This window comes from Sphingobium bisphenolivorans (assembly GCF_000412635.1).
Classification (GTDB): domain Bacteria; phylum Pseudomonadota; class Alphaproteobacteria; order Sphingomonadales; family Sphingomonadaceae; genus Sphingobium; species Sphingobium bisphenolivorans.
In genome coordinates, this window is the sequence record NZ_ASTG01000025.1 from 1 (window position 1) to 57671 (window position 57671).

Annotated in this window: 50 protein-coding genes and 1 pseudogene (1 of these 51 running past the window's edge); 24 read left to right on the plus strand and 27 right to left on the minus strand. The window is 63.4% G+C overall.

From position 1 onward, the window contains the following. Window positions 1-59 precede the first annotated feature (59 nt). From L858_RS0116090 to L858_RS0116120, 7 genes are all read right to left on the minus strand, one after another. Entirely contained in the window at window positions 60-1508 is a 1449-nt protein-coding gene (locus L858_RS0116090) for a cobyric acid synthase (RefSeq protein ID WP_022684176.1), read from the minus strand. A 69-nt stretch (window positions 1509-1577) separates the two neighbouring features. Next, window positions 1578-1799 (minus strand): hypothetical protein, encoded by a 222-nt coding sequence (locus tag L858_RS0116095; protein WP_022684177.1) that lies wholly within the window; start codon window positions 1797-1799, stop codon window positions 1578-1580. A gap of 28 nt (window positions 1800-1827) precedes the next feature. Continuing rightward, complete coding sequence (locus L858_RS0116100; protein WP_022684178.1) at window positions 1828-3087, minus strand: N-succinylarginine dihydrolase; 1260 nt, start codon at window positions 3085-3087, stop codon at window positions 1828-1830. Beyond that, complete coding sequence (locus tag L858_RS0116105; protein WP_022684179.1) at window positions 3084-4103, minus strand: arginine N-succinyltransferase; 1020 nt, start codon at window positions 4101-4103, stop codon at window positions 3084-3086. Before L858_RS0116105 ends, L858_RS0116100 begins: the two co-directional genes overlap by 4 nt. A gap of 4 nt (window positions 4104-4107) precedes the next feature. After that, entirely contained in the window at window positions 4108-5325 is a 1218-nt protein-coding gene (locus L858_RS0116110; RefSeq protein ID WP_022684180.1) for a hydrolase, read from the minus strand. Window positions 5326-5367: 42 nt separating this feature from the next. Further along, window positions 5368-6267, minus strand: coding sequence for a DUF481 domain-containing protein (locus L858_RS0116115; RefSeq protein ID WP_028056221.1), 900 nt, complete (start codon window positions 6265-6267; stop codon window positions 5368-5370). A 42-nt stretch (window positions 6268-6309) separates the two neighbouring features. After that, window positions 6310-6795, minus strand: a complete 486-nt coding sequence (locus tag L858_RS0116120) for an RNA pyrophosphohydrolase (RefSeq protein ID WP_022684182.1) — start codon at window positions 6793-6795, stop codon at window positions 6310-6312. Between the two features lie 181 nt (window positions 6796-6976). On the opposite strand from L858_RS0116120, the gene L858_RS0116125 reads away from it, so the two are divergent. Together L858_RS0116125 and L858_RS0116130 are read left to right on the plus strand one after the other, a co-directional pair. Then, window positions 6977-8353, plus strand: a complete 1377-nt coding sequence (locus L858_RS0116125; protein ID WP_022684183.1) for a cryptochrome/photolyase family protein — start codon at window positions 6977-6979, stop codon at window positions 8351-8353. A 35-nt stretch (window positions 8354-8388) separates the two neighbouring features. After that, the gene (locus L858_RS0116130; protein ID WP_022684184.1) at window positions 8389-9654 is read left to right on the plus strand and encodes an SAM-dependent methyltransferase; all 1266 of its coding nucleotides are present in this window, start codon (window positions 8389-8391) and stop codon (window positions 9652-9654) included. On the opposite strand, the gene L858_RS0116135 is transcribed toward L858_RS0116130, so the two are convergent. Both L858_RS0116135 and purF read right to left on the minus strand, forming a co-directional pair. After that, on the minus strand, window positions 9651-10361 hold the full coding sequence (locus L858_RS0116135; RefSeq protein ID WP_022684185.1) for an SDR family NAD(P)-dependent oxidoreductase: 711 nt from the start codon (window positions 10359-10361) through the stop codon (window positions 9651-9653). The two genes, L858_RS0116130 and L858_RS0116135, sit on opposite strands and share 4 nt — an antisense overlap. A 107-nt stretch (window positions 10362-10468) precedes the next feature. Continuing rightward, on the minus strand, window positions 10469-11947 hold the full coding sequence (gene purF, locus L858_RS0116140) for an amidophosphoribosyltransferase (protein ID WP_022684186.1): 1479 nt from the start codon (window positions 11945-11947) through the stop codon (window positions 10469-10471). A 182-nt stretch (window positions 11948-12129) separates the two neighbouring features. Between purF and ccmC the strand changes: the two genes are divergently transcribed. The 8 genes from ccmC to L858_RS0116180 all read left to right on the plus strand — a co-directional run bounded on the left by ccmC (window position 12130) and on the right by L858_RS0116180 (window position 19023). Continuing rightward, on the plus strand, window positions 12130-12852 hold the full coding sequence (ccmC, locus tag L858_RS0116145) for a heme ABC transporter permease CcmC (protein ID WP_022684187.1): 723 nt from the start codon (window positions 12130-12132) through the stop codon (window positions 12850-12852). 1 nt (window position 12853) lies between these two features. Further along, window positions 12854-12985, plus strand: coding sequence for a hypothetical protein (locus L858_RS22445; protein WP_022684188.1), 132 nt, complete (start codon window positions 12854-12856; stop codon window positions 12983-12985). Further along, window positions 12985-13431 (plus strand): cytochrome c maturation protein CcmE, encoded by a 447-nt coding sequence (ccmE, locus tag L858_RS0116155; protein WP_022684189.1) that lies wholly within the window; start codon window positions 12985-12987, stop codon window positions 13429-13431. The genes L858_RS22445 and ccmE overlap by 1 nt, the downstream gene beginning before the upstream one ends. A gap of 37 nt (window positions 13432-13468) precedes the next feature. Further along, window positions 13469-15409, plus strand: coding sequence for a heme lyase CcmF/NrfE family subunit (locus tag L858_RS0116160; protein ID WP_022684190.1), 1941 nt, complete (start codon window positions 13469-13471; stop codon window positions 15407-15409). Beyond that, the gene (locus L858_RS0116165) at window positions 15406-15933 is read left to right on the plus strand and encodes a redoxin family protein (RefSeq protein ID WP_028056223.1); all 528 of its coding nucleotides are present in this window, start codon (window positions 15406-15408) and stop codon (window positions 15931-15933) included. The genes L858_RS0116160 and L858_RS0116165 overlap by 4 nt, the downstream gene beginning before the upstream one ends. After that, on the plus strand, window positions 15930-16340 hold the full coding sequence (locus L858_RS0116170) for a cytochrome c-type biogenesis protein (RefSeq protein ID WP_022684192.1): 411 nt from the start codon (window positions 15930-15932) through the stop codon (window positions 16338-16340). Before L858_RS0116165 ends, L858_RS0116170 begins: the two co-directional genes overlap by 4 nt. Next, window positions 16337-16969 carry a tetratricopeptide repeat protein gene (locus L858_RS0116175; RefSeq protein WP_022684193.1) on the plus strand — a complete coding sequence of 211 codons (633 nt, stop codon included), beginning with the start codon at window positions 16337-16339 and terminating at the stop codon, window positions 16967-16969. Before L858_RS0116170 ends, L858_RS0116175 begins: the two co-directional genes overlap by 4 nt. 125 nt (window positions 16970-17094) lie before the next feature. Further along, entirely contained in the window at window positions 17095-19023 is a 1929-nt protein-coding gene (locus L858_RS0116180; RefSeq protein ID WP_022684194.1) for a potassium transporter Kup, read from the plus strand. A 60-nt stretch (window positions 19024-19083) separates the two neighbouring features. Here the strand turns inward: L858_RS0116180 and L858_RS0116185 are convergent, their stop codons facing one another. Beyond that, complete coding sequence (locus tag L858_RS0116185) at window positions 19084-19548, minus strand: Hsp20 family protein (RefSeq protein ID WP_037504849.1); 465 nt, start codon at window positions 19546-19548, stop codon at window positions 19084-19086. A gap of 533 nt (window positions 19549-20081) precedes the next feature. On the opposite strand from L858_RS0116185, the gene L858_RS0116190 reads away from it, so the two are divergent. After that, window positions 20082-21332 (plus strand): lipoprotein-releasing ABC transporter permease subunit, encoded by a 1251-nt coding sequence (locus tag L858_RS0116190; protein ID WP_028056224.1) that lies wholly within the window; start codon window positions 20082-20084, stop codon window positions 21330-21332. Next, the gene (locus L858_RS0116195) at window positions 21325-22014 is read left to right on the plus strand and encodes an ABC transporter ATP-binding protein (RefSeq protein WP_022684197.1); all 690 of its coding nucleotides are present in this window, start codon (window positions 21325-21327) and stop codon (window positions 22012-22014) included. Before L858_RS0116190 ends, L858_RS0116195 begins: the two co-directional genes overlap by 8 nt. Here L858_RS0116195 and L858_RS0116200 read toward each other — a convergent pair. Then, the gene (locus L858_RS0116200; protein ID WP_022684198.1) at window positions 22000-23808 is read right to left on the minus strand and encodes a diguanylate cyclase; all 1809 of its coding nucleotides are present in this window, start codon (window positions 23806-23808) and stop codon (window positions 22000-22002) included. The genes L858_RS0116195 and L858_RS0116200 overlap by 15 nt on opposite strands. Window positions 23809-23962: 154 nt before the next feature. Between L858_RS0116200 and dnaE the strand changes: the two genes are divergently transcribed. Then, on the plus strand, window positions 23963-27499 hold the full coding sequence (gene dnaE / locus L858_RS0116205; RefSeq protein WP_022684199.1) for a DNA polymerase III subunit alpha: 3537 nt from the start codon (window positions 23963-23965) through the stop codon (window positions 27497-27499). A 154-nt stretch (window positions 27500-27653) separates the two neighbouring features. On the opposite strand, the gene L858_RS0116210 is transcribed toward dnaE, so the two are convergent. Genes L858_RS0116210 through L858_RS0116225 form a run of 4 tightly spaced genes read right to left on the minus strand, consistent with a single transcriptional unit; the run spans window position 27654 to window position 31843 of the window. Continuing rightward, the gene (locus tag L858_RS0116210; RefSeq protein WP_028056225.1) at window positions 27654-28721 is read right to left on the minus strand and encodes a PA0069 family radical SAM protein; all 1068 of its coding nucleotides are present in this window, start codon (window positions 28719-28721) and stop codon (window positions 27654-27656) included. A gap of 40 nt (window positions 28722-28761) precedes the next feature. After that, the gene (gene moaB / locus L858_RS0116215; RefSeq protein ID WP_022684201.1) at window positions 28762-29289 is read right to left on the minus strand and encodes a molybdenum cofactor biosynthesis protein B; all 528 of its coding nucleotides are present in this window, start codon (window positions 29287-29289) and stop codon (window positions 28762-28764) included. Then, window positions 29289-31082, minus strand: coding sequence for a lytic transglycosylase domain-containing protein (locus tag L858_RS0116220; protein ID WP_022684202.1), 1794 nt, complete (start codon window positions 31080-31082; stop codon window positions 29289-29291). Before L858_RS0116220 ends, moaB begins: the two co-directional genes overlap by 1 nt. Continuing rightward, on the minus strand, window positions 31079-31843 hold the full coding sequence (locus L858_RS0116225) for a uracil-DNA glycosylase family protein (RefSeq protein WP_022684203.1): 765 nt from the start codon (window positions 31841-31843) through the stop codon (window positions 31079-31081). Before L858_RS0116225 ends, L858_RS0116220 begins: the two co-directional genes overlap by 4 nt. Before the next feature lie 79 nt (window positions 31844-31922). Here L858_RS0116225 and L858_RS0116230 point away from each other — a divergent pair, with 79 nt between their 5' ends. The 7 genes from L858_RS0116230 to L858_RS0116260 are packed head-to-tail and all read left to right on the plus strand — an operon-like array spanning window position 31923 to window position 39744. Continuing rightward, window positions 31923-33575, plus strand: coding sequence for an electron transfer flavoprotein-ubiquinone oxidoreductase (locus L858_RS0116230; RefSeq protein ID WP_022684204.1), 1653 nt, complete (start codon window positions 31923-31925; stop codon window positions 33573-33575). Window positions 33576-33600: 25 nt separating this feature from the next. Continuing rightward, the gene (locus L858_RS0116235) at window positions 33601-35217 is read left to right on the plus strand and encodes a tetratricopeptide repeat protein (protein ID WP_193742881.1); all 1617 of its coding nucleotides are present in this window, start codon (window positions 33601-33603) and stop codon (window positions 35215-35217) included. Continuing rightward, on the plus strand, window positions 35204-36103 hold the full coding sequence (locus L858_RS0116240) for a 4-(cytidine 5'-diphospho)-2-C-methyl-D-erythritol kinase (protein WP_022684206.1): 900 nt from the start codon (window positions 35204-35206) through the stop codon (window positions 36101-36103). The genes L858_RS0116235 and L858_RS0116240 overlap by 14 nt, the downstream gene beginning before the upstream one ends. Then, window positions 36100-36816 carry an N-formylglutamate amidohydrolase gene (locus L858_RS0116245; protein WP_022684207.1) on the plus strand — a complete coding sequence of 239 codons (717 nt, stop codon included), beginning with the start codon at window positions 36100-36102 and terminating at the stop codon, window positions 36814-36816. The genes L858_RS0116240 and L858_RS0116245 overlap by 4 nt, the downstream gene beginning before the upstream one ends. Beyond that, on the plus strand, window positions 36816-37151 hold the full coding sequence (locus tag L858_RS0116250; protein ID WP_152639861.1) for a hypothetical protein: 336 nt from the start codon (window positions 36816-36818) through the stop codon (window positions 37149-37151). Before L858_RS0116245 ends, L858_RS0116250 begins: the two co-directional genes overlap by 1 nt. Then, complete coding sequence (locus L858_RS0116255; protein WP_022684209.1) at window positions 37148-38542, plus strand: bifunctional ADP-dependent NAD(P)H-hydrate dehydratase/NAD(P)H-hydrate epimerase; 1395 nt, start codon at window positions 37148-37150, stop codon at window positions 38540-38542. Before L858_RS0116250 ends, L858_RS0116255 begins: the two co-directional genes overlap by 4 nt. Beyond that, entirely contained in the window at window positions 38539-39744 is a 1206-nt protein-coding gene (locus tag L858_RS0116260) for a class I SAM-dependent RNA methyltransferase (RefSeq protein ID WP_022684210.1), read from the plus strand. The genes L858_RS0116255 and L858_RS0116260 overlap by 4 nt, the downstream gene beginning before the upstream one ends. A 44-nt stretch (window positions 39745-39788) precedes the next feature. Here L858_RS0116260 and L858_RS0116265 read toward each other — a convergent pair whose 3' ends face one another. The 7 genes from L858_RS0116265 to L858_RS0116295 form a co-directional block, all read right to left on the minus strand. After that, complete coding sequence (locus L858_RS0116265; RefSeq protein WP_022684211.1) at window positions 39789-40982, minus strand: type III PLP-dependent enzyme; 1194 nt, start codon at window positions 40980-40982, stop codon at window positions 39789-39791. A 148-nt stretch (window positions 40983-41130) separates the two neighbouring features. Beyond that, on the minus strand, window positions 41131-42303 hold the full coding sequence (locus tag L858_RS0116270; RefSeq protein WP_022684212.1) for a carboxynorspermidine decarboxylase: 1173 nt from the start codon (window positions 42301-42303) through the stop codon (window positions 41131-41133). A 127-nt stretch (window positions 42304-42430) separates the two neighbouring features. Then, on the minus strand, window positions 42431-43648 hold the full coding sequence (locus L858_RS0116275) for a saccharopine dehydrogenase family protein (protein WP_028056229.1): 1218 nt from the start codon (window positions 43646-43648) through the stop codon (window positions 42431-42433). 197 nt (window positions 43649-43845) lie between these two features. After that, complete coding sequence (locus L858_RS0116280; RefSeq protein ID WP_022684214.1) at window positions 43846-44196, minus strand: GFA family protein; 351 nt, start codon at window positions 44194-44196, stop codon at window positions 43846-43848. 73 nt (window positions 44197-44269) lie between these two features. After that, complete coding sequence (locus tag L858_RS0116285; protein WP_022684215.1) at window positions 44270-45058, minus strand: TerC family protein; 789 nt, start codon at window positions 45056-45058, stop codon at window positions 44270-44272. A 110-nt stretch (window positions 45059-45168) separates the two neighbouring features. Beyond that, a complete protein-coding gene (locus L858_RS0116290) occupies window positions 45169-46767 on the minus strand; it encodes a cisplatin damage response ATP-dependent DNA ligase (RefSeq protein ID WP_022684216.1) in 1599 nt (532 codons plus the stop codon). A 106-nt stretch (window positions 46768-46873) separates the two neighbouring features. After that, window positions 46874-47866: a ligase-associated DNA damage response exonuclease gene (locus tag L858_RS0116295; protein WP_022684217.1), complete on the minus strand. Its 993-nt coding sequence runs from the start codon at window positions 47864-47866 to the stop codon at window positions 46874-46876. Between the two features lie 184 nt (window positions 47867-48050). On the opposite strand from L858_RS0116295, the pseudogene L858_RS20400 reads away from it, so the two are divergent. Further along, window positions 48051-48545: pseudogene (locus L858_RS20400) on the plus strand (class I SAM-dependent methyltransferase); the annotation flags it as partial. 116 nt (window positions 48546-48661) lie between these two features. Here L858_RS20400 and hemA read toward each other — a convergent pair. Together hemA and murI are read right to left on the minus strand one after the other, a co-directional pair. Further along, window positions 48662-49882, minus strand: a complete 1221-nt coding sequence (hemA, locus tag L858_RS0116305; RefSeq protein WP_022684219.1) for a 5-aminolevulinate synthase — start codon at window positions 49880-49882, stop codon at window positions 48662-48664. Between the two features lie 155 nt (window positions 49883-50037). After that, window positions 50038-50841, minus strand: coding sequence for a glutamate racemase (gene murI, locus L858_RS0116310; RefSeq protein ID WP_028056230.1), 804 nt, complete (start codon window positions 50839-50841; stop codon window positions 50038-50040). A 135-nt stretch (window positions 50842-50976) separates the two neighbouring features. On the opposite strand from murI, the gene plsY reads away from it, so the two are divergent. The 3 genes from plsY to topA all read left to right on the plus strand — a co-directional run bounded on the left by plsY (window position 50977) and on the right by topA (window position 55293). Beyond that, entirely contained in the window at window positions 50977-51591 is a 615-nt protein-coding gene (plsY, locus tag L858_RS0116315; RefSeq protein ID WP_028056231.1) for a glycerol-3-phosphate 1-O-acyltransferase PlsY, read from the plus strand. Continuing rightward, window positions 51588-52670 (plus strand): DNA-processing protein DprA, encoded by a 1083-nt coding sequence (dprA, locus tag L858_RS0116320; RefSeq protein WP_028056232.1) that lies wholly within the window; start codon window positions 51588-51590, stop codon window positions 52668-52670. The genes plsY and dprA overlap by 4 nt, the downstream gene beginning before the upstream one ends. Window positions 52671-52743: 73 nt before the next feature. After that, window positions 52744-55293 carry a type I DNA topoisomerase gene (gene topA, locus L858_RS0116325; RefSeq protein ID WP_022684221.1) on the plus strand — a complete coding sequence of 850 codons (2550 nt, stop codon included), beginning with the start codon at window positions 52744-52746 and terminating at the stop codon, window positions 55291-55293. 57 nt (window positions 55294-55350) lie between these two features. Here topA and era read toward each other — a convergent pair whose 3' ends face one another. From era to lepB, 3 genes are all read right to left on the minus strand, one after another. Beyond that, window positions 55351-56259, minus strand: a complete 909-nt coding sequence (era, locus tag L858_RS0116330) for a GTPase Era (RefSeq protein WP_022684222.1) — start codon at window positions 56257-56259, stop codon at window positions 55351-55353. A 105-nt stretch (window positions 56260-56364) separates the two neighbouring features. Then, the gene (rnc, locus tag L858_RS0116335; RefSeq protein ID WP_022684223.1) at window positions 56365-57036 is read right to left on the minus strand and encodes a ribonuclease III; all 672 of its coding nucleotides are present in this window, start codon (window positions 57034-57036) and stop codon (window positions 56365-56367) included. Further along, a protein-coding gene (gene lepB / locus L858_RS0116340; protein WP_022684224.1) for a signal peptidase I crosses the window boundary here: on the minus strand, window positions 57033-57671 show its 3' portion. Its footprint extends 186 nt past the window's final position; 639 of the gene's 825 nt are visible here — the last part of the coding sequence; its start codon lies beyond the right edge, outside the window; the stop codon is at window positions 57033-57035. Before lepB ends, rnc begins: the two co-directional genes overlap by 4 nt.

The following is a 57671-nucleotide window of genomic DNA, read 5'->3' on the forward strand; positions in this document are numbered from 1 at the left end:
TTCGAATCGTTCCGGGTGCGCCATTCCTCTCCGGTCAGCTAACCGGCGCAAGAGACGCTTCATCGAGCAAGGGCGATCAGTCCGTCGATATCGACATGCTGTTCCATCTCGATAGCAATCTGATCAAGAGCCTGTTCGACGGATAGACGATAGTCGGCTCCCGCCGCTTCCTTGCCCAGTCGGGCCATCAATGCGGCACGCAGGGCGCTGCTGCCGAACAAGCCGTGGACATACGTTCCGAGCACATTGCCTGATGGGCTGGTAGCGCCGTCCGGGCATTCTGCGCCAAGAAAAGCGAAAGGCCGAGCGCAATCCTCTCCCGCCGTCAGGCCGACATGCATTTCATAGCCGCTAAAGTCGGCACCCAATGCTCGACCGGTGACACTCTTGAGCGCCTTCGCGCCGGTAAGCTGCGTCTCGACGTTGAGCAGGCCGAGGCCCTGCACTTCTGTCACCAGCCCCTCGACCCCTTCCGGGTCCATGATCTTGCGCCCCAGCATCTGATACCCGCCGCAAATGCCCAGGATAGGCGTGCCGCGCCGATGATGAGCGAGGATGTCGATGTCCCATCCTTCGATGCGCATTGCCTCCATGTCGGCGATTGTCGCCTTCGACCCCGCCAGGATGATGAGCCCGGCGTCGACTGGAATGGGCTTGCCGGGCGGAACCATCACGACCTGCACCCCCGGCTCCAGCTTCAGCGGATCGAGATCGTCGAAATTGGAGATGCGCGGCAGGATGGGGCAGGCGACGATCAGCCGATCGGACACGTTTGCTTGCGGTCGCTCCAGCACCACTGCGTCCTCGCTCGGCAGGCGCGCAGCCCCGCTCAGCCACGGAACGACGCCATAGCCCCGCCATCCTGTTTTTTCCTCGACATAGCGATAGCCATCCTCGAACAAGGCAGGATCGCCGCGGAACTTGTTGATCAGAAAACCTCGGATCATGGCAGCATCATGCGAGTCGATGACGGCCTTCGTGCCCGCGAGCGCCGCGATCACCCCGCCACGATCAATATCCCCCACCAGGATGACCGGAACATCGGCGGCCCGCGCAAAGCCCATATTGGCGATGTCGCCTGCGCGCAGATTGACCTCTGCCGGGGAGCCAGCGCCTTCCACGATGACGATGTCGCACTGCGACTTCAGCCGTTCATAGCTTTCGAGCACCGCGCCCAGCAGCTCCGCACGGGCCGAGCGGAAGTTGCCTGACCCGAGTACCCCGCGGACCTGCCCATGAACCACAAGCTGCGAGGTGCGGTCGGCTTGCGGCTTCAGCAGGACAGGGTTCATGTCCGTATGCGGCTCGATGCCGGCAGCGATCGCCTGCAGTGCCTGAGCTCTGCCGATCTCTCCGCCATCGACCGTGACGGCGGCATTGTTGGACATATTCTGCGGCTTGAACGGCCGCACGCTATAGCCCCGGCGAAGGAGCGCCCGACATAGGCCTGCGACCAGCAGCGACTTGCCGACGTCAGAACCGGTACCCTGTAGCATCAATGCAGCCATGCCGCGCTCCTGCATGGAGAGGCGCGCGGGCACAAGGGTTGAGATGGAATGATGAGTCAGGGGATGCCGTCAGTCGGCAGCGAACCGCTGCATCTCCACGGCATCAATGATCTTGCCGCCCGCCATGAAGACAGTTCCTGTGCAGGCCAGCGCCAGCAATTTGCCGCTGAGACCGGGATAGTGCTGAATATAGCTGATACCCCGCTCCGTGGCGCCGAGCCCGAGGGCGTAGATAACCAAAAACGCCTCGAACTTCGTCTTGATGGTGAAAAGGCGTCTGATCCGTTCCATCTCGATACCGGCTGGAGGCTTGCTTGCGTTACGGCATAAGTTCGCCTGAAAGCTGCAAATGGTCAACAAGTGTTAACCATGATTGTTCGATCCGGGCGATCAGACGTGTGTCGGCCAGATCGGCCGAGGCGATCTCTTCGGGCCAATAGCTGTTGACGATAGCCGCAATGTCATCCAGCCGCGCCTCGTCCACCAGAAAGCGGGGATCCACGTTGCTGGGGTCAGCCACGACGCGTAACCGAAGGCAGGCAGGGCCGCCGCCATTGTTCATCGACTGGCGCAGGTCTACCGGCACAAGCTGACGGATGGGGCCGTTGCCTGCGACCATCTCCTCCAGCCAGGCCCAGACGGCGGTCGTTTCGCGCGCTTCCATCGGCAGCACCAGCGCCATGCCGCCAGCGGGTAGGCTCACCAGTTGCGCATTGAACAGATAGCTGCGGATCGCGTCGGCCAGGCTGACGGCGCTTGCCGGGACCTCGATGATCTCTACGCAGGGTAGCGTGGCGCGCAGTTCGTCATAAAAGCGCTCCTTGTTCGCGAAGGCCTGCTCATGGGTGAACAGCAGCCGTTCGTTGGCAACCGCGACGACGTCGTTGTGAAACGCACCGGCCGCGATGGCCTGGGGTGACTGCATGACAAAGAGAGTGCGGTCGGGGTCCAGCCCATGAAGACGCGCGACCGCCTTGCTGGCCTCGACATGCTGTCGCGCCGGAAAGGGGCCCCCTGCCTGGCCGTAGACGAATATCTCGACGCCGGGCTGATCGTGCCGCTCGCAGAGGCGCATCTGGTTGGCGGCGCCTTCGTCCCCGAACGGAGCGGGGATGGGCGCGTGGACCGCGAAAGCGCGCTGATCGGAAAAGGCGATGCGCAACTGAGCAAGCGTCTGCGGCCATTCATGACTGCGATGCGGCATGGTGACGAGATTGGCCACGGTCAGGTGAGTGCGCCCATCGCTCGTGTCGGGGGCAGGCGAGACGGTCGCTGCATTTGCCGCCCACATCGAGGAAGCGGACATGGCAGCGGCGCGGATATGCGCCTCCGCATTGCCGACATCCGTCCCAAGCGCCGCGAGCCATTTTCCGTCCGGCCGCCATTGCGGCAGGAATATCCCCTGCGTCAGGCCCAGCCTGATATTGGCGCGCATCTTCTCAATGCCTTGCAGGGCCGCTGCCCTGGGGAATGAAGACGCCCCCGCATGGGCTGTGGAAGCAAGATTGCCCATGCTCAGCCCGGCATAATTATGGCTTGGCCCGACCAGTCCGTCGAAATTGATCTCTCGCAAAGTCATGCGCGCTCCACCATGGTGAATGTCTGTCCGGGCTCCAGCGGCAGCAGGTCCAGCGATCGCTTGTCGAGCGAGATAGTTCCGTCGTCCCGCTCGATGGCGAACCCATAGGCGCAACGGAATTCAGCGAGCCGCCCGGTGGCAACCAGCACCTTCGTGCCGCCATCGTCATGTGCCGCCCCCAGTATGACATCCCGCGCGCCGGCAACCGTCTTCAGTGAATTGATTTGCCCTACCATCGTCGGTCCGCCGTCGAAAATGTCGATATAGCCGGGATTTGAAAATCCTTCCGTTTCCAGCATCCGCATCGCGGCTTTCCCATTGGGATGCGGCATGCCGATGACGCTGCGCGCACTTTCGTTCAGCATGGCGGTGTAGATGGGCGTCTTTGGCATCAGGTCGGCGATGAACTGGTTGCCATTGATGGCATTGAACTCGTCCGCCTCCTGAAAGCTCATGCCGAAAAAGCGGCCCGCAAGGCCATCCCAGAAGGGTGACCCGCCAGCCTCGTCAATCACCCCGCGCAGTTCGGCGATGATCCGGTCGCCAAAGCGCTGGCGATGCTTGCAGATGTAGAGGTAACGGCTCCGCGCCAGCAACAGGCCGAGTCCCTCCGCCCGTTCGCGCGGATGAAGGAACAAGCCGCCGACTTCTGTCGCGCCCTCCAGATCGGTGGTGAGCGAGAGCATCTCCGCGCGGAAGGTGCGGGCAAGCTCCCGGCTCTGCTGCGTCAGCGCGCCGAGGCGATAGGAGTAGAAGGGCCAGCTTTCCCCCACCTTGCTGAAAATCTGGCAAGTCCCGCGTACCTGCCCGGTCTGGCCGTTTTCCAGCACCATGACGATCAGCTCATCCTCGACCGTCTCGCCTGCCCGCGCGAGTGCCTGTTCCGTCCGCTCCAGCTTCTCGGCCAGGGCCTTCTTATCGGCGGGCAGGTTGGTGAAGCCCCCGCCGGTCAGCTTCGCCATCTCATACAGCGTTTGCAGATCGTCCGTACGCGCCGTGCGCATGAAGAAGCCCATGCACTCACCCCTTTCGTGAAATACGACCCTGCGCGATGCGGAGCAGCGCCAGCGCCGAAAGCTGCGCCCGCTCCGGCAAGCTGTCGACGATCAGATATTCGGCGTCGCTGTGAATGGCCCCTCCGCGGACCCCCATCGTATCCACGACAGGAACACCGCAGGCGGCGATATTATTGCCGTCGCAAACCCCGCCTGTATCACGCCACCGGACTGGAATACCAAGATCCGCGCCACATTCCCGCACGAGGGCGAAGAGGGGCAGCGCCCGCTCGTCCATTGCCTTTGGCGGTCGGCCGAAGCTGCCATGAAGATGGATGGTGACGTCATGATCGCGCGCGACCTCCGCGATCATGCGGTCGATCAGCTGTCGTGCAACCTCCTCATCATCCGCCGTCTTCGGACGAAAATTGGCGTGGAGGACGGCATGGTCGGGGACGACGTTGTTCGGACCCCCGCCTTCGATACGGGCGGGGTTGCAGGACAGGCCCGCGCCGCTTCCTGCTTTCAGGCGCAGCGCCAGGTCGGCCGCCGCCAGAAGGGCATTTCGCCCCTCTTCGGGATTGCGGCCGGCATGGGCGCTCTTGCCCTTGACCACGATCGCGAAGTTGCCGCTTCCGGCTCGCGCGCCGGCCAGCGTCCCGTCGGGGAGCGCAGGCTCATAGGTGAAGGCGGCGAGCTTGCCTGTTGCCAGCCGTTTCAGCAAGGGCGCCGAAGAGGGGCTGCCGACCTCCTCATCGCTGTTGATCAGCAGGTCGTAACCGATGGCGCCGGCCTCCGGCGCGGTTTCCAATGCGCGCAAGGCCGCGAGCATCACGGCAAGGCCGCCTTTCATGTCGCTGACGCCGGGACCGTTCAGGGTTTGCGCATCGAGCCACGAGAGGTGCTGGAAATTATGGTCGGCAGGGAAGACCGTATCCATGTGGCCAGTGAGCAGCAGGCGGACGGGTGCGTCCGGCCTTACCGACAGCTGGAGATGCCGGCCGTGCGCCACATCGCCGAGCGATCCGTCAGGCGCGACCGCCTGAACGGGTGCAGGTTCGATCAGATCGATCTTCCCCGGCAGGACCGAAAAGGCGTCGGCCAGCAGGGCGGCGATGGAGGCGAGGCCCGGCAGGTTGCGCGAACCGCTGTTGACCCCAGCCCATCTCTCCACCTGGGCGAGCATCGGTGCTTCCGCCGCCCGTTCGAGGACCATCTGTTCTGACGATGAAAGGCCAGTCATCCTGGCGATGCTATCAGAGGCGGCCGGGCGCCTCCACCCCCGTCAGAAATCGTAGGTCAGCGTCAGCCGGCTCAGCGTGTCAAAGTCTCGCGCGGACAGCAGCGTCTCGGATTCATATTGAACATTGTGGGAGAAGGCAGCGGACAAGCGGCTGTTTACCTTGGTTTCCAGAGACGTCAGCGAATTAAGCGTATAGACGTCGCTTTCGGCATAAGCTGACGCCACCTGCTTGAAAGCCAGATTGGGCGCCAGTCGCCATACCAGGTCCAGCGAGCCGCGCGCACCGAGCTTCGTCTCGCGCTCGCCGGTCACATAAGCGGCATGACGCACCGAAGGCCCGGCATCAAGTGAGAGGTCGAGCGGGCCGCTGACGATCACCTTGTAACCGATCCCTGCCGAGGCCGTGTAGCGCTCATCATAGCCGATCGACGTGTCGCGCTCGAATTGGCTGAGGCCATAGGCAAAGCCCCGGGTGTCGAATTCGTAGCGCGGCTCGTAGCTGGCCAGATACCGCTCGCGCGAGGTGACGCCATTAGCCCGGCGGTAATCTGCACTGGCGGTCAGCTTGTGCGACCACTGAATGCCTGCCCGTTTGATTTCCGCCTTGGCGCTGATGCCGATTTCGCTGGTCGATCCGGTCGAACGGAACCCGCCTGCCTCGACGCGGCCGGTCCATAGTTCGGTGAAGCGCGCCTCGCGGATCACCGTTTCCTCGGTTGCCTTCGTCCGCTCCTTCCAGCTCTTGACCATGCGCTGGATTTCATCAACGGCGCCAGGATTGGTTTGCTTCGCGATCTTGGCAACGGTCGCGATCTCCGTCTCGTTGCCGTTCGCAATCGCGGCCTCCAGCATCTCGCGAACGGGTGGAGGCAGCAGCACAGGATAATTCGCCAGGGCCGGCGAGGAGGCCAAGCAGCAGAGGATAGCTATGCAGGTACGCATCCGCCCCGTCATACCGGCATGGCCGAGTAATTTAACCCTCTTTCAGATCAAGGCCCTGAATTCCTGAAGAATGTCGCGGTAGAGCTTGCGCTTGAAGGGGACAATCAGGTCAGGCAGCGTTTCCGGGTCGATCCACTTCCACTCCTTGAATTCGGGATGGCTGGTTTGGATATTGATGTCCTCATCACTGCCGAGGAAGCGGGCCAGAAACCAATATTGCCGCTGCCCGCGATATTTGCCGCCCCACAGCTTGCCGATGAGTTCCGTCGGCAGGTCGTAAAAATGCTCTTCGCGTGCCTTGGCGATGAATTCGACATGGGCCTCGCCAACACCGGTTTCCTCGCCCAACTCACGCAGAGCGGCTGCCCGTACATCTTCGCCATCATCGATACCGCCCTGCGGCATCTGCCACGCTTCGACCTGGCTGTCGATTCGCTGACCGACGAACACCTTGCCGTCCATGTTGACGAGCATCACGCCGACGCAGGGCCGGTAGCTTAGCTCTGAATCATTAGGTATCGACGCCATCGCAGTCCCTGAATGTTAAGCCGGCGGCCTGAGCGCAGGACCGCTTTTGTGCAGTGCAAAGATAATTGGCCGGAGGGCCGGCGTCCATCACCGATGATAGTGTCAGCGTCCATTGGCCGGATCAGCAGGGCGAACCGCGGCGGACTTGGAACCGCGTCCTGCAAGTGGCATTGGATGAGGCATGCCCGATCCCGTCATTCTGTGGTTCCGCCAGGACCTTCGCCTGTCCGACCAGGCCGCACTCACAGCGGCGGCGCAGGAGGGGCCGGTGATCCCGGTCTATATTCTCGACGATGAACTTCCGCGCGATTGGAAGTTGGGCGCGGCGTCGCGCTGGTGGCTGCACCATAGCTTGAAAAGCCTCGATAAAAGTTTGCGAGACAAGGGCTCGCGCCTGATCCTTCGCAGAGGCGACTGTGCCGCAGTCCTGAAGCGGATCGCCGAGGAAACCGGCGCTCAGCGGGTTCACGCTTTGCGCCATCATGAGCCATGGTGGCGCAACGCGGAAAAGGCGCTCGCTAAGCACTTCGACCTCAGCCTCCATGACGGTGCCCTGCTCAGCCCGCCGGACAGTATCCGCACTCAGAGCGGCAGCGCCTACCGCATCTACACGCCCTTCGCCCGTGCCGTTATGGAATGGATGCCTCCGCCGGAACCTGCATCCGCGCCCGCTCATATCGAGGCGCCGGACCGTTGGCCGGACAGCGATTCGCTGGAGGAGTGGGCCTTGCTGCCTACGCGCCCGAACTGGGCGGCGGCCTTTTCGGACGACTGGACCCCGGGCGAGGCGGGGGCTCGGGCCAATGTCGCAGCCTTTCGGGACGAGGTGGGCGATTATGATCATGCCCGCAACATGCCCTCAGAGGAGGGGACCTCCCGCCTTTCCCCGCATCTGCATTTCGGCGAAGTCTCCCCGGCCTATGTCTGGCACCGAGTCGCCGGAGCACCCGGCGACACCACGACCTTTCTCAAGGAATTGATCTGGCGCGACTATGCGCATGTTCAGATCCGCGCGATGCCCACCTATGGCTCAGCCAATGCCCGACCTGACTTCGACAGGATGCCGTGGCGAGACATGAGAGAGGCACGTAGCGACTTTCATCGCTGGACGTCGGGCACCACGGGCTATCCCATAGTCGATGCCGGCATGCGCCAGCTTTGGGCGACAGGCTGGATGCACAATCGCGTCCGCATGATCGCGGCCAGCTTCCTCATCAAGCATCTGCTGATCGACTGGCGGGACGGCGCGAAATGGTTCTGGAATACGCTGGTCGATGCGAGCTATGCCAACAACAGCGTCAATTGGCAGTGGGTTGCGGGAAGCGGTGTCGATGCCAATATGTTTTCACGGATCATGGCGCCGCTCAGCCAGTCCGAAAAGTTCGAGGCAGCTGACTATATCCGGCAGTGGGTGCCTGAACTGGCGGGGCTGGACGACCGCATGATCCATGACCCTGACGCCCATGACGCCCGCCCACAAGGCTACCCTGCCAAATGCATCGGCCACAGGGAGGCGCGGGAGAGGGCGCTGGCTGCCTATCGCAAGGCACGGACGTGATTGCGAGGGCCTGACCCTTGGGGCAGAGTGAAGGCATGAATGCAGTTGATCCTCGTCGCGGCAGACGCTCCAAAGCAGGGCGGCGGCCATTTTCTGTTGCACACGCTGGCCCGAATGCGCGGCTGATCGCGCCGGCCTTTCACCGCATATTGGACCGCATCGATCAGGGGCTGGAGCGAGGCTCGCTGCTTGCGATACTTCCGGACGGAACGCAGCGCCTGTTGGGCAGCCGTTCGCCCGGACCCGCTTGCGAGGTCGATCTTCGCCGCTGGCGCGCACTCCTCAGACTGATGACCGGCGGCTCGGCCGGATGGTATCGGGCCTGGGCGAAGGGTGAATGGACCAGCCCCGACCCGGTGCCGCTGTTCGAGCTGTTTATGGCCAATGCGGCGGCGCTCGGGTCCGTAGCGCGGCCGAGTGGGCCTGTGCGATGGGGGGGGCGCCTGGCCCATTGGGCGCGGCGGAACAGCCGGTCTGGTTCGCGCCGGAACATCGCGTTCCACTATGATCTGGGCAATGATTTCTACGGGCTCTGGCTGGATGAAACCATGAGCTATTCCAGCGCCTTGTTCCGCGATCCTCACGACCCCACCGAGCATCTGGAGCAAGCGCAACGCTGCAAAGTCGATGCGATCCTCGATCGTTTGAACTTGAAGGAGGGGTCCTCGCTGCTGGAGATCGGCTGCGGCTGGGGCGGTCTGGCAGAACAGGCAATGGAGCGTTGCCAACTCGCCTATGACGGACTGACGCTTTCCGCGGAGCAGGCGGAATATGCTCGGGATCGCTTGGGCTCCGGGGCGAAGATTATCCTCAAGGATTATCGCGACGCTGAGGGGCAATATGACGCCATCGCCAGCGTGGAGATGGCGGAAGCGGTCGGGCAGCGATATTGGCCCGCATATCTCGATGCGATCACGCGACTGCTAAAGCCCGGCGGCAGGGCGGCATTCCAATATATCCTGATCGACGACGCGCTTTTCGACAGTTATGCGCGCGGCGCGGATTTCATTCAGACTTATATCTTCCCCGGCGGCATGCTGATCTCCGAAAGCCGGTTCCGTGCTCTGGCGGAGGAGAGGGGCCTCATCTGGAGCGATGCCCATCATTTCGGGCAGCATTATGCGGAGACGTTGCGGCGCTGGCGCGAACGCTTCGATGATGCGATCGACAGGGGTGAGTTGCCATCCAGCTTCGACCAGCAATTCGTCGATCTGTGGCGTTACTATCTGATGTATTGCGAAGGCGGTTTCCGGGGCGGCGGGATCGACGTAGCGCAAGTGACGCTGATCAAGCCGGCTTAGTCGATCCTGGAGCGGTGCCCCGTTGGTGTATCGGCGCTCACCAACTGCGTGATCGCCTGCCCGACGGTGTCGGGATCCTTAAGCGAGTTGGCATCTTCTCCGGGGAAGGCGCGCGCGCGCATCGCTGTCCGGGTGGCGCCCGGGTCAACGATATGGGTGCGGATCGCGGAGATATTCTTCACTTCCTCGCCATAGGCACCGACCAGCGTCTCCAACGCAGCCTTGGAAGCTCCGTAAGCGCCCCAATAGGCGCGCGGCGTTGCGCCGACCGACGAAGTAATCGCGACAACCCGCGCGTCCTCGCTGGCCCGCAGGAGCGGGTCGAACGCCGCGATCAGCGCTTGCGGCGCTGCGATATTGAGCGTCAGTAGCCGCGCGAATTCCTTGGCATCGATCGCCGGAACCGACGCAAGGCTGCCCAGCGTGGCGGCATTGAGCACGAGGATGTCAAGCGCCTGCCAGCGCCCGGAAATAGCCTGCGCCAGACGGCCGATGCTCTCCCCATCCACCAGATCCAGCGGGGCGATGGTGGCCGAGCCGCCCTGCGCGTGAATATGCTCCTCCACCTCTTCCAGGCCACCGCTCGTCCGCGCGGTCAGGATGACGTGGGCACCTGCAGCGGCGAGCGCCTTGGCAGTGGCCGCCCCGATCCCGCGGCTGGCGCCGGTCACAAGCGCGACTTTCCCCGAAAGGGCCTGGCTCGTCATATATTATCCCTTTCGCCCCTCTACTCGGCAGGGCTACGCTAGTGAGGAAAGCCGCGGCCCTGAAACTGCCGAGCAGTTCAGGGCCGTTCGTACTGGTGGGGTGGAGGTCAGACGACCCGTTCGGCCAGCAGCTCGAACTGGTTCTGCACCACGACCTCGTCCTGGTCGGTCAGGCTGGTGGGGTAGTCGCCCGTGAAGCAGGCGTCGCAATATTGGGGACGGATGTCGGCCCGCTTCGCTTCGCCCAACGCCTTGTACAGCCCATCGATGGAGATGAAGGACAAGCTGTCGGCGTGGATGAATTCCTGCATGCCGCCAATGTCGAGTCGATGCGCCAGCAGCTTCGCGCGTTCGGGCGTGTCGACGCCGTAGAAACAGCTATGCTTGGTCGGAGGGCTGGCGATACGCATGTGGACTTCCGCAGCGCCGGCTTCCCGCATCATCTGCACGATCTTGAGCGAGGTGGTGCCGCGCACGATCGAATCGTCGATCAGGACGATCCGCTTACCGGCGATCAGCGCGCGGTTGGCATTATGCTTCAGCTTCACGCCCAGGTGCCGGACCTTGTCGCCCGGCTGGATGAAGGTGCGGCCGATATAGTGCGAGCGGATGATGCCCAGTTCGAAAGGAATGCCCGACTGCTGCGCATAACCGATCGCGGCGGGAACGCCGCTGTCGGGAACGGGGATGACCAGATCGGCCTCCACCGGGTTTTCGATGGCGAGTTGCGCGCCGATCGCCTTGCGGACCGAATAGACGCTGGAGCCGTCCACGATCGAGTCGGGGCGGCTGAAATAGACATGTTCGAATATGCAGGGCCGCGGGTGCGTGTCACCGAAGGGCCGGTGGCTTCTGACCTGGCCGTCATGGGTGATGATCACCAGTTCGCCCGGATCGATCGAACGCACATGCTCCGCGCCGACCACGTCGAACGCCACCGTTTCCGAGGCGAAGATGGTAGAATCGCCCAGGCGCCCCATCACCAGGGGACGAATGCCGAGCGGGTCGCGGCAAGCGATCATGCCCTCGGCCGTCATCACGATCAGCGAATAGGCGCCCTCGACCTGCTTCAGCGCATCGATGAACTTGTCCAGCAGCGTCCGGTAGGTCGAGGTCGCGACCAGATGGATGATGACTTCCGTGTCTGAGGTCGACTGGAAGATCGAGCCCCGGCGAATCAGCTCCCGGCGCAGCTTCATTGCGTTGGAAATATTACCGTTATGCGCGACAGCGAACCCGCCGGAACTGAGTTCGGCATAAAGCGGCTGGACATTGCGCAGCGATGTTTCGCCCGTCGTGGAGTAGCGCACATGCCCACAGGCCGAGTTGCCGGGAAGCGCCCGGATCACCTCATCGCGGTCGAAATTTCCCGCGACATGGCCCATCGCGCGATGGGTGTGGAAATCATGGCCGTCCCAACTGGTGATGCCCGCCGCCTCCTGGCCGCGATGCTGGAGTGCATGAAGACCGAGCGCCGTGATGGCCGAAGCGGTTTCAGCGTTGAACACGCCAAAAATGCCGCATTCCTCGCGCAATTTATCGTCGTCGAACGGGTTCGTCGTAAACATGGGTGATGAAGCGTCCATAGCCGATCCTGTGCGCCCCATGGGGCGGCGTTCGCGCGCATATAGTGTGTCGATGACGATTTGTCGCCTGCCTGTCATAAAAAAGGCGCGCGCCGTTCTATCTACATGAAAATGGTGATGGGGGCAGCGATTAAAAGCCCTACTGGCATTGGGCTCGACAGGCGGCTAAGAGCGCTCCCGCCATGCACCGCTTCGCCAATCCTGCCCGCTTCCTAAAAATAGCGCGACCGCTGACGGTCTGGCTATTCTGGCCGGGCCTGCTGCTGCTGCTCATCGGCTGTGCTTGCGGCCTGTTCGTGTCGCCCGCCGATTATCTTCAGGGCGATACGGTGCGCATACTTTATATTCATGTGCCCGCAGCCTGGCTGGGCATGGGGGGCTGGTCCGGCATCGCCATCGCCGCGCTCATGCAGCTGGTCTGGCGTCATCCGCTGGCGGCGGTGGCAGGTAGAGCGACTGCAGTTCCCGGGGCCTTCTTCACGGCGATCTGCCTCATCACGGGGTCCATCTGGGGCCGCCCGACTTGGGGCACGTGGTGGGAGTGGGACGGGCGAATGACCTCCATGCTGGTGCTGTTCTTCCTCTATCTCGGCTATATTGCGCTTGCAAACGCCAGTACGCGCCAGGGGCCGGGCGGCGTTAGTGCTGTGGCGGCAATCTTCGGGCTTGTAGGGGCGGTCAACATTCCGATCATCAATCGGTCGGTGGTGTGGTGGAACAGCCTGCATCAGGGGCCGAGCATCACGCTGCGCGGCTCCAGTATCGACAGTGCCCTGCTCTGGCCGCTGGGTTTCACCCTCACGGGTTTCACCTTGCTGTTCGCTGCGATTGTTGTGATGCGAATGCGCGCCATCCTTGCCCGGACAAAGGTCGAAGCTCGGATGCAGCGGCTGGCGCGGGGATAGCATGATGGATCAATGGGCATTTGTGATCGGCGCCTATGCGCTGACGCTGACCGGTACCGCACTGATCAGCCTGAGCAGCTGGCGGACCATGCGCGCGCAAGAAGCAGAAGCGCGGCGGCTGACGGAACGCTGATGAAGGCGAAGCATCAAAGATTGATCCTGGCGCTGGCGGCGCTGGCGGCACTGATCGGGGCCGGCTTGTTAGCGACATCTGCGCTACGGGATGAGGCGGCCTATTTCTATGCGCCCGCCGACGTGAAGACCAAGGGTGTTGAGCCCGGCAAGGCGATCCGGCTGGGCGGCATGGTGGTCAAGGGCAGCCTGAAGCACGCACCTGATGGCGTTACCATCCGGTTCGATGTGACAGACGGCAAGGCGACGGTGCCCGCGACCTTCAAGGGCATCGCCCCGGACCTGTTCCGTGAAGGGTCCGGCGTCGTCGGAGAGGGTGCGTTTGATCGGAGCGGGACGTTCATCGCCACCAACTTGCTGGCCAAGCATGACGAGCGCTACATGCCCCGTGAACTCGAAGGCATGCGCTATGACGAGCAGAGCCACAAGATGAAGGTGGATCGATGAGGCGCGCCATGGCGATCAAAGCGAAGGTCGCACTGAGATGATCGCGGAAGCCGGCCTCGCGGCGCTTTGGCTCGCGGCGTCCCTTGCATTCCTTCAGCTGGCGCTGGCAGCGCTGGGCCTGGCCGGCGACAAGGCTGAACTGCTTGGCGCGGTGCGCCCTGTCGCGGTGGCGCAGGGCCTGTTGACGGCAATCGCTTTCATCCTGCTCGTAATGCTATTCCTGCGCTCGGACATGTCGGTCGCACTCGTCGCGTCGAACAGCCATTCGATGAAGCCGTGGCTCTACAAGTTCGCCGGAACCTGGGGCAATCACGAAGGATCGATGCTGCTCTGGGTCACGGTGATGGGCGTCGCTGGCGCCGCTGTCGCCCTGTTCGAGAGGGCGCTGCGCCGCCACACGCATATGGCGACGCTGGGCGGGCAGGCGGCGATCAGCCTTGGCTTTTACGCGTTCCTGTTGTTCGCCTCCAACCCGTTCGCGCGCGTTCAGCCTGCGCCGGCGGACGGGCAGGGCCTCAATCCGTTGTTGCAGGACCCTGGCCTCGCCTTTCATCCGCCGACGCTTTACCTCGGCTATGTCGGCCTATCGGTCGCCTTTTCCTTCGCCATCGGCGCGCTTCTCACCCGGCAGGTGGACGCCGCCTTCGCCCGCGCCATGCGCCCATGGGTGCTGGGGGCATGGATCTTGCTGACGCTCGGGATCACGGCCGGCAGCTACTGGGCTTATTATGAGCTTGGCTGGGGCGGCTGGTGGTTCTGGGACCCGGTGGAAAATGCTTCGCTCATGCCTTGGCTCGCAGCCACCGCTCTGCTGCACAGTGTGACGGTGCTGGCGACGCGCGACGCCTTGCGGGCCTGGACGGTGATGCTGGCGGTGGTCGCGTTTTCGATGTCCATGGTCGGCACGTTCCTGGTCCGCTCGGGCATTCTCACCAGCGTCCACGCTTTCGCCGTCGATCCCGAACGGGGCACGTTCATACTCGCCCTGCTTGGCCTCTATATCGGCGGAGCGCTGGCGCTCTTCGGCTGGCGCGTGGGAGCGGTGCGCGAGGGCGCGCCCTTCGAGCTGGTGAGCCGGGAAACGATGCTAGTCGTCAACAACCTGCTGCTGTCGGTCATCCTAGGGCTCGTGCTGATCGGCACGCTCTATCCGCTGCTCACCGAAGCTTTCGGTCACAAGGTTTCCGTCGGCGCCCCATATTTCGACCGCATCGCAGGGCCAATCGCGCTGATGCTGATGCTGGTCATGGTCATAGGGCCTCTGACGCGCTGGCGCAGGGATCAAGCCGCCGCGATCACCCGGCGAGCCTTGGTGCCCACCCTGGTCGCGCTGCTCGTCATCGCCATCCTTGCATTCAAGGCTTGGGGCCGCATCGGCATTCTACCGTTCCTGGGCATCGTGATCGCGCTGGCCGTCGCGGTCGGAAGCGTCGCTCCGCTATGGAAGCGCAACCTGCGCCGCACGCCGCTCTTCACTTGGGGCATGGTTATCGCGCATCTGGGCTGCGCCGTCAGCCTTGGCGGCATGGCGTCCGACTCGGCGTTCACCGTGGAGAAGCTGGTTGCGGCCCGTCCCGGCGAAACCGTGGACACCGCCGGATGGACGCTGCGCTTCCTGAAGATCATGCCGGTGGCAGGCGACAATTGGACTGCGCTTCAGGCCGATATGGAAGTCAGCCGGGGTGGCGGCACACCGGTTCTCATCCATCCCCAATCACGCTTCTTCGCATCGCCTCCCACGACCACGACGGAGGCCGCGCTGCTCACCCGCTGGAACGGGCAGCTCTATGTCGTACTGGGCCAGGAGGCGGAGGGCGGCCGCTGGCAGCTGCGCATCTGGTGGAAGCCGTTCGTAACGCTGATCTGGCTGGGCGGTTTCCTCATCGCACTGGGCGGAGCCATGGCGCTGGTCGGACGTGAAAGGCGGGGCTGGCTGCTGAAATGGAGAAGCAGGAAGGCGCAGGAGGCGCTGGCATGAGAAAGGCGCTCATCTGGCTCCCGCTGGCCCTGTTCGCCGGATTCTTCGCCCTGTTCGCAAGCGGGCTGCTGCGCCCTGACGACCGGGTGATCACCTCGAAGCTCGTCGGCCGTCCGCTCCCCGCCTTCGACCTGCCAGCGGCAGCCAGTGACCGTCCGCCCCTCGCCAGCACCCAGCTCGCCTCGGGCAAACCCCGCCTGCTCAATATCTTCGCCAGCTGGTGCCTGCCCTGCGCGGCGGAAGCCCCGCAACTGATGGCGCTCAAGGGCGCAGGGGTGGAGATCGACGCCATCGCCATTCGCGATGCCCGGCCTGACGTGGACGATTTCCTGAAGCGCTACGGCAACCCTTATGCGCGGGTGGGTCTTGATGCGCGAAGTGCAGTACAGATCGCCCTAGGCTCCTCGGGTGTTCCTGAAAGCTTCATCATCGATGGGCGCGGACGGATCGCCTACCAGCATGTGGGCGACATTCGGGAAGACGACATTCCGATGATCCTCCAGCGTCTGAAGGACGCACAATGAGGCTGCTCATCGCCACGCTGATGCTGCTGCTCAGCGCGCCCGTGTTCGGCCAATCTGCCCTGCCGCCCGCACCCTATGCCGATCGCCAGATCGAGGATGCGGCGCAGGAGAGAAAGGCGCGGGCGCTGATGGAGACGATCCGCTGCCTCACCTGCCAGAGTCAGTCCATCGCCGACAGCAACGCCAGCATGGCCGGCGACATGCGCTCGCAGATTCGCGAGAGGATTATGGCGGGGGAGCAGCCCGAGCATATCCGCGCCTGGCTGATTGAGCGTTATGGCGACTGGGTCAGCTATGAACCGACGGCCGCGCCCATTCTCTGGCCACTTTGGGCCGCGCCCATCCTGCTGCTGGCGCTTGGGGGATGGCTGCTGCGCGGCAGGATCAAGCGGCGGATGGAGCGATGATGGCGTGGATTCTCGCGGGCGGGCTGGCTGCCGTCATTTTGATTGCGTTGATCGCCATCGGCCGCATTCCACGTGCTGCCTGGGAAATCTGTGCGGCCGCCCTTTTGCTAGGCCTAGCCGGATATGCGTGGCAGGGCAGCCCCGGCCTTCCCGGCGCGCCCCGGCAGGCGGCGGAAAACGCAGGCGGCGGCTTTGACGAAGAACTGGCCGAGAAGCGCAGGGGGCTCGCGGAACGCTACGGCAAGGCGGGTCAATGGCTCATGCTCTCGGACGGTCTGGGTCGTCAGGGCAAGACGAAGGAAGCGGCGAATGTGCTGCTGTCCGGCCTGCGAGAGACGCCGGACGATCCCAACCTGTGGCTCGGCTTCGGCAATGCGCTGGTGGCACATGCGGGAGGCGTCCTGTCCCCCGGCGCAGATTTCGCCTATCGCCGCGCGATGGCAATCGATCCGCAAGGGCCGGCGCCCCGCTATTTCTACGGCCTCGCCCTCGCGCGGGCAGGCCAGTTAAAGGAGGCGAGAGCGCTCTGGGCACCTCTTGCGGCCAGCGCGCCGGAGGGAAGCATGGTCAGGAAGGAACTGGAACAGAACATCGCGCGTATCGATGCGATGCTGCAAAGCGGTGGCTAGGGGCGGATTGCCTACTATCCAGAGCCATGTTAGGGGCGCGGCGGTTTGCAGGGGCTGAGGGAATGACAAATTGGGCTACTCCCTGTTCGGATGTCCAGAGATCATGACAATTCGGCATTTTCTTCATGGCTGATGGGATCGCCCACGACGTCGCCCGCATGGACGACCATGGTGATGAAGGGCACGGCCATGGGACGCAGAAGGCGACCCTGAAGCTCGTCGTCGGGGCCATCGGCATTGTTTTCGGCGATATCGGGACCAGCCCACTTTACGCCTTCCGCGAAACCTTCGCCGGACATCATAAGCTCACGCTCGACCCGGATCACATATTGGGCGTCATCAGCCTGATGTTCTGGTCGATGATGCTGGTCGTCACGCTGAAATATGTGACTGTCATCATGCGCGCGGACAATAAGGGCGAGGGCGGCAGCCTAGCGCTGCTGGCGCTGATCAACGGGCAGACGAAGACGCAGCGCTGGTCGCGCGGCATCATCCTGCTTGGCGTTTTTGCGACCTCTCTCTTCTACGGCGACTCGATGATCACCCCCGCGGTGTCGGTCCTGTCCGCGGTGGAGGGGCTCGCCGTCTATAATTCGGAACTGTCCCCGATCATCCTGCCCGCCGCCGTCATCATCCTGGTCGGGCTGTTCTGGATACAGGGTCTCGGCACGAGCCGCGTTGCGACCCTGTTCGGGCCCATCATGCTCTTCTACTTCCTGACGATCGCGGTGCTGGGCGTCATCAGCATCGTCCAGACGCCGGGGATCCTCTATGCGCTCAATCCCTATTGGGCGTTCATGTTCTTCGTGACCGACCCGCTGCCGGCCTTTCTGGCGCTGGGCGCCGTCGTGCTGGCGGTGACTGGCGCCGAAGCGCTCTACGCGGACATGGGCCATTTCGGGCGCAGTCCGATCCGTGTCTCGTGGCTGGCTTTCGTGCTCCCCGCGCTGATGCTCAACTATATGGGGCAGGGCGCATTGCTCTTCCGCGAAGGTTCGAGCGCGCTCCACAGCCCCTTTTATTATCTAGCGCCGCAATGGGCACAGCTTCCCCTGGTCGGCTTGGCGACACTGGCGGCGATCATCGCCAGCCAGGCGGTGATCTCAGGCGCCTTTTCAGTGACGCAGCAGGCGATCCAACTCGGCTTCATGCCGCGCCTGCGGATCGAGCATACCAGTGCCTCGACAGCGGGCCAGATCTACATCCCCCTGATCAACTGGGGCTTGATGGTCATGGTGATATTGCTGGTGCTGGTCTTCCGCACCTCGTCCAATCTGACCGCCGCTTACGGCATTGCGGTCACAGGCGCGATGTTCATCGACAATCTGCTGCTGACGGTGCTGCTCTACCGCCTGTGGAAGTGGCCCTGGTATTATTCGGCGCCGCTGCTCTCGGTCTTCTTCATCGTGGACGGGGCCTATCTCGCCGCCAACCTCACCAAGGTTCCCGATGGCGGCTGGTTCCCGCTGCTGATCGGCTTCGTGATCTTCACGCTGCTGACGACTTGGTCGCGCGGCCGCCGGCTGGTGCAGGATCGGCTGCGCGAAGCGGCGATGCCGATCCCGGTTTTCGTCGCTTCAGCCGCCAACAGCGCGGTGCGGGTGCCCGGGACGGCGGTGTTCATGACATCGACGCCCGATGGCGTGCCCCATGCGCTGCTGCATAATCTCAAGCACAACAAAGTGCTGCACGAACGGGTCATCCTGTTGACGGTCAAGATCAGGGACGTGCCGGTGGTGGAGGATGACGGCCGCTGCAAGCTGGAGGACCTCGGCCGCGGCTTCTTCCGGCTGGTGCTGCAATATGGCTTCATGCAGGAGCCGGACGTACCCGCCGCCCTCAAGAATGTCAGCGGCTGCGGTCAAGCGTTCAGGATGATGGACACGAGCTTCTTCCTGGCTCGCCAGACGCTGCTGCCGTCGGCGAAACCGGGCATGCCGCTATGGCGTGAAAAGATCTTCGCCTGGATGCTCCGCAATGCCGAAAGCGCGATGGAGTTTTTCCGCCTGCCGACAAATCGCGTTGTCGAACTGGGCAGCCAGGTCGAAATTTAGCGGGTAGCCAAAACAAAAGGGCGCGGCCGATCGACCGCGCCCCATATCCCAAGCCTCCGATCAGGCGGCGTCGCGATCCGACGTGTTCAAATCCACCAGTTGACCGCCGTTGATGGCGATCTTCTTCGGTTTCATCGCTTCGGGGACCTCGCGAACCAACTCGATCGTGAGCAGCCCATCGGCCAGCTCCGCCTTTTCAACCCGCACGAAATCCGCCAGTTCGAATCGCCGTTCGAAACTGCGATTGGCGATGCCGACATGGAGAAACTTCGACCGATCGCCCTGTGCTTCGTCCTTGCGGCCAGTGACCTGAAGCAGGTTCTGCTGGGCGGTGATGTCGATCTCATCGGTGCGGAAACCGGCGACCGCCAAGGTGACGCGATAGCGGTCTTCGGAAAGGCGCTCGATGTTGAACGGAGGATAATTATCGCCCTGCTGCAGCCGGCTGTTGTTCTCGATCAGGTCGAACAAGCGATCGAATCCCACGGTCGAGCGGCGGTAGGGTGTAAGATCAAAACCACGCATCGTCATAATCTCCTAAGAGCAAAATGATCCTGCCGGACCCATGGTGGCGCCCGGCACTACGATGTCCAGCCCCATGCGGCGGCTGAACGCGATCGATATGGTTTGACGACGGAGCGTTTCAAGAGGGTGGTGCAACGAACCGGACACAGGAGTTTTTCCAAACGCCGGATACGGGAATGCGATCGGCGGGCTGTCATTGCGCGAGTACCCTGCTCAAATGAAAAGTACCCGGACCGCTCTTCACGACCCGGGTACTAATGGACGATTGCTCGTCTCCCCCTTGGCCTGCCTCAACCGCTTCTTAGCCCCCTAAGCTCGAAGCGGGATGCAGTATCCCTGAACCACGGCCATTTACCTGTGCTTCGAAGCCTTAGCTATGGCTCTGGCAGGACGCTGTCACGGGCTATTTCCGCCCTCTGTGATTTTCCCGAGAACGCTGTGGCAAGGCTGCAACAATTCCCTGCGCTTGCCGTTAAGGGAGAGCCTGCTAGACGGGCACCTCATACCGCCACGAAGAGGCCATTCGCGCCATCATGATTCTATCCCGTTACGAACGCATGATCGCCAAGCGCTACCTGCTGCCTGGCAAAGGGGAAGGTTTCATCTTCCTTGTCGCGGGCATCAGCCTCGTCGCGGTTATGCTGGGGGTGGCCGCGCTCATTATCGTGATGAGCGTGATGAACGGCTTTCGTGCTGAACTGTTCGACAAGATCGTCGGCCTCAACGGTCACGCCGTGGTGCAGGGTTATGGCGGACGGCTGCCGGACTGGAAGGCGGTGCTGAAGGAAGCGAAGGCGACGCCGGGCATCACCAGCGCGACCCCCTTGATCGAACAGCCGCTGCTCGGCAGCTTTCAAGGCCGCGTTGAGGCCGTGCTCGTCCGCGGGATGACAGTAGGCGATATCCGCAACAACGCGACCTTGAGGGGCAAGGTCGTCGCGGGCAACCTCAATGCGCTCACGCCCAATTCGGGGAAGGTCGGGATCGGCTCCCGCCTCGCTGAAAATCTCGGCCTTCAGATCGGCGACAGCCTCACCATCATCAATCCGGCCGGGCGGTCGACACCGTTCGGAACGGTGCCGCGACAGGTCGCCTATGAGGTCGCCGCCATCTTCGAGGTCGGCATCTATGATTATGACAAAGCTTTTGTCGTCATGCCGATGGAAGACGCACAGACGTTGCTGCTGTTGGGCGATGTTGTCGGCATGATAGAGGTCGAGACGATCGACGCCGACCGAGTGGGGGCCATATTGGAGCCACTCGCGGGCAAGGTTGCCGGGCGGGCCGTGGTCACGGATTGGCGACAGATGAACGCATCCCTGTTCGAGGCGCTCGCGGTTGAGCGGGTGGCTATGTTCGTTGTTCTCTCGATCATTGTCCTCGTCGCGGTGTTCAACATCCTGTCCTCGCTGATCATGCTGGTGCGGGCGAAGACGCGCGACATAGCGATCCTGCGGACCATGGGCGCAAGCCGGGCTGGCCTCGTTAAAATCTTCATGACGGTGGGCGTGACCATCGGGACGCTTGGCATGGGGGCGGGGATGGTGCTGGGCTTTACCTTCCTTTTCTTCCGGCAGAGCGTGGTGAACGCCATCCAGTTCATGACCGGCCAGAATCTGTGGGACCCGTCGATCCGCTTCCTGACCGAGCTTCCGGCGAAGCCAGACCCGATTGAGATCGCCGTCATCTGCCTGATGGCCTTGATCTTCAGCTTCCTTGCGACGCTCTATCCCGCGTTGAAGGCGGCCAACACCGATCCCGTGCAGGTGCTGCGTTATGAATGACATCTTGAAGGTCCGCGACCTGCGGCGCAGCTTCACACAGGGCGGTGTTACCATCGACGTTCTCCGCGGCGTCAACCTGACCGTCGGGCCGGGGGAAATCGTGGCGCTGCTTGGGCCATCCGGGTCGGGCAAGTCGACGCTGCTCCAGGCAGTCGGATTGCTGGAGGGCGGCTTTGACGGATCGATCCGCATCGATGGAGAGGAAGCGGCGAAGCTGGACAATGACGGGCGCACCCGGCTGCGCCGCGATGCGCTGGGCTTCGTCTATCAGTTCCACCACCTGCTGCCCGACTTCAACGCCGTGGAGAATGTCGTCCTGCCCCAGGTGATCCGCGATGCCGAGCCATCCGCAGCGCGCACCCGGGCTGAGTCTCTCCTCGGTGCGCTGGGATTAGGGCACCGGCTGGAGCATCGGCCAAGCCAGCTTTCAGGCGGGGAGCAGCAGCGCGTGGCGGTCGCCCGCGCGCTCGCCAATCGCCCCGCGCTGGTGCTGGCCGACGAGCCCACCGGCAATCTGGACGAGCGCACCGCAGACATCGTCCTCGCCGAATTTCTCCGCCTCGTGCGGGAAGAAGGGTCGGCCGCACTGGTCGCCACCCACAACGAGCGGCTCGCGGACAAGATGGACCGCGTCGTCCGCCTGCACGAGGGCGTTTTGGAGGAAAGTTCAGGCCACTATTGAGCTGTCTTCCCGGACCGTTGCGACGACGATCTGGTTGCGGCCGAGCGCTTTCGCCCGCAGCAGGGCAGCATCGGCCGTCCGCATCAGGTCGCCCGCGCGGCCATGAACCGGATAGTTGGCAAGCCCGAAGGATGCGGTGACCATACCCAATTGTTCACCGCGATGTTCGACCTGCAACTTCCGGATTCGCTCCTGAACCTGCCGTCCGCGCTCCAGCGCCTGCTCCACCGTAAAGCCAGGCATCAGCAGCACGAACTCCTCACCCCCCAAGCGGAAGGCGCAATCCTTTTCTCGCAACGCATCGCCCAATATGCCGCCCACCGCACGAAGCACGGCGTCGCCCGCATCATGGCCATAGCTGTCGTTGAAGCGCTTGAAATGGTCGATATCGATCATCAGGCACGACAGCGGCGCCTGCATCTGTTCCGCGATGGAGACTTCATCCTGATAGGCGGTGTCGAACCGGCGCCGATTGGCGAGTCCCGTCAGCGGATCGGCCATCGCCATCTCCCGTAGCACGTCGCGCAGGCGCAGGTTCGCGAGAGCCAGGCCGATATTCTCAGCCAGCATTTCAAGATATTTTTCCATCCGTTCCTGCCGATCTGCCGCATTCTCCTCTGGCAGTTCGAAGTAGAGCAGGCCGATGCTTTCGCCCTGCGCCATGAGCGGGATGCAGATGGACGGCGCCGGCCTTTCACGATCCAGATGCTCGCATGGAATGTCGATCAACTCGCCCTTCGGCTTATGCGTCTGCCCGCGGCGCAGTGCCCAGCATGCGGACGGAGAAAATTCCTCCAGAGACTGCTTGGGCGAAAGCCAATCGCACGCCTGTGCAATAGCGTTACGTCGCATGTCGTGGATATAGAGCTTGCCGGCAAATCCCGGCGCGATCTCCGGCACGAAGCAGCGCACGACCTCGACCAGGTCGTCGATACTGTCGCAGCCTTGAAGTCGCTGCGTCATTCGCGACAGCCGGTCGCGCGTCGCATGGTCGGCGTCGCGCTCCTGCTCCAGCCGCTGCCTTTCCAGCCCGTTCTCGCGGAAAATGCGCACCGCCTGCGCCATGTCGCCGATCTCGTCGATCTGCGGAAAGTCGGGCGGAATGGCCGCGAAATCCTGCGCCGCGAGCCGAGTCACCACGTCGCTTAAGCGCACGACCGGCCGCAGGATGCGCTGCTTCAGGATGAAATAGAGCACGCACAGGAACAGGAGAGCAGTCGCGCCCAGCATGAATTCCGACATGTTCCGCCACTGCCGCGCACTATCTGTGGCCTGGCGGACAGCGGCGTCGGTCCGCTGATCCAGCATATATCGGAACTTGCCCACTTGTTCGGCGATCCGGTCCAACTCGCGGCCATATTCATCGCCGAACAGGATCGCGGTGGCCGCTTTGCTGTCCCCCGCCTTCATGGCCCTGATCGCGCCTTCCTGCTCATCCGCAAGCAGGTCGGCCCAATGGATCGCCTGCCGCAGGGACGTCAGCTCGCTCTCAGTCGCACCGGCATCGTTGAGATGAGCGATCCGCTGCTCGACGGAGCGCAACGAAGCCTTCTCCCGTTCATAGGCGATGACATGCGCCGGGTTACCGGTGATCACGAATGAGCGCGCGTGCTCGCTCTGCCTGAACGTCTCTTCTTCAACGGTCGCGGTGAGTTGGTGGAAGGTCGCCCGTTGCGCCACGGCGGCGCGCTCCCGCTCCTCGGCGCTGGACGCCGTTAGCATCATGCCTCCCGATGCGAGGGTCAGGATGAGGGTGGCGCCATACGCCCAGTTGGTGATCGTGGATAAACGCATGGGGCCATATTGCGCGCGAATCGTTGGGAAGCCGTTAACTATCGGTCGGCAAACGAGTTTCTTCGCGGATGCTCCTTGCGGCCACCCGCAACTTACCCACGATTTTCTTGATCCAAGGGGTGGCCGAATCGGCAAGAGCGCCTAGATTGCCGGCATGCCTCATGCCGGTTTCGTTCCCCTTCGCGTTTTCTCGTCATTCACCATGCTGGAAGGGGCGATAGACCCCAAGAAAATCGCGAAACAGGCAAAGGCGCTAGGTTTTCCAGCTGCCGCCATCACCGACCGCAACGGCCTTTACGGCTCCATGGCGTTCTCCGACGCGTGCAAGGGCGAGGGGGTTCAGCCGATCATCGGTGCCATGGTAGGCATCCTGCGGCCCGGCCGGCCCGCCAATACGGCTCCAGTTCATGACTGGATCGCCCTCTACGCCCAGGACGAGCAGGGCTATGACAATCTTTGCGCGCTCGTTTCCATGGCCCATCTCGACCGTCCAGTCGAAGAGGTGCCGCATATCACCATAGAGACTTTGCAGGGGCGAACGGAAGGGCTCATGGCCCTGACGGCAGGTGGGGAGGGTGCGCTGGCTCGGCTGTTCGCGGAAGATCAGCCTGACGCCGCGATAGCTTATGTCGAGCAGTTGGAGCGGCTCTTCCCCGATCGCCTCTATATAGAGATTTGCCGTCGTCTGGATCCGGTTGAGGGGAAGGCCGAACCGCATCTGCTCGATCTCGCCTACGCACGCGATCTTCCGTTGGTGGCGACGAACCCCACCTGTTTTGCCGAGCCGCATTTTCACGAAGCGCATGACGTGATGCTCTGCATTGCCGACAGCGCCTATGTGGAAACGGCCGACCGCCGCAGCAGCTCGCCTGACGCCTGGATGAAGCCTGCTACCGAGATGAAGCGGCTGTTCGAGGATTTGCCCGAGGCGCTCGCCAATACGCTTGTCGTCGCGCAGCGCTGTGCGGTCGCCGCCCCCAAGCGCAAGCCCATTCTTCCCAGCCTCGCCGGCGACATCGAGGGGGAAGCAGCCATGCTGCGCGAACAGGCGACGGCGGGACTGGAAGCGCGGCTCGCAACAGCCGGAATCGAAGGCGAAGAGGCGCGCCGACCCTATTTCGACCGGCTGAAGTTCGAAACCGACATCATCATCCAGATGGGCTTTCCCGGCTACTTCCTGATCGTTGCCGACTTCATCAAATGGGCGAAGGAGCAGGATATCCCCGTCGGGCCGGGGCGCGGATCAGGCGCCGGATCGCTGGTCGCTTGGGCGCTGACCATTACTGATCTTGATCCGCTTCAACTCGGCCTGCTGTTCGAACGCTTCCTCAACCCGGAACGCGTGTCGATGCCCGACTTCGACATCGACTTCTGCGAAACCCGTCGCGGCGAAGTGATCCGCTACGTACAGCAGAAATATGGCGCGGATCATGTCGCGCAAATCATCACCTTCGGTAAGCTCAAGGCCCGCGCCGTGCTGAAGGATACAGGCCGCGTACTTCAGATGAGCTACGGACAGGTAGACCGCCTTGCGAAGCTGGTTCCCAACCATCCGACAGACCCCTGGACGCTGGAACGCTCGCTCAATGGCGTGGCGGAGTTCAAGGCGGAATATGATAATGACGCACAGGTAAAGCGGCTCATCGATTATGCGATGAAGCTGGAGGGCTTTCCCCGGCACAGCTCCACGCACGCGGCTGGCGTGGTGATCGGCGACCGACCGCTGTCGCAGCTGGTCCCGCTCTATCGTGACCCTCGCTCCGACATGCCCGTTACGCAGTTCGATATGAAATATGTCGAAGGCGCGGGGCTGGTGAAGTTCGACTTTCTGGGATTGAAGACGCTCTCGGTGCTGCAAAAGGCGGTGCAGTTGCTCGCCGGACGAGGGGTCAAGGTCGACCTCGACAGATTGGGCTGGGACGATACCGCCGTCTACGACCTGCTCCAGCGGGGCGACACGGTCGGCGTGTTCCAGCTGGAATCGGAAGGTATGCGCAAGACGCTTGCGGCCGTGCGTCCGACTAATTTCGGCGACATCATCGCACTTGTGTCGCTCTACCGCCCGGGGCCGATGGACAATATCCCGATGTTCGGCCGTCGCAAGAACGGTCAGGAAGATATTGAATATCCGCATATTCTCCTGAAGCCGATCCTCGAGGAAACTTACGGCATCTTCGTCTATCAGGAACAGGTGATGCAGGCCGCACAGATCCTGGCCGGCTATTCACTGGGTGACGCGGACCTGTTGCGGCGGGCCATGGGCAAGAAGATCAAGGCGGAGATGGATGCGCAGCGCGCCCGCTTCGTTGAAGGCTGCGCCAAGAGCGACATCGCGGCCAGCAAGGCCAACGAGCTGTTCGATTTGATCGACAAATTCGCGGGCTATGGCTTCAACAAGTCGCATGCTGCGGCTTATGCCCTGCTCGCCTACCAGACCGCGTGGCTGAAGGCGCACTATCCGGCTGAATTTTACGCCGCCTCAATGGCTTACGACATACATTTGACGGATAAGCTCACCGTCTTCGTGGATGACATGCGGCGCATGGGGCTGAGCTGCCTGCCGCCTGACATCAATCGCAGCCTTGCCGACTTCTCCGTCGAGCCGGTTGAATGCGAGGGCGATGATCCCAGGCTGGGCTTTGCCGTGCGTTATGCGCTCGGCGGTTTGAAGGGCGTCGGCGAGAAGGCGATGGAGCAGCTCGTCGCCGAGAGGGATGCTGGAGGCACCTTCAAATCGCTGGACGATTTCGCCGACCGCATCGAACCGCGCCTGCTCAACCGACGTCAGCTGGAAAGCCTCGCCGCGGCGGGCGCTTTCGATGCGATCCATCCCGACCGGGCAGGGGTGCATGCTGCTGCCGAAACGATCCTGAGCGTGGCGTCCAGCGCGGCCGAGGCGCGCGAAAGCGGACAGGGCGGTCTATTCGGCGATGTCGAGACACCGCACGCTGACGTTCGCATCCCGCCGCACCAGACATGGTCGACTGCGGATCGCATGGCGCAGGAGAAGGACGCGTTCGGCTTCTACTTCTCCGCCCATCCCGTTGACCGTTACCGCCATCTGGCCGAAGCGCGCGGCGCGAAAAGCTACGGCGCGATCTGCGCTGAACCCGTTGCGGAGGGTGGCCGCGCCATCGGCGTGATGGCGGCGATGGTCGAGGAAGTCCGCTGGCGAGAGACGCGGCGGGGCGCGCGCTATGCGGCCGCGACCTTTTCCGACAGCAGCGGCCAGTTCCAGGCGAGCTGTTTCGAGGACGAGGCATGCAAGGCCATCGAGGATATGGCGCGCGAGGGTGAATGTGCGTTGTTGATGGTCGAGCTCGACCGTCAACCGGGCGAGGAAACGCCGCGCGTCACCATAAGGGGCGTGGAGCCCTTCCGCCTGATCGCCAATAGTTCACGCATGGAACTGGTGATCGATGCGAGCGATGCTGCTGCGATCGAGGCGCTGGCCCTGCTGCTGGCGCGCACCAAGGGAGGGCGCAGCGAAGTATTCCTGCGCGCTGCCGTCGGCAAGGGGCGTGCGGCAAGGGTCTTCCTGGGGGACGACTATCTGATTGGCACCGATCAGGTGGATGCGATAGCAACCATCGCGGGCCTTAGCATCCGGAGTTTCGAACGCATGGAAGCCAAGGCTGACGGCTACCGTGCGCGCAACCGCCGATCGAGCCTGCGCCTGGTTGCGGGATGATTTTCCTCAAAGTGCAGACGTTCCATTGATGGTCATGCCGCGAAGGCCTGGACTCCATTTCCCAACATCGCGTCAGATGTAACCTTCAGCCTTGCACCTCAGCCGCCGATCCCATTTTTGAGGGGCGTTAAGGGGTAAGTTAACCTTCTCTTCGTCAAAACAACTGCAACTGAGGCCCGCTCGGCGGCCGGAAAAGATCCGTTCGCAATGCCAGCCGCTCGCCCGTGAAGCCTGCCCGCTTGCGCGCCTTGACGAAGCGCGTGCGGATGAGTTCGGCCCAAACACCCTGGCCACGCATCCTGGTACCAAAATCGGGATCATTGTCCCGCCCGCCTCGGATGTCGCGAATGATCGCCATGACCTTGGCCGCCCGATCAGGAAAGTGCGCTTCGAGCCACGCCCGAAATAAGGGCGCCACTTCATGCGGCAACCGGACCGGGATGAACGTCGCGTCGCGCGCTCCTGCCTCAGCCACGCCTTCGACGATCGCCTCGATCTCATGATCGGTAATCGCAGGGACAATGGGCGACACACTGGCAACGACAGGTATTCCGGCAGCCGAAAGCTGGCGGATCGCGCCCAAGCGTCGGGCCGGATGAGGCGCGCGAGGCTCCAACGTACGCGCGATCGCCGGATCGAGCGTGGTGACGGAGATCATGACGGCCACCAGAGTGTCCGTCGCCATCTTCGACAACAGATCAATGTCCCGAACAATCCGGTCGGATTTCGTCGTGATATAGACCGGGTGGCGGCATTCGGACAGGACTTCAAGACACTGCCGCGTGATGCGCCAATCCTTTTCGATCGGCTGGTAGGGATCGGTATTGGTTCCCATCGCGATCGGCGCCACGGCGTAACCACGCTTCGACAATTCCGCCCGCAGCAACTCGGGCGCATCCGGCTTAGCAAATAGCCGGGTTTCGAAGTCGAGGCCGGGAGAGAGGTCATGATAGGCATGCGTCGGCCGCGCGAAACAGTAGATGCAGCCATGCTCGCAGCCCCGATAAGCATTGATCGATTGACTGAAGCTAATATCTGGCGAGCGGTTGTTCGTGATGATGGTACGCGGCTTTTCCACCGTCACCTGCGTTCTGCGGCGCGGTGGCTGCCCGTCGACCCATTCGCGTTCGTCCATCCAATCGCCGTCAGCCTGCCGCTCGGGCAGGTTGAACCGGCGGCTTTCACCGTTCAGGGTCGCTCCTCTGCCCTTTTCCGTCTGCATAGGGAATAAGAACATAAGAAGAACATATGTGCAAGGGGATTCAGCGCTCCATCAAACGCGGCATCAACTCGACAAAATTGCAGGGGCGAAATCGACTGTCCAACTGGCTCGCCAATATGCCGTCCCATGCATCCCGAACGGCTCCCGTCGATCCCGGTAGCGCGAAGATATAGGTGCCCCGCGCCACGCAGGCGGTCGCTCGCGACTGGATGGTCGATGTGCCGATCGTCTGGAAACTTAGCCAGCGGAACAGCTCGCCAAATCCGGGAATTTCCTTGTCCTGCACCTGCGCCAGTGCTTCCGGCGTCACATCCCGTCCGGTCACACCGGTCCCGCCGGTCGTGATGATGCAGTCGATCGCCGGATCGTCGATCCACGCATGCAGGCGCGCAACGATGCTGAGCTTTTCGTCCCGCTCGATCAGCCGGGCGGCGAGAATGTGCCCCGCCGCCTCGATCCGCTCCGCAAGAGTGTCGCCGGAGCGATCTTCCGCAAGACTGCGGCTGTCCGATACCGTCAGTACGGCGATACGAACCGGCACGAAGGTCCGGCTTTCATCAATCGGCATCAGTCCGAGCCGCCCGCTATGCTCGCGCTCGCAAAGGGCGTGCGGGGCGTCAGCCGCACCAGCTGGCTGCCCTTGACGCCCGGGAAGGTCGGCCACATGCCCTGCGCCATGCCCTTCAGCGATTCCGCGTCACCCTTGGCCTGAATCTGATACATCCAATAATTGCGCATCACGATGTTCACATAGGCGCGCGTTTCATAATAAGGCAGCGACTCTATGAAGAGCAGCGGGTCGCCATTATCCTTGACCTCGCTGTTCCACCGTTCGATCGGCACAGGCCCTGCATTATAGGCGGCCATCACCTTGGGCAGCAGCCCGCCCGTCGCGCTCATGTCCCGCAGGCTTTCCAGATAGCGTTGCCCATATTCCATGTTGGTTGAGGGCACGAACAATTGGTCCGAGCCCGTCAGCCCCATCAGGCTGCCCGTGCTCGGAAGAACCTGCATCAGCCCGCGCGCACCCGCGCTGCTGACCACATCGCTGCGGAAACCCGATTCCTGAAGCGTGTGCGCATAGATCAGCGCTGGCTCGACCCGCCAGCCGCCGTCCGGACGCCAGTTGGGTGCCGGAAAGCGGGCGAAGCTGTCGGGCTGTTTGCCCGCAGGTCCGTTATGCGCAAGCCACAATTGGGTCGCGGGCATGTTCAGCGCATTCGCCAGGTGCAGCAGCGCTTCATATTGCCCTACTCCCCCGAGCCGCGCCTGGTGGCGCAGCATCAGGTCGGCGCGCGCATTCTCACCGATACCGGCAAGCGCGATAGCCGCTTTGACGTTGGGGCTGTCCTTCAATTGCTGCCAATCCGCCGTGCTGAACCGGTCGGCAGCCGAACCAGCGCCGAGCGGCATGCCCAGCGTCTGCCGCGCTAACAGGCCATAGAAGCTCTCGTTCGATCCGGCTGCCTTCTTCAGCAAAGGTTCGACCTTCTCGGCCTGGCCGCAGACCATATAGGCGCGCGCTGCCCAATAGGCACCTGCCGCACGCATGTCGGAGTTGCCGGCCATCGCGGCGACATTGCCGAAGGCCGGCGCAGCGGCGCGGCAGTCATTCTGCCGCCATGCAGCCAATCCCGTGGTCCAATAAGCCTGCACCGCCCAGTCACCGCCGCTGCCCGCCTCCAGCGCGCGCGCCGCCATCCGCCGGGCACCGGCGTCGTCATTTTCGATATAATAAGCCCAGGCGATACGCTGGCGCACCTCCGTCAGGCCGGCTGGCGTCAGCCCGACCTCGCCACTCGCCAGCAGGCCTTCTGCACCGGCCGGATCGTCATTCTTGATGAAAGGCTGGATCAGCCCGACCAGCGATTGCGCGAGCAGGTCGGTCTTGACCGTCGCCACATATTCCCGCCGGGGTGCTGCGCCCAGCCAGACCATCTTCTGCACCTGCGGCAGGGTGGGAAGGATCGTGGCGCCGCGCTTCTGCGCCAAGCGCGATAGCTGGTCTGCCTTCGCGAGCCACGGCGCCTTGTTGATGAGGTCGAGAATGTCGAACAACTCGATCCGCGGCGAATTCTTGTCGAGGTAAAGCTCCGACAGGGCAACCGGCCGGATCGCATCCTGCGCGTCCAGGGCCTGAACCATCGCCTTGGCCTCGTCCCATCGCTGATCGCGCAAAGCGGCGAAGATGGCGGAATAACGCGCTTTAGCGTCGTCACCGACCTGCAGGAATGACACCGGGGCCGACCGCGTTGTGGGGACCCCCGCAGGGAAGGCCGTTTCGGCGTGCGTCGGCGCAGCGGCTATGCCGCCCGCTGCGAGCAGGGCAAGAACGGAGGATCGGATGGCGGCGCGAATCACTTCTTCATTTCCTCGATCAGGCTTTGCATCGTCCGCCAGCATTCCGCCTTGGCCGCAGGCTGCCTCATCAGCAGCCGCGGATGAAAGGTGGCGAATGCCGGCACAGTGCCGCCATCATGGTTGAAATTTTGTAAACTATTTTCGCCGTTTGTTGAACCGGCCTGAAGCAGCGCTCGGACAGTCCTGTCGCCCAGGAGCAGCAGGTTCTTGGGCGCAGCGAGCATCACATGAGTGCTCATCCGCGCGGCTGCGGTAGAAAGGTCTGCGGCATCCACCATCCCTCCCGGCGGGCGCGACAGGAAAAGCGAGGCGAGATGCACGTCGGCGCGGCCAAGCCCCATCGCCCGGAGCATCGCATCGAACAGCTTGCCTGCGCCGTCCGCGAACAGGGTCCCGCTCGCGACATCGGCAGGGTCCGGCATATCGGTGATGATCATGAGCGGGGCGGCCGTAGGGCCGGTCGGCAGGATCGGCAGGCCGGGCCAGCGTCGCTCTGGCTGCTGGCTATCCTGTGCCAACCATGCGAGAAATGCCTCGAACGACTGCGGCCGCTGCGGCGCCGTGGGTGTTTTCGCAGGCGCTGAGAGCTTGGCGACGGCGGGCCGCGACCAATTGACCGGCTCCTCAGCTACCGCCTCATCAACGCCAGCCAGCTTCCACCACGCCAAATAGGCGTCGGCAACAGCCGACGAATTTTCCTGCATTGAACCCCGCATCAAAGTCTTGGGCCAGAGGTTGACGACCGGGTCAAGAATCTTCATCGCGCTCACTGGCAAAACGTTAGGGTAGCGCGGCGATCGGAAGGGGAGGGAACTTCCGGCATCCGCAAATGGAGGGACTATGAGCGAACGGGAATCGATGCCCTATGACATCGTTATTGTCGGCGGAGGCCCGGCTGGCTTGTCGGCGGCGATCCGACTGAAGCAATTGGCGAATGAGGCCGGACAGGAGCTGGCCGTCTGCGTTCTGGAAAAGGGGTCGGAGATCGGCGCGCACATTCTGTCGGGTGCGGTCATCGATCCCAAGGCGCTGGACGAACTGCTGCCCGACTGGCGCAATCAGGGGTGCAGCCTTGCGGAGACGCCGGTCACGGACAACCAGCACTGGTTCCTGACGAAGGGCGGCAAGATGGCAATGCCGCACATCGCCACGCCCGGCTGGATGCACAATAAGGGCACCTACACCGGCTCGCTCGGCAATCTGTGCCGCTGGCTCGCGGAACAGGCCGAAGGCCTGGGCGTGGAAATCTTCCCCGGTTTCGCCGCGGCGGAAATCCTCTACAATGAGGACGGCTCCGTGAAGGGTGTCGCGACCGGCGACATGGGGATCGATCGTGAAGGCAACCGCAAGCCCGATTATCAGCCCGGCCTTGAACTGCACGCCAAATATACCTTCTTCGCCGAAGGCGCGCGCGGGCATCTGACCAAGATTCTGAAGCGCCAGTTCGAGCTGGACAAGGACAGCGAGCCGCAGGTCTACGGTATCGGCATGAAGGAATTGTGGGACATCGATCCGGCCAAGCATAAGCAGGGCCTCGTCATCCACACCCAAGGCTGGCCGCTCAGTGACGCCTATGGCGGCGGCTTCCTTTATCACCAGGCCAATGGACAGGTGGCGCTGGGCTTCGTGGTGGGCCTTGGCTACCGCAACCCGCATCTCTACCCGTTCGAGGAATTCCAGCGCTGGAAGCAGCACCCGGCGATCCGTGAGTATCTGGAGGGCGGCCGCCGCGTCTCCTATGGTGCGCGCGCGATCAACGAGGGCGGCTGGCAGTCCATTCCGACGCTCGCCTTCCCCGGCGGCGCGCTGATCGGTTGCTCGGCAGGTTTCGTCAACGTGCCGCGCATCAAGGGCACGCATACCGCGATGAAGTCGGGCATGCTGGCCGCCGAAGCCGCGTTCGCCGCGGTTCAGGCGGAGCGGTCAAGCGACGTGCTGATGGACTATGAGGCAAATCTGCGCTCCAGCTGGATCGCGACCGAGTTGCAACTGGTCAAGAATGCCGAGCCTATGCTGGCGAAGTTCGGCAACACGATCGGCACGCTGCTGGCCGGCGTCGACATGTGGATGCGCACGCTGAAGATCGGCTTGCCCTTCACGATGAAGCACAAGGCCGATTGCGAGAAGATCTGGCCCAAGGACAGCTGCCAGAAGATCGACTATCCCAAGCCCGATGGCGTGATCAGCTTCGATCGCTTGTCCTCGGTGTTCCTCAGCAACACCAATCATGAGGAGGATCAGCCGGTCCACCTGCAGCTGAAGGATCCGACGATCCCGATCAGCTACAACCTGCCCCTTTATGATGAGCCGGCGCAGCGCTATTGTCCGGCAGGCGTCTATGAAGTGGTGGGCGAGGAAGAGGGTAATCCCCGCTTCCAGATCAACGCGCAGAACTGCGTCCACTGCAAGACGTGCGACATCAAGGACCCGACCCAGAACATCAACTGGGTCGTTCCCGAAGGCGGCGGAGGACCGAACTATCCGAACATGTAAGCGTCTTGCCGCCGGTTTGTTGCTGATGCTGCCCATTCCCGCGGGCGCATCGGTGGACCGCGGCAGTGCGCTGCATGCCTATATGCGGGGGCGCCTTGCCGATGGCGATGGCGCTCCTGCACTTGCCCTGCGCAGCTACCGCGATGCGCTGGAGAGTGATCCCGACAGCCTCGAAATCGCGCGCCGGTCCTATGTTCACGGGCTGATCAGCGGCGACATGGCGCTGGCGCTTCGGTCAGCGCGAATATTGGACGGCGGCGGGCACCTGCCGCGCGACGGAACCCTGCTTTACATTTGCGATGCGCTGAATCGGCGGGATTGGACAGCTGCGCGCGGGTTCGTCGACCGCATGGTGACCGAAAGCAACTTCGCCTTCCTGGCGCCTGTCGTGCGGAGCTGGATCGCAATCGGGGAGGGAAAGCACGGTCCGCTCAGCATCGATGCGTCGGACCGCTTCGCTTCCCTCGGGCGCCGCTATCTGGACGAGCATGTGGCTTTGCAGGCGCTGAGCAGCGGTTATCTCCAGACTGCTCAGCCCGCGATCAATCAGGCGCTCGCTCTGAAGGGGAGGTCCGGCGCAGAAACGCGGCTGTTGTTTGCCGGCCATCTGGCCGCGCGGGGGAAAATACACGAGGCACTGGCGCTCCTGCCGGCCGACGATGCCGATTTCGCCCGCGCGCGGGCGGACATCGCGTCGCGCGAGGGCCTGTCTGCTTTCCGCAAGCCCCTGGCAGCACGAGAAGGTTTTGCCCGCCTGCTCTACCGGCTCGCGGACGACATCTCACTCGAAGGCAGCACGGCCATGCTAAGCGTCCGGCTGTCCCGCATTGCCCTGTTCGCTGACATGGCCAGCCCATCGGCGCATATCATCGCCGCCAAAATGCTGACACGGGCGGCGCTTCCTGCTTTTGGATTGGAAGAAGCGCGCAAGGCGGCGGCTGCGCCCTGGTATCGCGGCCTTGCCGAAACGGAGATGATCGATGCGCTGGATGCCTCGGGCAACAGGCAGCAGGCGATCGAATTGGCTCGTGCCAGGGCCGAGGAACAGGGCGCTGACGGCGATCGGCAGGTCCGGCTGGGTCAATTGCTCTCCGAGGGAAAGGATTTCTCCGGCGCAGCGACAGCTTTTCGCGCCGCTCAGGCCAGTCATAGCGCCGGGAGCCTGCCTTGGGCTCTCCTGTTGCTGGAGGGCAGCGCGTTGGAACAGGCGGGCCGATGGGACGATGCGCGTGCGGTGCTGGAGCAGGCGCACCGGCTCGCACCTGACGAACCGGTCGTCCTCAACTATCTCGGCTATGCGCAGATCGAGCGGCGGCAGAATGTCGAAGCCGCACTCGAACTGTTGAAAAAGGCCAGCCTGCTGAAGCCGGATGACCCCTCGATCACGGATTCGCTCGGCTGGGCGCAGTTTCTGACGGGCGACGTCGATGCCGCGGTGCCGGTGTTGGAGCGGGCGGCTGCGGCCGCGCCTACGGACGCGACTATCAATGAGCATCTGGGCGATGCGCTTTGGGCAGCAGGGCGGCGCTATGAGGCGCGCTATGCCTGGCGGGCGGCGTCGCTGTTTGCGGAAGGGAAGGCCGCCGAACGGCTGGCGGGAAAAAACAAAGAGGGAATGAGGCCGGAATATGCCGCACGCTGACGCCGACGAGGCTGGCGCAGAGGTCCTGCCTGCTACCGAGCTGGGCGAAACTGCCTACGCCAAGGTCAATCTGGCGCTTCATGTGCGCGGCAGGCGCGCGGACGGCTACCATGCGCTGGAAAGCCTGTTCGTTTTCGCGGAGCAGGGTGACGGCTTGTCTGGGGCCATCAGGGCAGACGGCAAGTTCCAACTTCGGTGCGAAGGACCCTTTGGACATCTGTTGGACGCCGATGCGGAAAACCTTGTGCTGAAAGCCGCGCGCTTTCTCCAGCGGCTTTTGGGCGAGAGCAGGGGCGCTGACTTGCTGCTCGTCAAGAATTTACCCGTAGCCTCGGGGATCGGCGGCGGATCGGCCGATGCGGCGGCGACGTTGCGCCTGCTGCTGCGCCTTTGGGAGGCGTCGATCGCGCCCGGGGAATTGCACGATCTGGCCCTGTCCCTCGGCTCCGACGTGCCGGCCTGCCTTGCCAGCGTCACGCAAATGGTCACAGGCAGAGGCGAGGCGTTGCAGCGGCATGACGTTAATGGGCTCGATCGAAAACCGATGCTGCTCGTCAATCCTGGCGTAGCAGTCTCGACCGGGCGCATTTTCGCCGGGTGGGATCAGGTCGATCGTGGGCCGCTGCGCGCTGCCAGCCTTGGCGATCTGGTAAAGGATGGGCGCAACGATCTCCAGCCCGCCGCCATTGCGGACGCTCCCGTCATCGGACAGGTTCTTGAGGCGCTGAACCGTTGCGACGCTGTTCGTCTGGCGCGCATGTCGGGATCAGGTGCCACCTGTTTCGCCTTGTTCGACAACGCCGCCGCGCTCGCCCTGGCCGCGCAGGACCTGAGGGCCCAGTACCCCGAGTGGTGGGTTGCCGAGACGAGGATCAGAACGGCATGAACGAAGCCTTCACGCAGATCGACGGCGGTGATCTCGATCTGCTCATCATCGCAGATCATGCCTCCGCCCATGTGCCTGCCGATGTCGACCTTGAAATCGACGCCGCACTGCTGCGAAATCATATCGCCGTCGACATCGGTGTAACCGAAGTCAGCGCGCTGCTTGCGGAGCAACTGGGCTGCACCGCAATCCTCGGCGGAGTGTCGCGGCTCGTCATCGACCTGAACCGTGAGGATGACGCTCCGGGCCTGCTTCCCGTCATGAGCGACGGTCATGTCATTCCCGGCAACCGCCACGCCGATCTTGCCGACCGGATGATCCGTTTCCATCATCCTTATCATCACCAGATCACACAGTTGCTCGACGGCATGGGCTCGCCGTTCATCCTCTCTATCCATAGCTTCACGCCCAAGTTGACGAGCGATCCCGGTCAGCAGCGCCCCTGGGACATCGGTATCCTCTACAATGAGGACGATCGAGCGGCACGTATCGCCATCCCCCTGCTGCGGGAGGCCGGCCTTCACGTTGGCGACCAGCTTCCCTATTCAGGCAAGCTTCTCAACGCGACCATGAACCGACATGCCGAGGCAAACGGCATCCCCTATCTCGGCGTAGAGATGCGGCAGGATCTGGTTGGCGATGCTGCTGGGCAGCGCCGTTTCGCGGACATTCTGGGTCCTATTGCCCTGGAATGCCGCAGCAGGCTGGCCTGATGAGGCGGGCATTGGTCGCGATGCTGTTCACGTTCCTCCCGGGCTGTGGCCGCGAGGCCGCGACGTCCTCCGATCGGCAAATCGCTTGCTCAGCATCACGCGGCGGACAGTTCGAGACACGTTGCTCGGTCGAACGGCGGGGGAACAACTTGACGTTACGGCATCAGGACGGTGGCTTCCGCCGCTTCCTCATCGTGTCGGACGGCCGGGGACTGCTGGCTGCAGACGGCGCGGAGCAAGCGAAGATCACGATCATCGGCAAGGACCGGATCGAACTGTCGGCCGGCGATCACCGATATCAACTGCCTGCGAAAATCGCGGACGTTTCGCGATGAGCGGAGGCGAGACGATCCTGACAGCGGCGAAGATGCGGGCAGCGGAACAGGCACTGATTGCCAGCGGCGTGCCGGAATATGAGCTTATGGAGCGCGCCGGCGCGGCAGCGGCAGAGATCATCTGGCGCGTAGGCGGCAGGCGCGATCTGCTGATAGTCTGCGGCCCCGGCAATAATGGCGGCGATGGTTTCGTCATCGCCCGCCTGCTTCGCGCTCGGGGCGTGTCGGTCCGCCTTGCCGCGCTGGGGGAGAGCCGCACCCCCTCGAGCCAGCAGGCGAGGGCCGCCTGGGGCGGCCCGGTCGAAGATTTCGCGAGCGCGCGTCCCGCCGCGCAGGTCGTTGACGCGCTGTTCGGCACGGGTCTTTCAAGGGGCTTGGAACCTGCTGTCGCGGCACAACTATGCTCCCTGACAGGGCAAGCACAGTTCAGCTACGCGATCGATCTTCCCAGCGGCGTTGAGACGGACAGCGGCCGGTTTCTATCCCAAGTGCCTGCGTTCGGCCTCTGCATCGCGCTCGGCGCGTTCAAGCCAGCACATCTCCTATACCCTGCGGCAGGGTCCTTCGATCGCTTGATGTGTGCGGACATCGGCCTCGACATCGAAGGTGCTTGGCAACGCTTGCAGCCGCCTCATCTCACCACGCCAGGAACCACTTCCCACAAATATAGTAGAGGGTTGGTGACCGTGATCGGCGGAGCGATGGCGGGCGCAAGTTGGCTGGCCTGCAACGCCGCTGCCAGATCCGGCGCCGGCATGGTTCGGCATCTGCTTGCCGATGCAGGCGGTGCTGGTCTGAACGCGATCGTGAGCCAGCGGGCATCCTCCGCCAGCCAGCTGGAAGATGCGCTTCGGGACAGGAGGATCGGCGCCTTGCTGATTGGGCCAGGTCTTGGACGCGACCCTGCCGCCGGCCCGCGCCTTCGCGCTGCGCTGGAGAGCGGCCATCCGCTCGTGCTTGACGCGGATGCCCTGAACCTGCTGGCTGATAAAAGTGTCGGGAACATCCCCGTCGGGTCCATCCTGACTCCCCATGAGGGCGAGTTCATCCGCTTGTTCGTCGATCTGCCGGGCAGTAAGATCGATCGCGCCCTGGCAGCGGCAGAGCAGACCCGCTCGGTCGTCATCTATAAGGGCGCCGACACCGTCATTGCCGCACCGGATGGCAGGGTGGCGGTTGCGGCCACCGGTTCGAACTGGCTTTCCACCGCCGGGACGGGCGATGTGCTGGCGGGTCTGGCCGCGGGACGACTGGCAACGACCCACGATCCTTTCCGCGCCGCCTGCGAGGCCGTCTGGCTGCACGGCGATGCCGCGCGCCGCGCCGGCGCGGCCTTTGTCGCTGATGATTTGATTGTCGGGTTGCCAGCGTCTATCGCCTCCCGCTTGTGAACGATCCAGATACCGACCTCATCATCCGCATCGCCGCCAAGGGCGACGGCGTCACCGCGTCCGGGCGCCACGTCGCCCTTGCGGCACCGGGTGACCGTGTCGCCGCCGATGGCAGTCTCCTGCGCGGGCCGCATCATGTGGAAGCGCCCTGCCGCCACTTCCCGACATGCGGCGGATGCGAGCTGCAGCATATCGATGACGAAGCTTATGCCGATTTCGTGACGGCGCGGGTTACGGGTGCCCTCGCATCGCAGCAGATCAAGCCGCGCATCATCCTCCCGCCCCACATCTCGCCGCCGCAAGCACGTCGGCGGGCGTCCTTGCGTGCCGTTCGGCAGGGCAAGAATGTCGTCATCGGCTTCGCTGAGTCCGGTAGCCATTCGCTTGTCGACCTCACGATGTGCGAGGTGCTTGACCCACGACTGTTCGACCTGCTTGCGCCCTTGCGGAAGCTGGGCCTGCTCGTTCTACCGGACAAGCGCGCCGCGCATATAAGAATGTCGATTGCGGACCAAGGTATCGACCTAGTGCTGGAGGGCGTGCGGGTAGCAGGATTGGCGGCTGACGAGGCGCTGCTTGATTTTGCCCGAGGGCTTGGCCTTGCCCGGCTCACGATCGACGAAGGGGACGGCCCGCAGACGCGGTGGGAGCCAGAGCCGGTCACCGCCACCTTCGGCGGTGTCGCGGTCGCCTTTCCCCCCTTCGCCTTTCTCCAGGCGACGCCGGACGGGGAGGCCGCTTTGGTGGAAGCGGTGCAAGATGCCCTACCCGCGCAAGGGGCGGTGGCGGACCTGTTCTGCGGCCTTGGCACCTTCGCGCTGGCTGTGGGCGAGGATCGGCCGGTCTATGCGGCAGAGGGCGCGCGCGACCTGCTGCTGGCCCTCAAGGCCGCTGCGAACCGCGCCCAGCGCCGGATGGCGGCGGATCACCGCGATCTGTTCAGACGGCCCTTGACCCCGGCGGAACTCGATCGCTTCGCCGCGATCATCATCGATCCACCCCGGGCAGGAGCGCGGGAACAGGCGCTGCAACTGGCTGACTCGTCGGTTCCGGTCATCGCCTATGTTTCCTGCAACCCGGCGAGCTTCGCGCGCGACGCCGCGCATCTTCTGGCGGGAGGCTACCAGCTCGATACCATCAAGGCCGTCGGCCAGTTTCGATGGTCGACCCATGTCGAACTGGTAGGCGTCTTCCGCCGCTGACCCAAGCTGCCCCTCTCGCCGTCCAGAAGGCGGCGAGAGGATTTTCAACCCAGCTTGATGACGGTCGCGACCCGGCGCGCAGGCGCGGGATCGGCATAGAGGCTTGCCATCGGCTCATCCCCCACTTCGACCACGGCCTCCGACGTGAAGCCGTTGAAGCCGGTGCGCATGGCCGCGCCATAGGCGCCCAGCATGCCGATTTCGATATAGTCGCCGGCCTGCACGTCTTCCGGCAACATGAAGGGGCCAACCATATGGTCCATGTCGTCGCAGGTTGGGCCATAGAAGGAGAAGCCGGTCAGTTCCGCCTCGCTTTCCTCTTCGCGCAACAGAGCGACGGGGAAGCGCCATCCAATGTGCGCGGCGTCGAACAACGCGCCATAGGCGCCATCGTTGATGTAAAGCTCCGTGCCCCGGCGGCGCTCCACGCGCACCACGACCGAGCTATATTCCGCCGAGAGCGCACGGCCCGGTTCGCACCACAGTTCCGATGAATAGCTGACCGGCAGGCTTTCAAAGCCGCGATGGATCGCCTCGAAATAATTTTCGAGCGCAACCGGCTCCATGCCCGGATAGATGGACGGGAAGCCGCCGCCGACATCGATGATATCGACGGTGACGGCTGCATCGACAATCGCGGCACGAACACGCTCGATGGCATCGCTGTACGCCTGGGGGCTCATGGCCTGGCTGCCGACATGGAAGCAGATGCCGAGCGCATCGGCCGCCTGGCGGGTCGCCATCAGCAGTTCGCTGGTTTCGCCCAGTTCAGCGCCGAACTTGGACGCGAGGCTGAGTTCCGAATGTTCGGACGAGACGCGCAGGCGCACGCAAAGCTCAAGGTCCGTCGCATCATTGGTGGCGCGCATGATCTTCGCCAGCTCGTCGAGTGTATCGAGCGAGAAGGTGCGGACGCCATGGACGTGGTACGCCTCTGCGATCGCTTCCTCGGCCTTGACCGGGTGCATGAAGCAAAGCTTCGCCTGACCTTCCAGCGTTTCTGCCACCAGACGCACTTCCGCGATCGACGCGACGTCGAAATGCGTGATGCCCGATGCGAACAAGGTACGGATCAGATCAGGAGACGGATTCGCCTTGACGGCATAGAGCGAGCGCCCCGGAAACTTCTCAGCGAAGAATCGCGCGGCCCGGGCTGCTGCCTGGGGACGAACAAGCGTTACCGGTGCTGCCGGTGTGAGGGCGGTTGCTACCCCCAGCGCGCTATGATGCTTGTGCAACTCAAGGGACCTCCAGTGTAGTCGTTGGCAAACAAGCTGCCTTGCGGTGGAAGTCCCATGGGGCAGCGGAAGGGCGATATATGCGGCAGGGGTCCCACTGTAAAGCGCGCGTGTAAATTTTGTTGCGCGCCCAGCTACGAAACGTGCGTCAGGAGAGGCGAGACTTGAAGTCCTCATAGGAAAAGCGGCGGATTTCCTTGAGTTCGTCCGTATCGGAGTTCCACAGCCAGATGCCGGGCAGGGGTACACCGTTGAATGTATTGGTCTTCACCATCGAGTAGTGTGCCTGGTCGAGGAAAGCGATCCGCCGGCCCGGAGTCGCGCCGCCGGGGACTCGATAGTCGCCTATGATGTCGCCGGCGAGGCAGGAGGGGCCACCGAGTCTCGTCACGGAACCGTCCGCTTCCTCATGCAGCATGGCGGGGCGGTATGGAGCCTCTATCACGTCCGGCATGTGGCAGGTCGCCGAGATATCCGTGATCGCGACGGGCATGCCATTGTCGATGACGTCCAGAATTTCGCCGACCAGAATGCCGGCGTCGAGCGCCATCGCTTCGCCAGGTTCGATATAGAGTTGCAGGCCGGTCTGCGCCTTGATCTTCTGGAGGAAGGCAATCAGATCATCGATCTGGTAGTCGGCGCGGGTGACATGATGGCCACCGCCGAAATTCAGCCACTTAAGGCCACCGACATGCGGCATGACGCGCGATTCAATTGCCGCCCAGGTGCGTTCAAGCGGCAGGAAATCCTGTTCGCACAGATTATGGACGTGTAGGCCGTCCACTCCGTCCAGATGCTCCGCGCGCAGCTGATCGATGGGGAAACCAAGACGGCTGTGCGGCTGCGATGGGTCGTATTTGGGCACTTCGCCCTCCGCGTGGAGGGGATTGATGCGCAGGCCGATGTCGAAGTTCACACCGTTCTTGCGAGCCTCTTCCATGACGGGCCTCAGCCGCCCGATCTGGCCGGGGCTGTTGAAAATGACATGGTCCGAGATGGGGAGGATTTCGGCCAAGTCTTCAGGCTTGTAGGCCGCGCAATAGGTCGCGATTTCGCCGCGATATTCCTCATGCGCGAGACGGGCTTCGTAGATGCCGGAGGCGCAGACGCCGTCGAGATATTCGCCGATCACGGGACCCAGCGACCACATGGAAAAAGCCTTTAGCGCGCCCAGCACCTTGATGCCTGCCCGGTCGCGGATGTCACGCAGCACGCTGAGGTTGCGGCGAACCGCGGCCTCGTCCACCACGAAGGCGGGCGAGGGGACGCGGTGCAGATCGAAATGCGCGAAAGCGGCGGGATCGCCGGCTTTGGTTTCCATGGGTCTTTCCACTCCAGGCACCTCCACCGTCACCCCGGGGCTTGACCGGGGTCCCGCTGCCTCAAGCAACGGTAGAGAAGAAGCGGGACCCCGGCTCAGCGCCGGGGTGACGGTTCGTGACGAATCGTCAGAAATCCAGCGGCGCGTCCAGTTCCTTCACCTGCCAGGGCAGACCGTGCTTGTTCAGCATGTCCATGAAGGGATCGGGATCGAACTGTTCGATGTTGAACACGCCCCCCTCTCCATTCGCGCCCTTCCATGCGCCGGTGAGCATGAGTGCCGCACCGATCATCGCGGGGACGCCGGTGGTGTAGCTCACCGCCTGGTTGCCCGTTTCGGCATAGGCGTCCTCATGGTCGCAGACATTATAGACATAGACGGTCTTCTTCTGACCGTCCTTCTCGCCGGTAGCGATGTCGCCGATATTGGTCTTGCCCTTGGTGGTCGAACCCAGGCTCGACGGTTCGGGCAGCACGGCCTTGAGGAACTGAAGCGGGATGATTTCCTGGCCATTGTAGATGACCGGATCGATCCGGGTCATGCCGACATTCTGCAGCACTTCGAGATGCTTGAGATAGGCGTCGCCGAACGTCATCCAGAAGCGGATGCGCTTGATTTCGGGATAGTGTTTGGCAAGCGATTCCAGTTCCTCATGATACATGAGGTACATGTTCTTCTCGCCCACCTGATCGAAGTCGAAAACCTGCTTGTGCTTGAGCGCGGGGCCTTCGACCCACTTGCCGCCTTCCCAGTGGCGTGACGGAGCGGTGACTTCGCGGATGTTGATTTCCGGGTTGAAGTTGGTGGCGAAATGCTGGCCATGGTCGCCGCCATTGCAGTCGAGAATATCGAGCGTGTCGATCCGGTCGAGCAGATGCTTCTTGATGTAGGACGCGAAAACGCTGGTGACGCCGGGATCGAAGCCCGAGCCCAGCAGCGCCATGATGCCGGCTTTCTTGAACCGCTCCTGATAGGCCCACTGCCAGCTATATTCGAACTTCGCCGTGTCGCGCGGTTCGTAATTGGCGGTGTCGAGATAGTCGGTCTTGGTCGCGAGGCAGGCGTCCATGATCGCCAGGTCCTGATAGGGCAGGGCCAGGTTCACCACCAGCTTGGGCTGGACCTTTTCGATGAGCGCAATCGTCTCTTCGACATTGTCGGCGTCAACCTGCGCCACGTCGATGATGACGCCGGTGCGGGCCTTGACCGATTCGGCGACCTTCTCGCAGCTGATGATGCGGCGGCTGGCGAGCGTGATATGGCTGAAAATGTCAGGGTTCATCGCCATCTTGTGAACCGCGACAGACCCGACGCCGCCCGCGCCGATGACCAGAACCTTGCTCAATTCAACTGCTCCATGCGTGAAGCGCGCCCGATGCGCGAAAGCGCCCATATAGGGAGTTGGCGTTACAGCGCAAAGTCAGACTGTGGATACCACCCTCGTCATCCCTGCGAAGGCTGTGACCGATCTCCTGCCGCTGCACCGAGCGAACTCTTACGGGAGATGGCTTCCTGCTTTCGCGGGAGGGACAATTGAATTTTTTAAAAACTCGCGCCGTCCACCTTGTTGATCTTGAGCGCGTCGAGATCGACCTCCGGCACACAACGCAGGTTGATGGCTCGCATGACCGATCCGTCTGGCCCCGTGCCTTCCGCAAACGCCTGCGTCCCGCAGAGCGTGCAGAACTGGTGCGTGATCCTGTGCTTGTAGAACTGATAGTCGGTGAGCTTGTCCGCGCCGCTCTCAAGCGTGAACTGGTCGGCGGGCACGAAGGTCAGCAGGAAGCCCTTGCGGCGGCAATGGGAGCAGTTGCAGGACATGGCTTCGGCGGGCACCTCGGCGGTTACGGTGAAGGTGACTGCGCCGCAGTGGCAGCTTCCAGAATAGGACATTATTCACCCCTTTCGGTCTGGCGACGGTTGGTGGCGCTGCGGCTAAGACATCGCCGCCGCGCCACCATCTAAGTCAGGCGCGATCCTTCCGCATCTGCGCCTTGCGCGCGAAAATGTTCAGCACTTCGACCAACGTCGAGAAGGCCATGGCAGCGTAGATATACCCTTTGGGCACATGGACGCCAAATCCATCCGCGATCAAGACGGCGCCGATCATCAGCAGGAAGCCCAGCGCCAGCATCACCACGGTTGGGTTTCGTGCGATGAAGTTGGCAAGGGGCTCGGCAGCCAGAAGCATTGCCGTCACAGCAGCCAGCACGGCGATAACCATGACGGCCAGATTGTCGGTCATGCCTACGGCCGTCAGGATGGAATCGAGGGAAAAGATCATGTCGAGAAGGATGATCTGAGCGATCGCGCTGCCGAAAGTGAGCGTAATGGCACCCTTTTTCTTTTCGAGAATGTCGTCGGAGTGACTGGGGTCGACGGTGTGATGGATTTCCTTCGTGGCTTTCCAGATCAGGAAAAGGCCGCCGGCAATGAGGATGAGATCCCGCCAGGAGAACAGGGTTTCGAAGGTCGGGAGTCCGTGCTGATCCAGCGGCCCGCTGATCCCCAGATCAATGACGGGCTTGGTCAAACCAACGATCCACGCGATCATCGACAGCAGGATGAGACGCATACCGAGCGCCAGGCCAATGCCGATCCGCCGCGCTTTCGGTCGTTGTGTTTCGGGCAGTTTGTTCGTCAGTATCGAGATAAAGACAAGATTGTCGATGCCGAGCACAACTTCCATCACCACCAATGCAACCAAAGCAGCCAAGGCAGTGGGATCGGTGAAGGCGCTAATCAGGCTTTCCATCGGGTTCCTCTCGTTCGGGTGAGCGGTCGGCACCATGCCGATTGCTTGCGGCCTAAGAAAGTCTCACTGCAGGGCGGTGAGGAAATTTGGTTGAAGGGAATCGCGCCATCTCAACTCACCAAGCGCCGCAATCCCGCTACCGTATCTGCCTCATGCGGGGGCTTGTCGCGCCTGATCCTGGCGATCCGGGGAAAGCGCATCGCCAGCCCGGATTTATGCCGCTTGCTTTCGTGGATACTGTCGAAGGCCACCTCCAGCACCAGCGACTTTTCCACCTCGCGCACCGGGCCAAAGCGGTTCACCGTGTTGGTGCGCACGAAGCGGTCGAGCCATTTCAGTTCCTCGTCGGTGAAGCCGCTATAGGCCTTGCCCACGGGCAGCAGTTCGCCTTCGTCCGTCCAGCAGCCGAAGGTGTAGTCGGAATAGAAGGAGGAGCGTTTGCCGTGGCCCCGCTGGGCGTACATCATGACGCAATCGGCGGTCAGCGGATCGCGTTTCCACTTGTACCAGAGCGCGGCCTTGCGCCCGGCGACATAGGGGCTGTCGCGGCGCTTGAGCATCACGCCTTCGATCGCGGCGTCCCGGGCGCCGGCCCGGATATCGGCGAGGCTTTCGAAGTCCGTCGCTTCGATCAGGGCGGAGATGTCGAAGCGGTGGGGGTCGAGTTTGGGAACGGTGGTTTCGAGCGCTGCGCGGCGCTGTTCCCAGGGAAGGGCGCGCAGGTCTTCATCCGCGTCGAGCAATATGTCGTAGAGGCGGACGAAGGCGGGATAATCGTCCATCATCTTGGCCGTCACCGCCTTGCGGCCGAGGCGTTGCTGGAGGGCGTTGAAGCTGGCGGCAGCACCTCCATGTTCTTGGCCACCCTGAAACTCTCCTTTGACGAGCAGTTCGCCGTCGAGGACTGCATGGTGGCGGAAAGCCGCCGCGATTTCGGGAAAGCTGCCGGTGATGTCGTCCCCGGCGCGGCTGTAGAGGCGGGTCTGCTCGCCCGTGCCGACGATCTGAACGCGGATGCCGTCCCATTTCCATTCGGCGGCATAGTCGGTGAGATCGACGCTCTCGGCCTCCAGCGGGTGAGCGAGCATGAAAGGGCGGAAGAAGGGCGTGCCTGCGGGATCGGGGCGGTCGGACTTGCCCTCCGCCCATTCGAACAGGGTGGTGTAGGGGGGCGAGAGGGCGTGCCAGCATTCCTCCACATCATCGACGTCGAGGTTGAATGCCTGGGCAAAGCCGGTCTTGGCAAGGCGGGCCGAGATGCCGACGCGCAGGCCTCCGGTAGCGAGCTTCAACAGGGCGAAGCGGCCGGAGGCGTCGAGGTGGTCCATCATCTGCGCGAGCTTGGCGGGCGCGGCGGCGCGGCTGACGGCATGGAGGCGGTCGACAACGGCGGAGAGGGATAGGGTGGCGTCGTCGATTTCCGGAGGCTGATCTTCCCGCTTGGGCCAGAGGAGGGCGACGGTTTCGGCAAGGTCGCCGACATAGTCGCGGCTCATTTCGAAAAGCACGGGGTCGGTGCGGTCGCGGATCATCTCTCCGATTGCGGAGGCCTTCACCGCCTTGAGATCGAGATTACCGGTGAGCGCTGCGAGCGCCCAGCCCCGATCGGGATCGGGGGCCGTACGCATATAGTTGGCGATGAGGTCGAGCTTGCCGTTCCGGGAGCGGGTGTAGACGAGGCCATCGAGGAGTTGGGAAAAGGCTCTCATTATCTCCGGCCTCCGTTCGTTTCGAGCGCAGTCGAGAAACGAGGGGTCCGTTCTTTCCGTTTCTCGACTTCGTTCGAAACCAACGGGGATGCGAGTATTGTGCGCATCACCCCTCGTCCTCATCTTCACGGCCGACCATCTCCAGCGCCCGCGCGCGCATCTGGTGGGTCATGCACCAGTGGAGCAGCGCTTCCTCGCGGCCGTGCGTGATCCAGGTTTCGGACGGGGCGACCTCGCGCAAGGTGTCGGTCAGTTCATCCCAGTCGGCATGATCCGAAATGACGAGCGGCAATTCGACATTCTTCTGCCGCGCGCGCTGGCGAACGCGCATCCAGCCTGACGCCATGGCGGTGATGGGATCGGGCAGGCGTCGGCTCCATCGGTCGTTGAGGGCCGAAGGGGGGGAGACGACGATGTGGCCGCGCATGTCCTTGGCGGGGATGCCGGTCGCCGGGCGTAACTCGCCCAAGTCGATGCCGAAATCGGCGTAGAGCGCGCACATGCGTTCAAGCGCGCCATGGATGTAGATCGGATCGTGATGGCCCCGGCCGCGCAACTCGCCGATCAGTCGTTGCGCCTTGCCGAGCGCATAGGCGCCGACGAGCACGCAGCGGTCCGGGTGGGCATGGAGAGCAGCGAGCAGACGGTCGACCTCGCTGCCCGTGTCGGGATGGCGGAAGACGGGCAGGCCGAAGGTGGCTTCGGTCACCAATATGTCGCAAGGGACCGGCTCGAACGGCTTGCAGGTGGGGTCGGGCCGGCGCTTATAGTCGCCGGTGACGACCACGCGCTCGCCCGCATGTTCAAGGACGATCTGCGCCGACCCCAGCACATGGCCGGCGGGGACATAGCGGATCGTCACGCCGCCCATGCGCACCTCTTCACCATAGCCGACGGGCGTGCCGAACGCGGTGCCATAGCGTAGCGCCATGATGGCGAGAGTCTCCTCCGTCGCCCAGACATGGCCGTGGCCGCCGCGCGCGTGATCGGCGTGGCCGTGGGTGACCAGCGCGCGCGCCTGCGGAACGGAGGGGTCGATCCACGCGTCGGCGGGGCGCACATAAATGCCGGTCGGGTGGGGTTCGATCCAGTGAGGCATGGCTTTATGGACAAAGGTGGTTCGGCCCGCTTTGTTCCGCAAGAGGCTTCACATGGCTGTACCCGCCACGTCACGCGGACGACAAGCGCTTGCCCTAGCCGCGCTCCACGACCTGACAGCAAGGAGGCGCGGCGCATGGCATTTATGGCTCACCTGAAAGTCAAGCGGGCGGTGCACCGCCATCGGCATCTGTCGCGTCCTGGTTGCGGTCGGAAAAGCGTGGCCCAACGCGCGGCTTTACGGCGCCGACATCTCGAAGGCCATGCTGGAAACGGCGCGAAAGGCGGTGGCGAGGGCGGGCATGGGCGATCGTGTGGTGCTGTGCCAGGGCGATGCCTGCACCTTCGATCCGGAGACGTTGTTCGGCCGCATGGCCTTCGAGCGGGTGTTCATCAGCTATGCTTTGTCGATGATCCCCGACTGGGAAGCGGCGTTGTGGCAGGCGGCGCGGTGCATTGCCGACGGCGGCAAGCTGGAGCTGGTCGATTTCGGGCAGCAGGAAGCACTGCCCGACCTGTGGAAGCGGGCGTTCTTCGGGTGGCTCGCCCGGTTCCATGTGACGCCGCGTGCAGACATGCGCCATGTGCTGGAGCGGATGGCTGCCGATATGAACGCGTTGCCGCACAGCCGGAGCCTGTATCGGGACTATGCGGTGCGGGCTGGGTTGATGCGGGCTTGAATGAGGCGGCGGCGCGATCGAGAGGTTCACCCCCTCACCCAGCTGCAACTAGCCAGCAAGCTGCCAAGCCTTCGCAGCCCGCTCCCTCAAGGGAGAGGGATAATGCCGCAAAGGGGTCAGGCGGCCTTCTTGAGTTCCAGCTCAAGCCGGTCCCAAATTTCCACAAGCGCCGACACCAGTTCCTGCATCATCTCTTCGCTATGGGCAGGGCCGGGCGTGAAGCGCAGGCGTTCCGTTCCGCGCGGCACCGTCGGGTAATTGATCGGCTGCACATAGGCGCCATATTCGGCGAGCAATATGTCGCTGATCCGCTTGGCCTTCACCGGATCGCCGACCATCAGCGGCACGATGTGCGTGACCGATGGCATGACCGGCAGGCCGGAATCAGCCATCAGGCGCTTGAGCGTTGCGGCGGCCTTCTGCTGGCCTTCGCGTTCTTCGCTCGATTGCTTGAGGTGGCGTACGCTCGCCAGCACGCCGGCCACCAGAACCGGTGAAAGGGAGGTGGTGAAGATGAAGCCTGGCGCATAGCTGCGGATGACATCGACGATCATCTGATCGGCCGCGATATAGCCGCCCATGACGCCGAAGGCCTTGCCCAGCGTGCCCTCGATGATGGTCAGCCGGCTCGCGACATCGTCACGCTCCGAAATACCGCCGCCGCGTGCACCATACATGCCCACGGCATGAACCTCGTCCAGATAGGTGAGGGCATTATATTCGTCCGCCAGGTCGCAGATCGCGGCGATCGGCGCGACGTCTCCGTCCATCGAATAGACGCTTTCGAACGCTATCAGCTTGGGCGCGTCGGGATCTTCGGCGGCGAGCAGTTCGCGCAGATGGTCGACGTCATTGTGCCGGAACACCCGCTTCTCACAGCCCGAATTGCGGATGCCCGCGATCATGGACGCGTGGTTCAGTTCATCCGAGAAAATGATGCAGCCAGGCAGGATTTTCGCCAGCGTCGAAAGCGTCGCCTCATTTGACACATAGCCGGAGGTGAAGAGCAGCGCGGCTTCCTTGCCATGCAGGTCGGCAAGTTCAGCTTCGAGATCGACGTGATAATGGGTATTGCCGCCGATGTTGCGCGTACCGCCGGACCCGGCCCCGACATCATGCAGCGCCTCTTCCATCGCGGCGACGACCTTGGGATGCTGGCCCATGGCGAGATAGTCGTTGGAGCACCAGACGGTGATCGGCTTCGGCCCATTATGGCCGTGGAAGCAGCGCGCATTCGGGAAAGCGCCCTTGTTGCGCAGGATATCGATGAAGACGCGATAGCGGCCCTCGCTGTGAAGCCGGTCGATCGCCTGCGTGAAGATATGCTTGTAGTTCACCTGAAATGCCCGATCCCTAATCCCGCATCCCCTCTTTTGAGGGAGCCAATAACTGTTGCGGCCATCCATTACCAGTGAGAACCGTTCGCAGCACTGCTTAGAAATATCTATCAGACTGATAGCTCAGCTAGCCATTGGACCGATCGTCCACCCCCCTACAAGACTTCGACGCGTTCGAGGCCATAGCTTGCCAGGGCGCCGGCAAGCAGGCCGACGCTCTCGTCCAGCCGAGTGAAGACAGCCGTTCCGGCCCGGCGCTCTGCCGGCCATCGCTGACCCTGTGTCAGATAAGCGATGCGTCGGGCTATTCCCTCACCGCCATGAACGAAGTGCAGCGGCCGGGGCGAGGCGGCGGCGAGTTCCGCCTCCACGAGGGGGAAGTGGGTGCAGGCGAGAACCACCGTGTCCATGCGGTCGCCGCCGGGCTGATCGAACAGTCCGGCCAGTGCGTCGCGCGCGATGGCCGGGTCGAGAACCTCGCCCCGCAGCTTTGCTTCTGCCAGTTGGACGAGCGCCGCCGATCCATGGCGGAGAACGATGCAGTCAGCCCCGAACTCCGCGGCAAGGCGATCGACATAGGGCTGGCGGACCGTTGCGTCGGTGCCGAGGACGCCGAAGACCCGACTTCTGGAAACCAGCGCGGCCGGCTTGATCGCAGGGACCGTCCCGACCACCGGCACGTCGAGTGCCGCGCGAACCGCAGAGAGCGCGATCGTGGAGGCCGTGTTACACGCGATCACGGCAAGGCGCGGCCTGTAGCGCTCCACCAGACGGCCAAGCAGCGCGGGGACGCGGGCGGCGATTTCCGCCTCGCTCTTCGTACCGTAGGGGAAGCCGGCGCTGTCTGCCGCATAGACGACGTGGGCATTCGGCAGCGCCGCACGCGTCGGGCCAAGGATGGAAAGCCCGCCAACGCCGGAATCGAAGAAGAGCAGGGGAGCATCGGGTGCGACCGTCATCGGGGGAGTATCTCGCGGCTGAGGCCGGCACTGTCAACGGGCGCTGGCAAGCCCTCGGCACGCGACAGGTCAACCTTCCCGTTGCTCCTTGCGGCGCGAGCGCTATGGTCGCGCCGCAACAATTTCGGCGAGATCATGACTCCTCCCTGGCTTATCCCCGCGTTCGTCCTGCTGATCGGTTATCTGCTGGGGTCCGTACCCTTCGGCTTGCTGCTGACGCGCTTCACAGGCGCCGGCGACCTCCGCAGAATCGGATCGGGCAATATCGGCGCGACCAACGTGCTGCGGACGGGGCGCAAGGGGCTGGCGGCTGCGACTTTGCTGCTGGACCTGCTGAAGGGTGCGGCGGCGGTGCTGATCGGCGCGGCACTGGTCGATGGTGGTGGAGCGATGGCGGGCGCCATGGCCTTCATCGGGCACTGCTACCCGGTCTGGCTGCGGTTTGCGGGCGGCAAGGGCGTGGCGACGATGATGGGTGTCATCACCGCGCTTTACTGGTCTGCGGGACTGGTGTTCGCCATCGTGTGGCTGGCGGCGCTGTTCGGCACGAAGCGGTCCTCGGTCGGAGGCATGTCGGCGGCGGTGAGTGCGCCTGTCGCCATGTGGTTTTTCGGCCGGCTCGATCTGGTGCCGGTGGCGCTTGCGCTGGCTTTGATCGTGCTGTGGCGGCATCGGGAGAATATCGGCCGGCTGATCAAGGGCACGGAGCCGAAGATCGGCGCCGGCAAGACGCAGGCGGTGAGCGAATGAGCGAGCAGGAGCGGTTCAACCGCCTTCGCCTGATCCGTAGTCCCCGCATAGGCCCGGTCTCCTTTCGCCAGTTGATGGCTCGCTTCGGCACGGCGGCGGAGGCGTTGCGTGCCGTGCCCGATCTCGCTGCGCGCGGCGGCGGCAAGGCGAGCGTCGCGGATGCTCGCGCGGTCGAGCAGGAAATCGCGCGGAGCCGTGCTCTGGGCGCGCGCTACTTGCTGATGGGCGACGCGGAGTATCCCTTTCTGCTCGATCAGACGGAGGGCGCGCCACCGGCGCTGATCGTTCGGGGCGACCTGACCTTGGCTTCGCGCGACTGTGTGGCGATGGTGGGGGCACGCAATGCTTCCGCCGCTGCCTGCCGCTTTGCCCGGACGCTGGCGCAGGATCTGGGGCAGCGTGGCGCAGTCGTCGTCTCGGGCCTCGCTCGGGGCATCGACACGGCGGCGCATCAGGGGGCGATCGGCAGCGGCACGATAGCGGTGATCGCATGCGGCATCGACATCGCCTTTCCGCCTGAAAATGAGGCTTTGCAGGAGCAGGTGGCGAACGAAGGCCTGCTGGTGACGGAGCATCCGCCCGGCGTTCAGCCGCTCGCCCGCCAGTTTCCGGCGCGTAATCGCATCATTGCGGGCCTGTCCAAGGGAACAGTCGTGGTGGAGGCCGCGCCCAAATCGGGGTCGTTGATCACCGCCCGGATGGCGGCGGAGGCAGGGCGCGAAGTCATGGCCGTTCCTGGATCGCCGATCGATCCCCGCGCGCAGGGCTGCAATCAGCTCATCCGCGAGGGGGCCATTCTGGTCCAGAATGCCGCCGACGTGATCGAGGCGATCGGCTCGCTCGACGTCCGGATGGTGCGGCAGGGAGGTTTCGACTTTGCGGGCGAGCCGGTGTCCCCTGACGTCGCCGAACAGGAGCGGTCGTCGATCGTCGCCTTGCTGGGCCCGTCTCCTGTGCCGGTCGATGAACTGATCCGGCTGTCGGGCGCGAGTCCGGCGGTGGTGCAGACGATCCTGCTGGAGCTGGAGCTGGCCGCGCGGCTGGAACGGCATGCGGGCGGACGGGTGAGCCTGTCGTGATGGGTTGACGGGGGCCGCAATCGCCTTCCAGACTCGCGCGTGTACGTGAGAACATTTGAAAACCGGGGCATGAATGCAGCTTGTCATCGTTGAATCGCCGGCCAAGGCGAAGACCATCGAAAAATATCTGGGCGGCGACTTTCACGTCCTCGCCAGCTATGGTCATATCCGCGACCTGCCGCCCAAGGATGGGTCGGTGGACCCTGACGCGGGCTTTGCCATGCAGTGGGAGAATTATGGCGACAAGGGCAAGCAGCTCAAGGCCATCACTGATGAGGCCAAGAAAGCCACGCGCCTGATCCTGGCGACCGACCCTGATCGCGAGGGAGAGGCGATCAGCTGGCATGTGCAGGAGGTGCTGCGCGCCAAGAAGGCGCTGCCGCAGAAGGTCGATCGCGTGACATTCAACGCGATCACCAAGCAGGCGGTGACAGAGGCGATGGCGCAGCCGCGTGCATTGGACGAGGATCTGATCGATGCCTATCGGGCGCGGCGGGCGCTCGACTATCTGGTGGGCTTCACCTTGTCGCCGGTGCTGTGGCGCAAGCTGCCCGGCGCCAAGTCGGCGGGGCGTGTGCAGTCCGTCGCATTGCGATTGGTGGTGGAGCGCGAGCGCGAGATCGAAAGCTTCGTGCCGCAGGAATATTGGTCCGTCGCGGCCGAGATGGAGCAGGCGGGGCAGGGCTTTACCGCACGGCTGGTGCGCTGGCGCGGCGAGAAGATCGAGCGGCTGACCATCGGCAAGGAAGGCGACGCCATGGCCGCGAAGGCGGACGTGGAGGCAGGGCGCTTCACGGTCGAGAAGGTCGAGACGAAGCCGGTTTCGCGCAACCCTCCGCCGCCGTTCACGACGTCTACGTTGCAACAGGAAGCGGCGCGCAAGCTCGGCTTTTCGGCCAGCCACACCATGCGGGTCGCGCAGCAGCTCTACGAGGACGGCGCGATCACCTACATGCGTACCGACGGCGTGCAGATGGACGGCAGCGCCATTTCCGCTGCGCGCAAGGCGATCGCGGAGCGCTATGACGGCGGCTATCTGCCGGAAAAGCCGCGCCAGTATCAGACCAAGGCGAAGAATGCGCAGGAAGCGCACGAGGCCATCCGCCCGACCGAATTCCATCGCGACAAGGTGGGCGGCGGCGATCATGCGCGCCTCTACGACCTGATCTTCAAGCGCGCGCTAGCGAGCCAGATGGCTTCGGCGCGGCTGGAGCGGACGACGATCGATCTGGTGGACGGTACGGGACAGCATGGCCTGCGCGCGACCGGTCAGGTGGTGATCTTCCCCGGCTTTCTCGCGCTCTACGAAGAGGGCCGGGACGACAGCGAGGACGATGATTCCAAGCTGCTGCCGCGCATGGCGCAGGGCGACGCGCCGGCCAAGAAGAAGGTGACGGCGGAGCAGCATTTCACCCAGCCGCCGCCGCGTTACTCCGAAGCGTCCCTGGTCAAGAAGCTGGAGGAATTGGGGATCGGACGGCCGTCCACCTATGCTTCCACGCTTCAGGTGCTGAAGGACCGCGACTATGTGCGGATCGAGAAGAACCGCTTTTTCGCGGAGGAGAGCGGGCGGCTGGTGACGGCCTTCCTGGAGCGCTTCTTCGAACGCTATGTGTCCTATGACTTCACGGCTGGGCTCGAGGAGGAATTGGACGATATTTCCGGCGGCCGGGCGCAGTGGCAGGCGGTGCTGGAGGCCTTCTGGCGCGACTTCAAGCCCAAGACCGCCGAGGTCATGGAGCAGAAGCCCTCGGACATCACGGCGGAACTCGACAAATTTCTGGAGCCGATGCTGTTTCCGCCCAAGGCTGACGGGTCCAACCCGCGCGCCTGCCCGATGTGCGGCGATGGGCAGCTGTCATTGCGTGGCGGGCGCTTTGGCGCATTCATCGCCTGCTCCAACTATCCCGAGTGCAAATACACGCGCAAATTCGGCCAGCCGGGCGGCAAGGAGGGTGAAGATACAGGGCCGGAGGTGCTGGGGCAGCATCCGGAGACGGGCCAGGACATCGTCAAGAAGTCGGGCCGCTTTGGTCCCTATATCGAGATGGGCGAAGGCAAGGGCGCGAAGCGCGGCTCCATTCCGCGCGACCTGCCCGATGGGGAATTGACGCTCGACTGGGCGGTGAAGCTGCTGAGCCTGCCGCGTGAGGTCGGGCTGCACCCGGAAACAGGCAAGCCGATCGTGGCGAATATCGGACGCTTCGGACCCTATCTGCTGCATGACGGCAAATATGGGCGCTTATCCTCCACCGCCGAGATTTTCGAGGTGGGGATGAACAGCGCCGTCGCGAAGCTGGCCGACGCTGCGAACAAGGGTGGGCGGGGCGCGTCGTCACGCGAACCTTTGAAGGTGCTCGGCAAGCATCCGCGCACGGAGGCGGAGATCAAGCTGATGGCGGGGCGCTACGGGCCTTATGTGACCGATGGCACGACGAACGCGACCCTGCCCAAGACGATCGAGCAGGATGCCCTGACGCTGGAGGAAGCTGCGCAGTTGATCGACGCGCGGGCTGCGGCGGCGCCGGCGAAGAAGGGGAAGAAGGCGCCCGCGAAAAAGGCCGCGGCGAAGAAGCCTGCTACCAAGAAGGCGCCGGCGAAGAAGAAGGCGGCGGCGGAGTAAACCGCCCCGTCATCCCCGCCTGTGCGGGAATGACGGCGACAGATCGGGTGGAGTGAGTTACTCCACCCAATCCAGACCTATGTCGCGGTAGATGAACCGGTCGTCCTCCCAATCTTCCTTCACTTTGACGTGAAGATAGAGGTGGACCTTGACGCCGAGCAGGCTCGCCAGTTCGGCGCGGGCCTTGGAGCCGATTTCCTTCAGGCGCTGCCCACCCTTGCCCAGCACGATGGCGCGCTGGCTGGAGCGGCCTACCAAGATCTGCTGGTGAATCTCGACCGAGCCATCTTCGCGCTCGCTATATTTCTCCGTATCGACGGCGGCGGCATAGGGGAGTTCGGCGTGAAGCTGGTGGTATAGCTGCTCGCGCGTGATTTCTGCCGCCAGCATCCGGTCGGTGGCGTCGGAAACCTGATCTTCCGGGAAGTGCCATGGGCCTTCGGGCATGGCGGCGGCGAAGGCGGACTTAAGTTCGGCTAACCCGTCACCGGTCGCGGCGGAGACGAAGAACGTCTCTGCAATGTCGAGCTGCTCATAAAGGCGCTGGGTGTGGACCAGCAGCTTTTCCTTTATGGCGATGTCGACCTTGTTGAGGATCAGCCATTTCCTTTCCGGGCGCGCGGCGAGCGCGCTGATGATCGGCTCCATCTTGGCGCCTAGGCCTGCCTTCCCATCGACGACCAGCGCGATCAGGTCCGCACCCTGCGCTCCGCCCCATGCGGCCTGCACCATGGCGCGATCGAGCCGGCGCTTGGGCGCGAAAATGCCGGGCGTATCGACCAGCACCATCTGCGCATCACCCTCGATTGCCACGCCCATGACGCGGGTGCGGGTGGTCTGCGCCTTGGGGCTGGTGATCGCCACCTTCTGGCCGACAAGCGCGTTCACCAGCGTGGATTTGCCGGCATTGGGGGCGCCGACGACGGCAATGACGCCGCAGCGTTGATTATGAAGATCGATTGTCAAACTCGCTCCGTGGGATCGTTCGGGGTGCTCCTGCGAAAGGATGAGCCCAGGTCAGACGGCAGGGCTCCTGCCTTCGCAGGAGCACGGCATAGCATAAAAAAGGGGTCAGCCCCCAAGCTTCTCCAACAGCGCCTTCGCCGCCGCCGTTTCCGCTTCCTGCTTCGAGCCACCCGTGGCGCTTGCCTCGCCTGCCCCCTTGATGCTCACCGTCACCGTGAAACGCAACGCATGATGTGGGCCGGAGCGGTCGGTCATTGCATATTCGGGAGGCTTGCGCCGGTTGGCGGCAGCCCATTCCTGGAGGGCGGACTTGGGATGCTTGGGTGCGCTCGCCTGCGTATCGACGCGATCGGCCCAGAGGCGACGAACGAGAGTGCGTGCCTCTTCCAGCCCGCCCTCCAGATAGAGCGCGCCGATCAGCGCCTCCATCACGTCGCCCAGCACATTGTCACTGTCGGCCGCGCCGTCGTCGCGAGCCTGCTTGCCGAGCACGAGGTGCGCCGGCACTCCGGCGGAGCGGGCGACCTCCGCGCAGGTTTCGCCCGACACCAGCGCGTTGAAGCGGCGGGACAGCTTGCCTTCGGGCTCCGCCGCGAACCGGTCGTAGAGCCACTCGCCGATTAGCAGGCCGAGGATGCGGTCGCCGAGAAACTCCAGCCGCTCATAATTCGCCGCATTCGCGCTGCCGTGGGTCAGCGCTTGCGCGAACGCCTCCGGACGTGTCGGCTCCCGGCCGATCAGCGCCTTGAGCCAGGCATCCGTGTCGGGCCTTGTCAAAAGCCTTCCCCGATGCGGCTCCAGCGCGCGGCGGAAACCCAAGTCCAGGGCAGCAACCAGTTAGCGCTGCCGTCGGTCGAGAAGACCGAGATCATCGCCTTGCCGACGAGATTTTCCTCCGGAACCAAACCGATGCCGCCGCCGTCCACGGCCGGGAAGCGGCTGTCTGCGCTGCGGTCGCGATTGTCGCCCATCATGAAGAGATGGCCTTCTGGCACGACGACCGTATCGCGATCATCGGCGGCGCCATCCGGCACAAGGTCCAGGACGTTGTAGCTCTTGCCGCCCGGGAGCGTTTCGCGGAACTGAGGATAGCGGCACTGGCGGCCGCCATCGGGCGCGCGCTCTTCGAAATTCGGGCGATAGCAGGGGGAGGGGCTGCCTTCCTTCGCGGCGGCAGCCTGCATATTCGCGGTCACCGGGATGACGAGATCCGCCACCTTCTGCTTGGGGATCGCCTGACCGTTCAGATAGACGGTGCCGGCCCGGACCGAGATCATGTCGCCCGGCAGGCCGATCACGCGCTTGATATAGTCGTTCTTCTGGTTCGGCGGCGCCTTGAACACGACGACATCGCCGCGCTCCGGCGTCGAGGGGAAAATGCGTCCGGGGATCAGCGGCAGGCCGAAGGGGAG

Excerpts from the sequence above, each read along its gene's own strand:
- L858_RS0116095 (WP_022684177.1), bottom strand. The coding sequence starts at position 1,799 with ATGGAACGGATCAGACGCCTTTTCACCATCAAGACGAAGTTCGAGGCG.
- L858_RS0116090 (WP_022684176.1), bottom strand. The coding sequence starts at position 1,508 with ATGGCTGCATTGATGCTACAGGGTACCGGTTCTGACGTCGGCAAGTCG.
- L858_RS0116290 (WP_022684216.1), bottom strand. The coding sequence starts at position 46,767 with ATGAGAGCCTTTTCCCAACTCCTCGATGGCCTCGTCTACACCCGCTCC.
- L858_RS0116230 (WP_022684204.1), top strand. The coding sequence starts at position 31,923 with ATGAGCGAACGGGAATCGATGCCCTATGACATCGTTATTGTCGGCGGA.
- murI (WP_028056230.1), bottom strand. The coding sequence starts at position 50,841 with ATGACGGTCGCACCCGATGCTCCCCTGCTCTTCTTCGATTCCGGCGTT.
- L858_RS0116245 (WP_022684207.1), top strand. The coding sequence starts at position 36,100 with ATGAACGAAGCCTTCACGCAGATCGACGGCGGTGATCTCGATCTGCTC.
- dnaE (WP_022684199.1), top strand. The coding sequence starts at position 23,963 with ATGCCTCATGCCGGTTTCGTTCCCCTTCGCGTTTTCTCGTCATTCACC.
- L858_RS0116270 (WP_022684212.1), bottom strand. The coding sequence starts at position 42,303 with ATGGAAACCAAAGCCGGCGATCCCGCCGCTTTCGCGCATTTCGATCTG.
- L858_RS0116115 (WP_028056221.1), bottom strand. The coding sequence starts at position 6,267 with ATGCGTACCTGCATAGCTATCCTCTGCTGCTTGGCCTCCTCGCCGGCC.
- dprA (WP_028056232.1), top strand. The coding sequence starts at position 51,588 with ATGAGCGAGCAGGAGCGGTTCAACCGCCTTCGCCTGATCCGTAGTCCC.
- L858_RS0116285 (WP_022684215.1), bottom strand. The coding sequence starts at position 45,058 with ATGGAAAGCCTGATTAGCGCCTTCACCGATCCCACTGCCTTGGCTGCT.
- ccmC (WP_022684187.1), top strand. The coding sequence starts at position 12,130 with ATGCACCGCTTCGCCAATCCTGCCCGCTTCCTAAAAATAGCGCGACCG.
- L858_RS0116175 (WP_022684193.1), top strand. The coding sequence starts at position 16,337 with ATGATGGCGTGGATTCTCGCGGGCGGGCTGGCTGCCGTCATTTTGATT.
- moaB (WP_022684201.1), bottom strand. The coding sequence starts at position 29,289 with ATGCCGATTGATGAAAGCCGGACCTTCGTGCCGGTTCGTATCGCCGTA.
- L858_RS0116170 (WP_022684192.1), top strand. The coding sequence starts at position 15,930 with ATGAGGCTGCTCATCGCCACGCTGATGCTGCTGCTCAGCGCGCCCGTG.
- L858_RS0116160 (WP_022684190.1), top strand. The coding sequence starts at position 13,469 with ATGATCGCGGAAGCCGGCCTCGCGGCGCTTTGGCTCGCGGCGTCCCTT.
- L858_RS0116240 (WP_022684206.1), top strand. The coding sequence starts at position 35,204 with ATGCCGCACGCTGACGCCGACGAGGCTGGCGCAGAGGTCCTGCCTGCT.
- L858_RS0116200 (WP_022684198.1), bottom strand. The coding sequence starts at position 23,808 with ATGCGTTTATCCACGATCACCAACTGGGCGTATGGCGCCACCCTCATC.
- L858_RS0116100 (WP_022684178.1), bottom strand. The coding sequence starts at position 3,087 with ATGACTTTGCGAGAGATCAATTTCGACGGACTGGTCGGGCCAAGCCAT.
- L858_RS0116295 (WP_022684217.1), bottom strand. The coding sequence starts at position 47,866 with ATGCCTCACTGGATCGAACCCCACCCGACCGGCATTTATGTGCGCCCC.
- L858_RS0116255 (WP_022684209.1), top strand. The coding sequence starts at position 37,148 with ATGAGCGGAGGCGAGACGATCCTGACAGCGGCGAAGATGCGGGCAGCG.
- L858_RS0116180 (WP_022684194.1), top strand. The coding sequence starts at position 17,095 with ATGGCTGATGGGATCGCCCACGACGTCGCCCGCATGGACGACCATGGT.
- ccmE (WP_022684189.1), top strand. The coding sequence starts at position 12,985 with ATGAAGGCGAAGCATCAAAGATTGATCCTGGCGCTGGCGGCGCTGGCG.
- L858_RS0116135 (WP_022684185.1), bottom strand. The coding sequence starts at position 10,361 with ATGACGAGCCAGGCCCTTTCGGGGAAAGTCGCGCTTGTGACCGGCGCC.
- L858_RS0116105 (WP_022684179.1), bottom strand. The coding sequence starts at position 4,103 with ATGGGCTTCTTCATGCGCACGGCGCGTACGGACGATCTGCAAACGCTG.
- L858_RS0116185 (WP_037504849.1), bottom strand. The coding sequence starts at position 19,548 with ATGCGTGGTTTTGATCTTACACCCTACCGCCGCTCGACCGTGGGATTC.
- L858_RS22445 (WP_022684188.1), top strand. The coding sequence starts at position 12,854 with ATGATGGATCAATGGGCATTTGTGATCGGCGCCTATGCGCTGACGCTG.
- plsY (WP_028056231.1), top strand. The coding sequence starts at position 50,977 with ATGACTCCTCCCTGGCTTATCCCCGCGTTCGTCCTGCTGATCGGTTAT.
- L858_RS0116190 (WP_028056224.1), top strand. The coding sequence starts at position 20,082 with ATGATTCTATCCCGTTACGAACGCATGATCGCCAAGCGCTACCTGCTG.
- L858_RS0116235 (WP_193742881.1), top strand. The coding sequence starts at position 33,601 with ATGCTGCCCATTCCCGCGGGCGCATCGGTGGACCGCGGCAGTGCGCTG.
- topA (WP_022684221.1), top strand. The coding sequence starts at position 52,744 with ATGCAGCTTGTCATCGTTGAATCGCCGGCCAAGGCGAAGACCATCGAA.
- L858_RS0116280 (WP_022684214.1), bottom strand. The coding sequence starts at position 44,196 with ATGTCCTATTCTGGAAGCTGCCACTGCGGCGCAGTCACCTTCACCGTA.
- L858_RS0116110 (WP_022684180.1), bottom strand. The coding sequence starts at position 5,325 with ATGACTGGCCTTTCATCGTCAGAACAGATGGTCCTCGAACGGGCGGCG.
- L858_RS0116130 (WP_022684184.1), top strand. The coding sequence starts at position 8,389 with ATGAATGCAGTTGATCCTCGTCGCGGCAGACGCTCCAAAGCAGGGCGG.
- L858_RS0116195 (WP_022684197.1), top strand. The coding sequence starts at position 21,325 with ATGAATGACATCTTGAAGGTCCGCGACCTGCGGCGCAGCTTCACACAG.
- L858_RS0116225 (WP_022684203.1), bottom strand. The coding sequence starts at position 31,843 with ATGAAGATTCTTGACCCGGTCGTCAACCTCTGGCCCAAGACTTTGATG.
- L858_RS0116250 (WP_152639861.1), top strand. The coding sequence starts at position 36,816 with ATGAGGCGGGCATTGGTCGCGATGCTGTTCACGTTCCTCCCGGGCTGT.
- L858_RS0116210 (WP_028056225.1), bottom strand. The coding sequence starts at position 28,721 with ATGCAGACGGAAAAGGGCAGAGGAGCGACCCTGAACGGTGAAAGCCGC.
- L858_RS0116165 (WP_028056223.1), top strand. The coding sequence starts at position 15,406 with ATGAGAAAGGCGCTCATCTGGCTCCCGCTGGCCCTGTTCGCCGGATTC.
- purF (WP_022684186.1), bottom strand. The coding sequence starts at position 11,947 with ATGGACGCTTCATCACCCATGTTTACGACGAACCCGTTCGACGACGAT.
- L858_RS0116125 (WP_022684183.1), top strand. The coding sequence starts at position 6,977 with ATGCCCGATCCCGTCATTCTGTGGTTCCGCCAGGACCTTCGCCTGTCC.
- L858_RS0116120 (WP_022684182.1), bottom strand. The coding sequence starts at position 6,795 with ATGGCGTCGATACCTAATGATTCAGAGCTAAGCTACCGGCCCTGCGTC.